Below are 57,671 nucleotides of genomic sequence, written 5' to 3' on the forward strand. Positions count from 1 at the left end.
CGTTCATCATGGAAGGGGCATAGGCCCTTCAAAGAACCGCCACCAGCGGACTTCAGCGTGACGTATTCACGAACCACATCGTCGATACGGGCACGTTCGCGCACGAGAGCGATGTCTTCGTCACGAATTCGGCCTGCCATGGCCTCATTCTAGGTGCGTGGGCTGACCTCGATTAGCGGATCAAGCGCTCCCGCCAGCGCAGGATGCTGACATCCGTGAGGCTGGCCACCTGATCAATGATCACCCGCATCCGCTCAGCATCGGATTGGGCAGCGTCATAGGTCTCACGTAGCCATGGCTCAAGGCTGCGCCCATCTTCTAGCCGCAGGGCGTGCACCACTTCTTCCACGATCTGACGCTGATGCTCCTGCTCCTTTTCAATACCTGGGCGTCTCATAACGAAGAAAACCGCAATTGCCTTCATCACGGCGACTTCATCGCGCACCTCATCAGGAACGATCAAGTTCGCTGCGTATCGAGTCAGCGGCTTATCTCCGTAAGCAATACGGGTGGCAACCTGCGTGCTGACACAAAAGCGTGAGATCAAGTAACTCGTTGCATGCTTGAGCGCTGCCTGTGAACGCATAGATCCGTCAAATTCCTTTGGCCAATACTCAAGGCGCAGTAGACGATCTAGCGCTTCATCAAGTGCATGCGGATCGCGCTTAGGATCAAAACGCTCGCGAGCAGTTTCAACAAGATGCGCCTTATTCGCGGGATCATGCAGCTGCTGAAGTTTTACTAGGCCAGCATGAATGGCATCTTCAACATCATGAATGGAATAGGCAACATCATCGGCCCAATTCATCACCTGTTCTTCGATGCACTGCGCACCTTGGGGTGATCCTTCTCGAAACCATTGAAACACTGCAGCGTCGTCCGCGTAGTACCCAAACTTGGGATTGCCAGGCTGGCGAGACCACGGATATTTACACGTGGCATCAAGGGTTGCTCGGGTGAGATTGAGACCAGCACTTGCCCCTGAATCGTCAACAACTTTGGCCTCTAACCGAGACACAATGCGCAGGGTTTGAGCATTACCTTCAAAACCGCCGATCTCTTCAGCTATCCGATCAAGAGCAATCTCGCCATTGTGACCAAATGGCGGATGACCCAGATCGTGAGCGAGCCCTGCTACCTCAACGATGTCGGGATTACATCCCAATCCTTCACCCATCTCACGGGCGATCTGCGCAACCTCAAGAGTGTGGGTCAACCGCGTGCGAGGGAAGTCATTCATCCCAGAAGTCATGACTTGAGTTTTGGCAGCCAAGCGACGCAGCCCTGCTGAATGCAGCACTCGGGCACGATCTCGAGCAAAGGGGCTGCGCACAGATTCCTTCATCGGTTCAGCCGTGAAGCGCTGGGTTGACGCTTCGTCGTATCCGATCAGGTTGCTCATTGCTCAGACTCTATTACTGAGGACTGACGGACTCCTGCGGCTGCAGAACAACGGCGTCCCCAAACACCTGCCCGTCTGGGGTCACGCTGATTGAGGAATAGCCAGCCTGATTGGCCACCCATTGCGTTGCACCTAGGCCCATAGCGAATCCAGCGGTTGCATACGCGTCAGCCCAGGTGATGCACGGCCCGACCACACTGAACGAGGCCAACACTTCACCCTTTGCCTGCCCCAGACGCCAAATATGTTCCCCGCGCTCCACTGTGCCTGATGTTGCCACCGCTCCACCTTCAGGCAATTCCACGATCGCAGCAATGCCTGTGTCGCGGGTTGGATCGGAGATCGCTATGCGCCAAGGGCGATCGTTTGAGGCTCGCCCCCAACACGTGGTGTCTCCCCCAACACCAATGCATGCGTCGGTGACACCTAGGCGTCGCATGGCTTCCATGGCTCGCTCAATCGCCCAACCTTTGACAAAGCCAGCGGTATCGATGCGATCTGTCTTGGGATTTCGATACGAGAATGCACCACCTGAACGTTCACGAAGCTCTAAGCAGTGCGCAATGACTTCATCGATTTCATGGCGGGCTACCGAAGAGATGCGTTCTTGACGCATCCATTGTTCAATATCGCTATCCGTTCGATAGTGACTAAACCGTTGCTCATCGGCGTCAAGTGAACTTCTTGCCGCGAGCACCGCCCCATCAACATCGCCGCGCGAATGTTCGGCGATGGCAAGGCTTGCCACACTTCCCATGACCGGAAAACTCGTTCGCACACCAGACATTATTTAGCGATCAAGTACAGACTGCAATGAACGACGATACGCATTGGTCGTGTATGTCGCTCCACTGATGTTGTCGAACTGAACACCAACTTGACCTGCCGTTTGATCGAGTACTGGGATTGCATACGCATTGATCATGGAAGATTTACGGTCCCGGTTTGGATACGCAATTGCATGAGCTGAACAAATTTTTCCGTTCGCAACTGAAGCAACCACTTGCACAGGACCCCAGGGAGTCATGGCACTAGTTCCCGTCACTTCTTTGGCGTTGTCGCATGATGCACTCGTGGACGTACCTTGATTTCCGGCAGCACTCGGGGCTGGTTCCACTGCTGGATCCTGAGCAGTCTTCGAATCACTACTTGTGGAACCAGAAGAATTTGAATTTGAGTCACTACTTGAAGCGGGCTTCTTTTTCTTTTTTTTCACCTTTGGTGTTGTTGTCGCTTCAGAATTGGCTTGTGGAGCTGCAGGTTCGGTGACCTGCGCTTGCACATCTGCCTGCGGCACAGTTTGAGGCGCGCTTAGTTCTGGCGAAGGTTCCTGTGTGGCAAGAGGCATAGCGCCACTGGCTAGTGCGGCATCTTCTTCACCTTGACGCGCAATGGCCGGATCAAGAACAGCAACAATCGCAATGGCAGCACCACCAAGCGCGACAGCCGGAGCAATACTTCTGAAGAACTTAGACATGGTCAGATTCCAAAACTCTCAAGATGAATATTTGACGTTGGCACTCCGGCTTTTCGTAACCCACTGATCACCGCAGATTCAAGTGAAGCTGGCCCGCAGATATACGCATGACGCGATGAAATATCGGGAATACGCGCTTTTAGGGCTGCTGCGTGGAATGGGTCATTCTTGGCAAACCATTCGCGTCTTCCTGCTAACACATGCAGTTCGCCATTACGCAGCTGCACTAAGCGCTGAAGTTCGGTGATATGCGGGAGGTCTTTTTCATCACGCACCCGCACAAGCACGATTGGATTTTGACCAGTGTGGCTGTCTTCCAGAATCGCGCGCAGAGGAGCGATACCAACACCGCCAGCAATCAATACCACTTTGGCGCCTTCTGCTTGATCGATGGTGAAGACACCATATGGGCCTTCAAGTAACACCTTGGCTCCTGGCTTCACATTCAAGATTGATGACGAATCATCGTTGCCAGTTCCCTTAATCGTGAAGCGCAAACCACCCGTGGTCGGTGCACTTGAAATGGAATATGGATGTGCTTGCCACCAAAGCCCTCGAACCATTGGACGCAACATAAAGAATTGGCCACTGCGGACGCGTAACTTGCGTAAGTGGGCACTGTTCACCGTGATAGAGCCAATATCCGTTGCTTCACGGACAACTTTTGTCACCACAACCGGGTGAGCGATTGATCGAAGGATTACCCCAAAGCGTGCATAAAGAATGACAAGCAGTGAGGCAACTGCTAAACCCACCCACCACCAGAACGCAACAGTGTCTCCAGCGATATCGGTACCAAGTGTGAGTTGATGACCAAATCCCATCAACACCGCGAGGTAACCAAGTGTGTGAATGAAGTACCAAGTTTCATAGGAAACCGTATGGCGAATGCGCTTCCACGACGATAAGCCAATGACAACGAATAGTGTCGTGCCAACGAGTGCAGCAACTATCCATGATTCACCGGTGAGCAACCCACCAAGTGCCGGAATAAACCCTTCACCTGTGCCCTGACCCCACACGATGGTGTCAATGATCGTGTGGGCGACAACGGTGAACACGGTGATGATGCCCGCCCATCGATGCCAGGCAAGCATGCGATCCAAGCCATATCGACGTTCCATGAACCGCGGGCGTGAAGTGAGTACGAGCGCACCTAGGGATGCCAACGCAGCCGCGAATCCGGTGAGTTGCCCGAGTGCTCGAAGCGCACCATCAAAGCCTTGAGCCAGCAGTTCAAGCCCTCCGTGCTGGATCCACAACCCAAGGGTTACGGCAAGAACGAAACCCACAACTGCCCACACGTCAGTGGTACGCACATGCGCTGCCTTTGGTGCAGGCAGTCGCACAACAACTGGCGTTTGCGTGGCCATTGGATCCATCCCTCGACGTTGAAGTACCTGCACACAGTGCCGTAGGCAGATGGCGTAAATCCAGCCCAAACCGCTGTTCTGACCACACCCTTACCAAACCCCAACAAAGGGCGGCATTCATGTTCGCTTTGTCTCATGCGGTGTGCCATCCCCACAATCCGTGAAAGAAGGTGTGAACATGGGCAAATGGGTGCGCCACTGGCTTCTTCGTCGCGCCAGCCCCGCTCCCCCGACCTTCCGAAATCACCAAGAGGTTGGCTCACTGCTGGCATCACGGTGGGGATCGTCGTACTTCTTCTTATCCCCATCGGTGCGGCTATGCAGATCGTTTTGACAGCCCAATTTGATGACCGAACAAAGACTCAAGCCATAGTGATGATGGACCCAAGTCGTTTCTGGGGTGATGACGGCGATGTCTTGCAATCAAGAATTGATCACGCTGCTGAACTGTATAAAGCCAACGTGGCTCCAGTCATTATGTTGACGGGTCGCGATCGCGTGACCGAAATCGAACGACGCATGCTGATCGCCAAAGGCGTACCAAATCGCGACATCGTCAATTTCACAACGGGTGTTGACACCCTGGGCTCGCTGCAAATGATTGGTGCAGTCATGAGCGACCTTCATTGGGATTCAGCCACGATCGTCACTGACCCGCCTAACGCTGCACGTGCTTCAGCGATCGCCAGCGGGTTTGGCATTGATGCGCATGTTTCGCCAGCAAAGTCTGGCCCTGGAACAGCAATGACCAGTGACTACGTGGGCCGCGAAACTGCAGCACTCCTGCGCTATTACTTACTCACCCGATGGACGCAACCCCAACTCGTGCACAGCGCCTCGCATTAACCGCCGCTGACTGATAACTCTGCGTGACGCAGCAGTGACAATGCTTTTTCGTCGAGGTCTGGCGTATTGAGCCAACCGTCAGGCAATGATGGGCGCCGACCGCCAGAGGTGCGGCCTCGAGGGCCAGCACCCACCTCAACATTAAATTCTTGATTCGCATCAATCTGCGCAATCAATTCATCAAGTTGATTGAGGTCTTCAACATTGCCCATGGCCAAACGAATGCCCTGCTTGACACTAAATCCCTTGAGGTACCAAGCCATGTGTTTGCGAATATCGCGAATCCCTTTGAATTCGCCGTAGTCCTCGCACAACAGAGTTGCGTGGCGTTTCAGCAATGTGAGCACCTCAGCAAAATTTGGATCACTTGGAATTGGCTCATTGGTGAATGCTGCTGCTAATTGCCCAAAGAGCCATGGGCGCCCAAGACATCCACGACCGACCACAACACCATCAGCACCAGTGGTTTCCATCATGCTCAGCGCATCTTGAGCTGTCCAGATGTCGCCATTACCCAAGACTGGAGTGTTCATTGGTGCAAGGTGCTCTTTCAAACGGGCAATAGCTTCCCAATCTGCTTTACCTGCATACATCTGCTCGGCAGTGCGTGCGTGCAAAGCAACCCAGGTGGCACCTTCTTGTGCAGCTGCAAGACCGGCTTCTAAATAGGTGAGGTGATCGTCATCAATGCCTTTGCGCATTTTCACCGTGACCGGCACTTTGCCATCTGCCGCTTCAACGGCAGCTTTAACGATGGAACGAAATAGATCACGCTTCCAAGGCAACGCACTACCGCCACCCTTGCGCGTGACCTTGGGAACCGGGCACCCGAAGTTCATGTCAATGTGATCCGCACGGTCTTCTTCAATCAAAATGCGCACAGCTGCAGCCATGACCTTGGGATCAACGCCATAAAGCTGAACTGACCGTGGTTTCTCATCTTCCGTAAAGGTGACCATGTCGATGGTTTCGGCATTGCCTTCAACCAACGCGCGTGAAGTCACCATTTCAGAGACATATAAACCAGCACCCGCTTCCCGGCAAAGTTTGCGAAATGCGCGGTTGGTGATGCCTGCCATTGGGGCAAGAACAACCGGGACACTCAGGTCATCCATGGAAAGCACAGGGAGAGTCTGCCAGTGCGGCAAACTAAGGCCAATTCCGATGGAGGGTGGGCATGGCCGAAATGGCGACAGTGTTAATTGGTAAGCGCCGCTGGGTGGCTTTGTGCTTCCTGGCTTTGGGCGTCTCCATGATCATTTTGGACGCAACTGTGGTGAACGTTGCCATCCCAACCATGGTGCGCGACCTTGGCCTTTCGACCAATGATGCCGAGTGGATCAACGCCGCCTACTCCCTGACCTTCGCAGCATTACTCATCCTGTTTGGTCGCATGAGCGACCGCTTCGGGCGACGCCTGATCTTCATGACCGGTGTGATTGTGTTTGTGATCGCCAGTGCTCTTGTAGCACTGGGCATGGGTGCCACCGAAATTATCGGGGCGCGCGCACTTCAAGGTGTTGGCGCCGCAATGATCCTGCCGAGTTCACTTTCGATCATCAATGCGGTATTCATCGGTAAATCGCGCGCTGTGGCCTTCGCCGTATGGGGCGGAACCATCGGTGGCATGGCCGCCCTTGGCCCAGTGGTGGGCGGCTGGCTGACCACCTATGCCACCTGGAACTGGGCATTCTTGATCAACGTACCAATCGGCATCATTGTGCTCGTTGGTGTGCTGATGAGCGTTCCTGAAACCAAGGATCTACTCGCTCGAAAAGGCTTTGACCTTGCCGGCACACTGCTCATCACCCTTGGTCTTGCCGGCATTGTGTTCGCACTCATTGAAGGTCAACGCTACGGCTGGATCAAACCAATCAATACCTTCCATCTGGGCTCTGTGGATTGGCCACTTGAGAATCTTTCAATCGTGTTCGTCGTAGGCATTCTCGGCTTACTCGCACTTGTTGCACTGATCGTCATTGAAAAGAAGAAAGCAGCTGCTGGAAAAATTGTGATTCTTGATCTTCGCCTGTTCAAAATTCGTACTTTCGGTTTCGGCAATGCCGTTGCTCTCGTGGTGAGCCTTGGCGAATTTGGTTTGCTCTTTGCAATTCCGCTCTTCTTGCAAGCTACGCGCGGCTACAACGCACTGCAGACTGGAGTCATCCTCCTGGCACTTGCTGCAGGGTCATTCGTAGCCTCTGGCATGGGCGCTCCTCTTGCCCAACGCATGGGTCCGGTGCGAGTCTTGCAACTTGGCATGTTGCTGGAAGCAGTCGGCATCTTTGGCCTGGGCTTTGTGCTCTCCACAGAAATTACTGGCTGGGGCATGGCGCCATGGCTGTTCATCTACGGCATGGGTGTGGGCTTTGCTACCGCACAACTCACCGGTGTGATTCTTTCTGAAGTTCCCGTTGCTGATTCAGGTCAAGCAAGTGCGGTCCAATCAACTTCCCGTCAGGTTGGCGCAGCGATTGGCACAGCAATCATTGGTACCACGCTGATCCTTGGCCTTGGCAATGTCGCGGTGCAACTTACAGATCGCGGAGTTCCAGCCGCTGAGGCGCAACAAATCAGTGACGCTGTTGCCGGATCAGCTGGTCAGGCAATTCCTGGTTTAGCGTCCTTACCTAACGGCGCTGTGTTGATTGAAGGTGCATCGGCAGGCTTTGCTAGCGCCATCACTTTGGTGGCGTGGGTTGCCGGCATCTTCGTACTGCTTGGTTTTATTACCTCGCTTACGCTGCCCAAAAATGCAGCGCGAGTTGAAACCGAGGGTTACCAACCAGCAAAGGCCCAGTAGCTATTGACTCGTTGAGTTGCGATCAATATCTGGTTCAAGGAATACATAGCGGGCCGTAGGAACTGCGGCGCGAAGCGCTATTTCGGCTTCATCAATGGCCTTAGCTATCTCTTGACCAGTGTCGCCGTGTTTAACCGCAATCTTGGCACCCACAAGCAGCTCATCTGGACCAACGTGAACAGTGCGAAGGTGAATAACACGCTCAACTCCAGGTGAAGATTCCAATGCTGCCCGAATCGCAGCGACTTCTTCTGGGAGAGCTGATTCACCCACGAGCATTGCTGTCATTTCCATGGAAAGGAAGATCGCAATGACAACCAACAGCGAACCGATAGCCATTGCGCCCGCTGCGTCAAATCGACCATCACCAGTAATAACTGCCATGCCAACGCCAAGCAGCGCAAACACGAGGCCAACAAGAGCACCAGCGTCTTCTAGCAAAATTACTGGCAGTTCCGGCTGACGCGCATCTTTCACAAAGCGAAACAGCGAACGCTTTCCCCGCGAATGATTCGCTTCTCGAATTGCAGTTCGGAATGAAAGCGACTCAAGAACAATCGCAACGAGCAGCACAAGAACTGCAATCCACCAGTCTTCAAGACCTTCAGGATGCTGCCATTTATGGATGCCCTCGTAGAGCGAGAAGACGCCACCCACAAGAAACAACACGATCGAAACAATGAAGCCGTAAACATAGCGGCGACGACCATAGCCAAAAGGATGATGAGAATCCGCGGTCTTCTTACTGCGCTTATTGCCCACAAGTAACAAAATTTGATTTCCAGAGTCAGCAATAGAGTGAATGCCTTCTGAGAGCATCGACGAAGAGCCCGTGAAAGCAAAGGCGACGAATTTACTTACTGCAATACCCAGATTTGCTGCAAGCGCTGCAACGACAGCCTTCATGCCACCTTCGGTACTCAACGTTTCTCCTTTTCATACTTGCCATCAGCGATGGCAAGGTGCTACGCCTGAGTCAAGATCGTCGATTGAATGACTGCAACTAAGCCATGTGCTTCAACATCGGCATCTGGATCATGAGCAGACATCACCGCCGCACGTCCGGGCGCAATTGTGATTTCCGCGTCTTCAAACACAATGCTCGATTTACCTTCGATTGCTAACGCAATTCTGTAGGCACCCGTTGGCATGCGCTCTGTGCCTGACTCCAATAACCGCACGACAAACGGTGCATTCACCGGCCAAATGAGATCCCCGATATGCACCCGCATTACCTGCGGATGGAGCTCATCATTAATCGCTTTGAGTGCGTGATCAACAAACACCGGCTTGCTGGTCAATCCAAGGCGCACCACGTTGTCACTTGATGTCATGACTTCAACGCCAATTCCGCGAATGTAACTATGCGGCACTCCTGCGGGTAAGAAAACTGCCTCACCTTTGCTCAATGCCAGATAAGCAAGGAGCGGAGTGATGAGTGCGCCCGCGTCGTTGGCATATTCACCCATCACGGTTTCATATGCACCTACCTGGGATTCATCCAAACCAATTGCTTGCGCTGCTCTGGCAAGGGTTTGCACGATCTCTGAAGTATTCGCCTCAATGAGCAACGGGAGCGCGCCCTTGAAGTTACCTGCAGCTATCTCGGCTTTCGCTGCAGCCAGGTCAAGCCCAGAATTCAAGGATTCAATTGCACACAGGAATGCGATCGACTCATCTTTATCGCGCCATCCAGCGAAGGCTTCAAAATCCTGGAGCGCTATGAGTAATTCGGTCTTCTCAAAAGGATCTGAATACACCCGACGTGGTTCTTCACCACTTTGCTGCTCGGCATATCCAAGAGCCGCGAGCGCTTTATTCGGATGCACTTGAACCGACAATGGCTTTGCTGCAGCCAATAACTTCACCAGAAGTGGGATTGACTCAACATCGAAATGTCGTGCGAGGTCTTCCCCCGTGGTGTGACCTTGGCTATCAACCAGTGGTGACGGCCCGCCTGGGTGGACTCCGTACCAAAGTTCAGCTTGCGGCGCTCCTGTGGCACCGCCAGCCCATCGAGCAAGACCATCGACGATGCCCCAGTCATAGTCTTTGATCGCTCCCCGGACTACCAATGACATGAGTTAGACCTGGCCTGGCTTTACTGCTTCATCCATCAACATGACAGCAATGCCATCACGCACCGGGAATGCCGTGCCACACACCTTGCAGGTCAAAGTCTGAGCTGTTTCATCGGCAACGAGCTCACCATGTGCTTCACACGGGCATGCCAAAATTGCCCAAAGGGCTGGGTCAAGCCCAAGTGGTGCAGTGCTCATCAGTGCCTCGTCTTCTTTGGTGTGTTCTATTTGCGCATCTTGGCGAGTAGCTCATCTCGCAATGAGGCCATTTTCGCTGGATCCTTGGCCTCAACATTAAGCCGCAGAAGGGGCTCAGTGTTACTCGGGCGCACGTTAAACCACCACTCATCGGCTGAAATAGTTAATCCATCCATTTCATCAAAGGTGACACCAGCGAGCTGGGAGTATTCCGCCTTGATTGCGGCGGTGACACCGACCTGATCCTTGACCTCTGTATTGATCTCACCACTCATCGAATAGCGAATGAATGGGGCCAGCATCGATGAAAGTGTGGTTCCTTCCGGGGTATGACCAAGGGCTGCAATGACGTGCAATGCAGCCAACATGCCTGAATCAGCACGCCAGAAGTCTCGGAAGTAGAAGTGACCAGAGTGTTCGCCACCAAAGACTGCATTGGTGTCGGCCATCGTTGCTTTGATGAATGAGTGACCAACGCGCGTTCGTACTGGAGTGCCGCCGTTTTCAATGATCACTTCAGGCACAGCGCGGCTCGTGATCAGGTTATGAATCACTGCCGAGCCAGGTGACTTTGCCAATTCGCGCTGGGCAATGATTGCCGTGATCGTCGACGGGCTGACGAGCTCACCTCGCTCATCAACAACAAAGCAGCGGTCAGCATCGCCATCAAAAGCCAGGCCAAGATCGGCACCGACCTCGATGACCTTGGCTTGCAGATCAACGAGATTTTCTGGATCAATGGGATTGGCTTCATGGTTGGGGAACGTGCCATCAAGTTCATAAAACATTTGAGTGATGGCTAATGGCAAAGCCGGCAGACCTGCAGCATCTTCAAGAACTGCTGGTGCGGTGTATCCACCCATGCCATTTCCCGCATCTACGACAACCTTCAACTGGCGAACTCCGGACACATCGACAAGTTCACGCATGTATTGCGCATACTGGGTCAACATGTCTTCATCTCGCGAAACGCCTTGAGGACCGTCATATGTAGGAACGGCTTCTTGCTCCACCATTTCCTTGATCGCACGTAAGCCTGATTCCTGACCAACGGGTGCGGCACCTGGGCGACACAACTTGATTCCGTTGTATTGCGCTGGGTTGTGGCTCGCAGTGAACATGGCACCGGGCAGATTGAGTTTGCCTGAAGCAAAGTAGAGGCCATCGGTGCTGGCTAAGCCGATCAGAATGACATCCACACCCTGGTCCATCACGCCATTGGCAAAGGATGCAACGAGCTCTGGGCCTGACGGACGCATGTCGTGACCGATGACGACTGCTCCTGGCCCGCCATCGCGTGCAGCAAGCTTGAGTACCGTGACGAAGGCCCCACCGATGGCATAGCAAAGATCGCTATCTAATTGATCTGGGTAGATGCCTCGGACGTCATAGGCCTTGATGACCTGATCTAGGTTGCGCACGCGAGTAAGGCTATCGCTCGGTTACCCGAGTGCCTTGGACCTAGAACTCTTGGTCGGAAGAAACGTCGAACGATGATGGATTGTCGTACGAATCATCGTGAGTGAGCACCCGAAGATGGCCTCGACGGGAAACTTCCACGGTGCCTTGAGGAGCCGGTGGATGGTCAACATCTCCACCTGGGACATAGCGTGGACGAGCTGCTTCACGCACCGCATTTGCCAAGGCTTCAAGATCATCAGAGGTCGGTTTGAGTGCATCGGGATCTGGCGTGATCCGCACGATTTCCCAGCCACGAGGAGCCGTGAGCCGCTCACTATGCATTTGGCATAGGTCATAGCAGTGTGGCTCTGCGTAGGTTGCCAAAGGCCCGAGCACTGCAGTTGAGTCGGCGTAGACGTAGGTCAACGTCGACACAGCGCCACCATTACAGGAGGGTTTTGAACAACGTCGGCGAGCCACACGGGAACGCTAATACCCGCGAACGACATCTGGCCGCAGGACGCGCCGTTCCTACTGACGAACAGGCAGACCTGGGTCTTCATGCGCCATCGGAACCTTCACTTCGGTGTGAAGTGCCTGCCATGGATACCCGGTCACAAGATCGCCATAGCGTGATCGCTCTAAAACTTGATGGGCAACTAAATACGGCTGGCCATTCAAGGGAGTGACCACAATCGTGAACCAAGCAGCTTTGCGCTGCAACGTAATCGGCAACCATTTCACAGACCCTGCAGGAATCGTGATGTCTTGCACTTGCACTGGCGTACTCACCACATCTTTTCCAAGATAAGGCAACAAACTGACCTGCACCTTGGCATCGCCCTTGGGAGCCGTGAGCGCTAAACGCACACTTGTTGCCCCTTGCACTGGCATGCCACTTTCAGCTGCACTGGAAGTTAACAATTGCGCTCCCGCGGCGTACGCGGTGTCATTTTGAACTTTCTTACTGCCATAGAACTGGCGCATACCCGCAACAATCGGCGTATCTGAAGTGAGCTCAAGGGTTGCTGGTTGCCCTTGCGTAACCGATGACATATCCATGCTGATGACCGAATCATTGGGCACAGTGAAGTGATCACGCTCTGCGGGCTGGAAGGTGCCATCTTTGGTCATCACTCGAATCGACACCTGTGCATCTGCGTCACCCGGCGCTGCAATTGCCAATACACGCACTCCCTTGCCAGGGAAGACGCCAGGCACGAACACAGTGGTTGCTGGTGCAGCTGAACGCGGCACCCATTCGGTGCCAACGGACTTCAATCCTGACATCTGATCGTCGTCAACTGACGCACCTATGCGCCCAGTGCGAGCAATCACGTGGATAACCGTTGTTGCCACACCTGGTGCCAACGCATCCAGCGGTACATACATTCGCTTCTTTGGATTGACCACTAATCCACGGCCGCCGGGTGCATCGATGACGCCATTTGGTCCGTAAATCACCAGGTCAATCACAGCGGCGAACGCATCAGGGTTGACCAAGACCACACGCGTTTGGCGACCCGCTACAGCCCCACCTCCGACGAACCAAAAATCCGATGCGGCGTAATCACATGGCGTACTCGCCATGCCTCGACCTTGCCCGCGGGGATCGCGGCTCCACTGGTTAGCAATCAGGCCAGGTGCAAGCGAGCCAGTTCCCACCACGCTAATCGGTGGAAGTTTGCGACCGCGTCCGGCGATTTCCGTTTGCGCACCAGGTGCAGTCAATTTCGCTTTGTCAGAGACCTTGCCCGTCAACGTTGTGACAACAACCCTGCCATCGCCTTGATCTTGACCGGGTTGCCCTGGAACAACTGCGGCAGTCATGCGTGAACCAGCTTGCGCGCCAACGCCTGGTTCAGGGCACAACAACACAGAGGATTGAATTGGCTCCGTTTGAACGGGTACATCAATAACCGCGTTGATCCCAAACTGGCCAACAATGCCAAGACCAACAATGATCGCGACGCTGATCACGGCGATGCGCAGATAGAAAGTCGACGCAATTGGACGTTCGCGAACTTCTTGAACGGCGTCAGACTGCGAGCTTTCTGGATTCAATTCGTCAGTCATGCTTCACCGCCCCTACAGGAAATCCTGCGCCTTCCACATCTGGGTCTACATCTTCAATTCGTCGACTTGGCAACGCGAGTACCACAAGCACGATGAACACAACGAGCTGCAACCACATCCATAACGATCGCGTCGTCTGATCAAAATTCACGCGCACTTGCACAGCATCCTTTGGCACGACAAAGGCTTGCGACCAACTCAGGGCACCCTTTGGAGTCACTGATTCCAGAGCGGTTTCTTCGCCCGTAAGTGGGTTGATCGACACCGCGTTCCATTTGCTGTTTGCCAATTGACCAAGAACGAGTTGTCGATCAGCAAGCCCAACGGTGAGTGTCTGATCGAGATATGGAGTCGTATCAACCCCTACAGCCGCAACCTGCTCAGGTGAGCCACCGATAACCTGCAAGGCACTTGGCACACCATCGGTCAGTAAACGTGCGCGAGTGGTCACACCATCGATTCCCCACAGAACTTCACCGGCTGAGCTTGAAAGGCGACGCAGGCCTGGCTCGCCATCCAGAATGGGAATGAGATCAGTTGATGTTCCACGTGCAAGAAGTACGTACCGCACGCCATAGCCACTTAAGTGAGCAATTTCAGAACCACCGCGGCCTGATGCAAGGGCTGCGACATCTTCATCAAGTGGCAACCACACTTCACCTGGTGGCGCCATCTCAGCATCACCGAGCACAGCTCCTGGACCATTCAGCAGGGTGTACAGCACCTGACCTGAACCTGTTTGCCGCAGCATCAATGTGCGCGGTGCATCTGGGCTCACTGAGTCAGCGGCGACAAATGCAGGAACTGAGCTTGCCGGCGCCTTTTGAAGTTCATCTGCAGCTGTTGGGAACCAGAAAAGACCAGAGGCAATTGGCGTCAGTACCGCAATCACGGTCACAACCACGGCAAGAGGCTGTTCTAGCGAAAAGCTTGCACCATCCATGGTTTGACGCAAGCCATCGGCACCAAGAGCTGCAGCAAGGATGAGCCCAGCGCCCCAAACCAAGGTTGCTGGTCCGGGCCAAGGTCGAATTGCATCCGTTGCACCCGGAGGTGTGACCATCACGATGGTTTGGAAGATGGCAAAGAAGAGACCAACAATGCTCATCGCTACTGCAAGTGCGATTGGAGCAAGGCGATCGCGACGAAGCAATGCAAGCAGACCAGCAACAACCAAACCAGCGGTAATCCAGATAGGTGTCATGCCCGGACCACCGGGATGAATCAACAGCACGGCAACAGGTGAAAGATCTGGATCGCTCAAGCTATGTTCACCCGAGCCAATAAGGAAGCGCACTGGTTGTGCGAACCATTGCAGACTCCATGGCGCCAGCAGCACAACCGGACCAAGAATCGCAATTGCGAGGCGCATCAACAATGGCTTTGCTGCGATGCCTTCACGACGCCAGGTCATAACACCAAGAGCAATAGCAAAGACCAACGCAATGAGCCAGAACAGCGGAATGGCTGCGATCAATACCGACAACAGCAGTGCAGTTCCGGCAGCACGTCGAACCGATGCCTTACTCGTGGCCAGCCGCACACAGGAACGCACCGCAAACGGAAAGGCCATCGCAGCAATCACGGTACCCAGACGTCCAGCTGTCATTGCGCCAGTTACAGGGGGAAGCAATGCGTACATCACCGCGGCCCAAATGCGCACCGGCTTACTTGCAATGACTCCGCGCAAAGTGAAGTACGCAGCCCAGCCGGCAAATCCCAAACCAAGCAACATCACCAGTTGCACAACCAATGCGCTCTTGCCCAGGAATGCGATCGAGGTTGCAAAGATCACCAATAAATAAGGTGGCGCAGATGTAGATGATCCAGGCCCAATGTCATGCCAGCCTTGGGTATACAAATTCCAAAGATCATTTGCGCCATCAGGCGTAGGTAACAAGGCACCGCCCTGCAAGACTCCGTCGCCTAACCACAAGGCGCGCGTGGCAATGATTGAGAACAACATCAAGGCAAGCACCGTGATCACACTTGGGCGCACAAAGATACGGCGTAAGAGTCCACTACTTGAATCATCCAAGTAATCAGAATCATCATCGGTTGGACCAGACTCAACAGCACTGACCGATTGCGACGTTGAGGTGCTCGAGGTCGAGGCAATACCAATGAGAGCCTCTGCTGTCTGCCGCAACTGCCACGCTAATCGCGGACGCAAGGCATTCACTACTGACACAGGCTCAGTTGAGGTTTCGTGAATGCTGTGGCGCGAACGCGCTAAACGCTTTGGATGAAGTGCCACATCGAGCACTGCTTTGACTTCATCATCGGCTGCACTGAAGTCTTTTCCTAGCAAGAACATCAACGCGCGAAGTGCACTACCCAAGAACAAACGGATGGCAATAAACGGACTTGCAACAGCGCTGCTCTGTGCGAGAAGCACATGGACCGCCGCTTCACGATCGGCGCGATGTGGATGCGGGGCAATGTCAGTAACACGGCGACCATGTGCAGATGCTTCGCGATGGTGCAGCACAGCGTTCGTGGCAACCATCACTCGCTCACCTGCGCGATGAGCACGCCAGCAAAGATCGAGATCATCGCGGAACAGCGGAAGTTGCGGATCAAAGCCGTTAAGTCGATCCCAAAGATCACGGCGAATGAGCATTCCTGCTGAACTCACCGCTAATACATCGCGGTCACCGTCATGTTGACCTTGGTCATGTTCGCGGCGCTCTAGTCCAGTAAATCGACGACCCGCGCCGGTGACGCTGAATCCGGCTTCTAACAACAGCCTCTGGTCATGCCACCCAAGAATTTTTGGACCCAAGATGGCAACACTTGGATTGTCATCTGCGGTGTTGAGCAACGCTTCAAGACACGAAGGATCTGGGGCACTGTCGTCATGCAGGAGCCATACCCAGGTAATAAGTTCGCCAGCATCCTGCGAGGCATCAGTGTGCACCGCACCAACATGCGCAAGCCCTGCTGCCACTGCTGCGCCAAATCCAGCACTGAAGTCTTCAACGATAACGCGGTCAGAGCCCAAGGACCTGCGCAACAAGTTCGGGCTGTCATCGGTTGAACCCGTATCAACACCAACAACGGCATCTGCATGCCGAGTTTGGTTGGCCAACGTTGTGAGCACCGCGGGGAGCCAGATCTCACCCTCATGGGAGACGACCACCGAAGTGACGTGGTGGTGACGACGGGGTAATCCAAAACCAGCTTGTGCTTCATCATCACTGAACCACTGGGACCAAGCTTGGTCTTCTGTTTGAGTTTCAGCTGACTCTTCTACAACGATTAAGGCATCGTCGGACGCTTCAAAGATTTCTGCAGGCTCATCGAGCCCAATAACTTCCAGCTCGTCTAACTCGCGCTCAGACGAGCCACCCTGCGCTACTTGCGCCGAATCCTGCTGATCTGCCTGTTCTGGCTCGTCGAATTCAGGCTGCACTAGATCACTCTAGATGGCGCGCTTCTTTAGGCGTCGACGCTCCCGCTCTGAGAGGCCGCCCCAAATGCCGAAACGCTCGTCTTGCTCAAGTGCATACTCAAGGCAGTCTGTGCGTACATCGCAGCTCAAGCAGACGCGCTTGGCCTCGCGAGTGCTGCCACCCTTTTCTGGGAAGAATGCTTCTGGATCAGTCTGAGCACACAGTGCTTGTTCCTGCCACGCCAGTTCCTCGACGTCGGACAGCGGAAGCAATGTAAGGCTTCCAGTGTTGCTGTCGGTCACGTGTTGGACCCCCTCGACCCTTATAGAGATGAAAACGTTTGTCTTGAGCCCGTATTACATCGGTGTTATTTACCATTCGTCAACTTCGAATAGGACAAATCGACCCTTGTTTTCAAGAAATTAACCTGACACGCCGTAAACGGGTCAAAAAAGTCCACTTTGAGGGGGACGTGAGGGAAAAGAACAGCACTTGGCAGGATGCACCCATGACTTCTGCCCCCGCCCGCGTGACCGTCCTTTCGGGTGGAATCGGTGGCGCTCGCTTTCTTGTTGGACTGCTCGCCCACCTTCGCCAGGTGAACCCTGACGGCCAGGGTGGCACGCTCACTGCGGTCACGGTCATCGGCAATACCGGCGATGACATCTGGGTTCATGGCGTGCGGGTCTGCCCCGATCTGGACACCGTGATGTACACCCTGGGCGACGGGATTAGTAAGGAGCGCGGCTGGGGCCGCGAGGGCGAAACCTTCTCCGCCAAAGAAGAGCTCGCCGCCTATGGCGTGGAGCCAACCTGGTTTGGTCTTGGCGATAAGGATCTGGCTACCCACCTCATTCGCACCCAGTCCCTGCAGTCAGGGTTCACCCTCACCGAGGTCACCGCAGCCCTATGCGACCGCTGGCAGCCAGGAGTGACCTTGCTGCCCATGAGTAATGAACGAGCCGAGACCCACGTGGTCGTTGACACCCCAGAAGAGGGCCGTCGAGCGATTCATTTCCAGGAGTGGTGGATTCGTTACCGCGCTTCGCTGCCAGCACAGGGCTTCGTGATGGTCGGTATCGATGAAGCAAAGCCTGCTCCTGGAGTCCTTGAGGCCATTCATGACACCGACCTGGTGATCTTGCCGCCAAGTAACCCAGTGGTGTCTGTTGGCGCGATCCTTCAGGTCCCTGGCATCGCTGAGGCCATTCGCACCACTAAGGCTCCCGTAGTGGGCCTATCCCCCATCGTTGGCGATGCTCCTGTGCGAGGTATGGCTGATGCATGCCTCACCGCACTTGATATCGAAACAACCGCTACAGCGGTCGCCCTTCACTACGGAGCCCGCAGCAACGGCGGCTTCATTGATGCCTGGCTCGTTGATACCCAAGATGCCATAAGTGTTGCAGCAATTGAAGAATCAGGGATTCGCGCTCGCGCTATCCCACTTATGATGACCGATGTTGATGCAACTGCAGCCATGGCGGCGCAAGCAATCGACTTCGCCTCTATTTAAGGAAGCCATGCAGGTTGTTGCAGTGCCGGGGATTCCCCGCATTGATCACTCCAGCAATCTGACGCAATTGATTTGCGATGCCACGTTGCAATGGCCTGATGGTTCCCATTCCCTGAAAGACGGTGACGTCGTAGTCATCACCAGCAAAATTGTTTCTAAAGTCGAAGGCAATGTTGTTGCCTCAGACAATCGTGATGAGCTCATCGATCAGGAATCCGTGCGCACTCTTGCCACAAAACATCATGCCCGTGGCACCACTCGTATTGTTGAAACGCACCATGGCTTAGTGATGGCTGCCGCTGGCATTGATGCCAGCAACGTAGACGCTGGCACGGTTGTGCTACTTCCAAAAGATCCTGATGCATCAGCACGACGCATCCGTCAAGAACTTCAAGACCTCACTGGCAAACGACTTGGCGTCATCATCACCGACACCATGGGTCGAGCTTGGAGAAATGGTCTTACTGACAATGCCATTGGTATTGCTGGGCTTTTAGCCCTTGACGATCACACCGGCAAGCAAGATCAGTTTGGTCGAACCCTTGAAATGACTGTGATTGCAATCGCTGACGAGATCGCGAGCGCGGCCGACTTAGTTAAAGGCAAGTCGGTGGGTAATCCTGTTGCCGTAGTGCGCGGCATGGATCAGTTCGTTACGGACGAAGACGGCTCTGGCGCAGCACCACTCATTCGTGCACGCGAAGAAGATCTCTTCTGGCTTGGCACCGCTGAAGCAATTCAAGAAGGTCACAAAACTGCTGTTGCGAATCGACGCACGGTACGCAGCTTCACTGATGCGCACGTGAGCGATGTAATTATTCACGAAGCGATCGCTGCTGCCATCACAGCGCCTGCGCCTCACCACTCAACTCCGTGGCGTTTCCTTGTTTTGAGAAATGAACCAAAACGAGAACTACTGCTTGATGCAATGCGTGAAAAATGGATTGCTGACCTCAAAGCATCTGATCAGTTCGATGAAGCATCAATAAGTAAACGCCTCGCACGTGGTAACATCCTGCGCACCGCACCCGTCATCGTGATTCCGTTCATTGACATGGCAGAAGGCGCTCATACCTACCCAGACGATGCTCGCAATGCTGCCGAGCGCGACATGTTCATGGTCGCAGGTGGAGCTGCAGTCGAAAACATGTTGGTGTCACTGGCTGCTCACGATGTCGGCTCTGCCTGGATTGGCTCCACAATTTTCTGCCCTGACACCGTTCGCTCAGTCCTCGGATTACCTGACTCACTACAACCACTTGGCGCTATCGCAATTGGTCATGCAGAATCCCCTGCCAAGGATCGCGAACCTCGTGACCCCGCAGATTTTATTCTTGAATAATCACGAGCGATCGCTGGAAAAACGAATTGCCGTGTCACCCAACTGTGCTCCCGGCCACACGCGTGCACCGGCAGTCAGCTCGTTGTGCGCACCGATCACAGCACCGTCACCAATCACTGCGCCATCAATAATTGCGTGCGCACCAACCACTGCACTCTCACCAATGATGCTGTTGGTGATGCGTGCACTTTCGTGAATCACTGCGTTGTCGAACACAACGGAACCATTCACGACTGCATCGTTTGCAACTGATGCATTGCGACCAATAACTGATCCACCATGCACATTCGCTGATACATCAATGCGTGCACCATCGAGCGCTAAGAAATCTCCCGTTGCAGGAACTGCAGGTGATGGTGCATGCCCGAGCACGAGATCTTTTGAACCTTGCACGAATGCAAGTGGTGTTCCTAAGTCGAGCCAGTAACCGGGATCGACAACACCGGTAACCAATGCACCAGCTGCGAGAAGCCCAGGAAAAGTTTCGCGTTCAACAGAGACAACTCGACCTGCGGGAATTTGATCAATCACTGAACGCTTGAACACATAGCAACCTGCATTGATGTTGTTCGTGACGATCTCTTCCGGTGTCGTCGGCTTTTCTAGGAAGGCAGTGACGCGTCCGTCTTGATCTGTCGGAACCAAACCAAAGGCACGTGGATCTTCAACAGGAGTCAGATAGATAGTGACGTCACTGTTGGTGCGCAGATGGTGAGCAACCAGACCTTCGATATCCAAGCCGGAAAGCACGTCGCCGTTGAAGATCAGCACAGGTTCATCTGGGCCGCTAGTCAGGTGCTCGGCAGCAAAGCGGATCGCTCCCCCGGTGCCCAGAGCCTCAGGCTCGGTCGCAATGACAACCTCTATTCCCAGATCACTGGCATCGATGAATTCCTTGAAGACCTCGGCCTTGTAGCTAGTGCCCAGAATGATGCGGGTGACTCCAGCATCCCGAGCCCGGGTGATCTGGTGCACGGTGAAAGGAACGCCAGCCACCGGCAACATGGGCTTTGGGGTGTTAATCGTGAGGGGGCGAAGTCGGGTGCCCTGCCCACCTACGAGGAGTACTGCTTCAGTCATTCGGCAACTGTGCCATACGTATCGGGCCCCGCTCGGGAACCACTAAGTTCGCGCCTATGGCAAGGCAATTTGATGGCGCACTTTGGCCGCTCCTCAATCAGCGGGTTCGCAGCTTTTCTGGTCAGCCATTTTTGACCTCACTCGACTCTGATGGCATGCGCACCGAACTTTCTGGGGTGACCGTGCTCAATGCCGTCGCCAAGAACGCCGGCGCCTTGGTTGACGAAGGCGACCTTGAGCCTGGATCAACCATTGCCATGCATTTGCCTTGGCACTGGCAGCGCATCACTTGGACGCTCGCTGCATGGACGATCGGCGCTGTTGTGGTTCCTTTTGGCGATGTCACTTCATCGGACTTAGTGATCACTGATCGAGCTACCGCTTCGACTCTTCCCGACGCCGACGAACCTTGGGTGGTCTCACTCCATCCACTTGGGCTGGTTGAAGCCGGCCTACCATCAACCGTCGTTGATGCAACTGGACTTTCGCGCATGCAACCAGATGCGTTGCTCGTCGCACCGGCCGCCGGAGACGGGATGGCTTTGATTCTGGGTGAGACTTCCTATTCGCGTATTGATTCACTTCAGTGGGTTGCATCTTCGCTGCCCGATTCATCAGATCGCGTTCTTATCAACGCGCCTACAGTGGATTCATTAGGCGCTTGGTTGATCCCAACGCTGTTCCCGCTCCTTGGATCGGGTGCAGTAGTGATGAGCGATGCTGTTGATACAGCAGCAATTGCTCTACAAGAAGGCATTACTCAGGTCTGGCAGTAATCACTTTCGGATTTTTACAAGGCCTGACGTACTCGCCGCAACTTCTGCACCGTTCTTCAGCACCACAACGCGGTACTCATATTCAGCGCCCGCTGGCACAGCTTTTTTAATAGTAAAACTAAAACGGCCATTGCTCTTAGTCGTGGTGGTTGCCTTGACTTCCCAAGCGCCGTTGACCTTCATCTGACGCTGCACAGTTAATCCACCGGCAGCAGGAACCACCTTGCCCTTGAATTTCAACGAAGATCCAGCCTTTGGCTTCAAGGTCGGGCCGATCTTCATCGTGATCGTTGCACTTGCCGCGGGAGCCATAGTCGTCGCGGGAACAGGCGGGGTGGAAGTACTCGCGGCAGGAGTTGGTGTGATCGCCGGAGCACCTGGAACTGCCTGACCATTAATCGCATTGACATACGTTGACTTCAAACCAAGCCTTGCGCGCATCACTTCACCGGTGATTGTGCGCGTTGATCCATCTTGCAAGGTTCCAGCAAGCGTGCGCACGCTGCCTGAAGGCAGACGTTCTGCGACTTCAACTTTCCACACACCTGGAACACCGAAGGCTGACGCCATTGCAGCCTGCGGCACGTTCACTGTCCAGCTGGCATTTGGATTATCTGGACCAAGTGACCAGTGGTCGTCAACGTTGACTGAATATGGAAGAGCTCCGCCCCACACATCCTTTGTTGTATTGGTGACGCCACCAGATGATGATGAATAAAAGGCGCTAATCGGTGCACCGTTGTAGGTCGCAGCGATGCCTGTGGTTTCAGAACCAAAAGTGCTATTCACTGCAGCTACCCAGCGATCACCCTTAGGTGCAGTTGCTTTTGCCCAACCCACGAAAACCTGATCGTTAAACGGACCATCGCCATCATCGATATGGCAATTACAAGCCTTCTTTTCTCCTGCGTTGAACTTGGCGAGAGCGTACGAACGTGCAGCAATTACTTGAGCCTGCATTGCTGCCTCGGGCCACGAGCTGGAAACTTCCGCAATGCCATAGAGGTATTCATCATGCAAACGAAGCTGATTCACAACATTGAGACGCGTGCCCGTTGAGTTCGTCGCCGCAACAACATCGAGTTTTCCAAAACGGTAACGATGCCCTGCGGTGGTAAATGAACCATTTGGTCCGATCACATTCAAAGCTGTTGCTGGTCCAGTAGCTGATCCAGAATCTCGGTTGCCCGCCCACTTCACTGTTGCTTGCGCAGCAGTACCTAGGTCTGAAGTTTGACCACCTGTGGTGCGTTGAACGTTTACAGCGTTGCCAGCAACATTGAACGTGAACACGTCACTTGGCGAGCCGGTGACAACATTGCCGCCCACCGTGACCTCAATTTGGCCACCGCCAGCTTCAAGGGATTCAGCACGAACCTTGGTTTGAGCAACACGATAGAAAAGATTGACGCGAAGTTCCATGTCATCTTGCACTGGCGCAACAGCAGTGTTTGGGAAGTAATGCGAAACAATTTGGGTTGCATTACTTCCCTCCTTCGCCATCCCATAGGCGCCCCATTGCGACATTCCAATGCCATGGCCGTAACCAGCTCCTGTGAGCGAGAAAGTGTCAGGAGGGCCACATGGATCAATTGGCGAACCTGGTGCCGTTGTGATGACACCTGTTCCAGTCCATGGATAAATCGAATCCGCGCCGCTTGTTCCAGTCAGATTAAAACTGTAGGTGCCGGGAGGAACTGCATTGCCAGCGTTGTCCTTCAAATCCCAGTTGACTGCGAGGGCTCCCGGCGCGGTCTGTGCACCGGTGAGAGTTCGAACAACCGCTCCACAGCGTGAAGAAATATTTACTGTCCACGTCAATGGCGCATTGGTCGTGGTGTTCAAAACCAATGGCTGATTGGCTCCCCAAGCAACAGCAGGGCCAACAGCCGGGTTGATTGCTGTGACACCCATCTTTGCTGTCGTTGCGGCACGAATCGCAGGGAGTTGTGGTATAAGGAACTTGCCAGGACAAGCTGTGCTGCCAATATCTCGATGACCACCAATCACGAGGGCATTAGCAACCTGACCCGCGCGATATTTCGAGGTTCCCGCTGATGAATCAGAGGTGAGCTGTGTAGACCCGTTTGGATCGCGATGGTTCAGCGCTAACTTCCACGCAAAGAGTTGCGCAACTGCGTCGTCAATCGCATTCATTTGATCTGGTGCAGGCGAAGCCGATTGGAAGTTGCCGAGAGCTGAAACCGCAAACGTGTCTTGATTGAAGCCAGCAGTGTGGCCACCGACAACTGCTTGATCCATTCCACCAGCACGGCCTTCATAGAGTCGACCAAAACGGTCAACGATGAAGTTGTACGCCATATCTGAATAGCGAAGACTCTTGGTGAAGTAGGCGTAGAGATTGCGCACCTGCTGAGCTGCCTGTTCAGGTGTGTAGTTATTTGTTGTCACTGTGTGATGCAGGAATCCCGCTTTAATTGTTCCTGCGTAGGTTGCAGACCCTCGACGCAAACTTTCGTCCGCACCCCACTGCGCACGAGTGATGATGTTTGGCATTGGTGCGCTGACCGTTCCAGCTTCAACCGATGCAATTGGATCATTGCTCGCTTGAGATTCAGGAAGATTGCCATCAGCACTCGTTACTGGGTTATCAAGCAACACCACCTGAGTGTTTGCTGGTTCGACACCACTTGGCGTATCCATGCGCACTTGAACGCCATCTGCTTCAGCGGTCAGGAGCGGCTCTGTTCCGTATCGCGCACTGGCAGCTTCCAATGAATTTGGATCTGGTCGGTGATCTGAGATCGCCAACTTTTCCCACGATCCCCAGTTACCATCTTCACGAACACGAACGAGCACACGTGAGTCTGGGTCAATAGGTGTATCAGCAGTCACTGCCACCAAGCCAAAGTTTTCAGTCTCGAGAGTTGTTGTAGCAATAGCTGGAGTGAGATCTGTTGCTTCCTCAGCACTCACAGCATGGGCATGGTCTTTGTGCGCTAGGCCCAAGGACTGAACCGATGCACCACCTGACCAAGATGCCATTGCAACGGCTGATTCGGTGATCCCCACTTCATCGATTCCTGTAACTGAGATGGACTGCTCAGTTGGGGTAACAGCACTGCGATCCAGGCTCGGCAAGCTCGTAACAGGCAACACAAACCCCGCCACCCCGATACAAGAGGTGGTGACCCAAACGATGGGACGACGAGCAAATGCTCGAAACGTCATACGGGTCCTTTCGGGGAAGAAGGGGACGAATACCTACGGTGCCATGGACAAGGCAGTGGACTCAATCAGCACACGCCATATGAGGCCTAACTGTTACCTAGGTCTCCCCTACGGGAACCTCACAGGGCAACACGCCGTCTGAGCATTCGTGAGGAGCCACTTGGCGACTTACGATGGCTATTCACCCCCTGTGAGAAGGACGTTCATGGCAAACTCGCGCCGACGCTGGCCGCGCATCATTGCTGCCTTGGCAGCTGGCATCGTGCTGGTCACCACCGTCATCGGTGCAGGCGTGAACCACCTCATGGGAAACCTCCAGGGAAACATCAAGAGCTTGGACGTCTCAAGCCAGCTCGATGGTTCCACTAGTTCCCCAGAAACCGCCGGCTTGGTCTATGACGCCGATGGCAACACCAAACCGCTCAATGTGCTGCTGATGGGAACAGATACCCGAACCGGCAAGGGCAATCAGGGGTACGGCAAAAAAGGAATGAACTACGGAGAGCGCTCCGACACCACCATTCTTTTACACGTGAGCGCTGACCGTTCAAATGCCATCGCTGTGAGCATCCCTCGAGACACCTTGACTCATATTCCAACATGTGAAAACAGCAAAGGCCAAACAGTCGGCAACAAGACAGCGAAATTCAACGATGCCTATTCCATCGGCGGACCTGCGTGCACGATTAAAACGGTCAACGAACTCACGGGTATGGACATCACAAACTTTGTGAAGATTGACTTTGGCGGCTTCAAGAAAATTGTGAACGCCGTTGGCGGCGTGGAAATCTGCCTCACTGAACCTGTAAAGGATCGACAGAGCGGCTTGAATCTTCCTGCAGGAAAGCAAACAGTTACTGGAGAAGAAGCGTTAGCGTTCGTGCGCATTCGCCACAACATTGGTGACGGATCAGATACGTCTCGTATTCGTCGTCAGCAAGCTTTTATCTCTTCCCTTTCCCGCAAGGTGCTTTCAAGCGGGACCTTGCTGAATCCAGCTTCTGTGATCGGTCTTCTCGACGCTGCAACCCAAGCGATCACTGCTGATCCACAAATGGCAGACCTCAAGCAACTGCAAGAGCTTGTGCTTTCCATGAAGGACATCAATCCGAAAAACCTCACATTTTTGACCATGCCTTGGAAGCCAGCTGGTGACGGCGCTAACGTGTTGGAAAATAAGAAGAAAGCACGCCCAGTGTGGAAAGCAATGCGCGAAGACACTGCGTATCCACCAAAGCCAACCAATGGGCAACCAACACTTTCTACTGCGCCGAGCGGTATCTACGTTGACGTGTTTAACGGCACTACCACTCCAGGACTTGCCCGCAAGGTTGCCAAGCAACTCAAGGCTCAGGGCTACCGCGTGCAAAATGTCGGCAATGCCAAAGCTCCGGTAACCGCAACAGTTGTGCAGTACAGCCCGCGCTGGGACACCAGTGCCAAGACGTTGGTGTGGGCTTCCACTGCGAAGGCAGATCCAACGGGTAATGGCCAACGGATGACTCTCACCATTGGACCTGACTTCACAGCGATCAAGCCGGTGATCATCAGCGCTGCTGCCGGAGACGTGTATTCGAAGTTGAATACCGGTGACGAATCCTTCTGCGCTTCTTAATCGCGCTAAATCACCGGTGGGCGGCCAGCTTTAGTCATTGCCCACACTGTTTTCCATTGCATCTTTTTGCGTCCCATAGGTCGGTGCTTGATACCTTCCCCAAGACCTGCGAACCAAGACTTCAATGCGGCCTTGTCATGCACGCGCAATAACGTCATACCCACCCAAGTGCCAACATAAAACGGCTCAATCACCAGAGGAAGATTGCGACGTGCTAGCCATACGCGATTGCGTGCATTGAGTCGGTAGTAGACATCGTGCCGAGCAGGGTCAATCACTGGGTGATGCACCACAAGATCACCGGCGTACCAAGGAGTAAAGCCTTCATCCCACACTCGCCACACTAGGTCGATACCTTCGTGCGCGTAAAAGAATTCATCAGGCCAGCCGCCGATGCGATCAAAGAGATCGCGCCGCATCGCAACAGCACCTTCCCATAGTGCTGTTGCTGGGCCTGGTGTTGCGTGGTCACCAACCCGCAAGCGAGGAACCCAACGGCCCGGTGCTTCAAGTCCTGTTGGATCAACAACTCTCGGTTGAATCAACCCCAACTTTGGGTCCGCAGCAAAACGTTGCGCAACCGTCGCCAGGAATTGTGGATCAGCAAGGGATGCGTCGTCATCGAGGAAGAACAGCAAGTCACCTGAAACCTGATCTACGCCAGCATTTCGCCCTGCAGGAATACCAATGTTCTCTGGCAACCCGTGCGCTTTGATACCAGTTGGAAGATCACTGGGTTGCCACCCATTACCAACAACAACAATGTCCAGATCAACACCTTGTTGATCAAGAAGTGACTGCAGGCCACGAGCGAGATCTTCTGGGCGCTTGCCCATGGTGAGGACGACTACGCCATAGGTCGGAACACTCATCGCAATTTGCTCGAGGTCAGAATCGATGCAAGGTGCCCAACGATCGTGATGACACCAAAACCAAGAAGAGCAATGAGGAGCACTCTTGTAGCACCAAGGTCGCCAATGAAGAGGTCGATAATTCCGGCAATCAAAATCAGAATCGTTAACTCAACCGAGTGATAGGCGCGCTGGAACGGGAAGAACTTCGCAAGTGAACGAAGGTTGCGAACACCGCTGTGTGTTGGAACTCCGACCTCGGCTTTGTCAACGAGCTTAGGAAGATCGTTGTATGCGCGAGATACATGCACCATGTCATTCAGCGCCTTGTTATAAAGAATGATGACAGCAAGAAGGGCACCGAGGAATGGCCAAATGGAATCAAGCCAGCCTTCGTTGGGAAAGCCTGCAGCACGTAAACCCAATGCGATCGGAATTAGTCCCTCAGTTGTGTAATGACCAACACGGTCAATGAACACACCCATAGGGGATGACTTGCGGCGCCAACGGGCCACTTCGCCATCGCAGCAATCCCACAGCATTTGCATCTGACCCAGGAAGACAGCCAACAGCGGGCCCCAGATGCCAGGAATCAATAAAGCCAAGGCGGCTGATGCACCCGTTGCCACCATGAGCCAGGTGACTTGATTCGCCGTGATTGGGGTTTTCAACAGTTGCTTGGTCAGGTAAGGCGAAATATCACGTAAATAGACATCGGCAACCCAATGTTCTGAGTTCGTGCGGCCGCGAATTGCTGGTGGCTGACACACCTCACGGATCTGGGCCACCGTTGGGTGTGTAGGGCGCGGCTGATCGGTCACGCCGTTACGATAGGTCACTCCTCGTCAGTAGCACCAAGCCCACTCCGGAGATGCGCCACATGAATACTCAAGCAGTGATCTTGGCCGCTGGAATGGGCACTCGGCTAGGTAAGCCGTGGCCTAAGCCACTCACTCCCCTAGCTGATGGCCGCACGATCATGGGCCAGCAGATGGACAACCTGCAAAAGGCTTTTGGTGAGGATCTTCGTGTGCTCACGGTCGTGGGATTCAAACTCGACATGATCCTGGAAGCCTTTCCAAACGTCACCTACGCCTACAACGAGAACTTTGATCAAACCAATACGAACAGATCACTGCTTAAGGCGCTTCGCCTGGCTTCCGATGGCGGCGTGATTTGGCTCAATGGCGATGTGGTGTTCGATCCTGCGGTTCTTGAACGTTGTAAGCCGATGATGGACGCTGATCAGTCCTTCGTGTGTGTCAATACTTCTGCTGTAGCGGACGAAGAAGTGAAGTACACCGTGAATGCCGATGGTTTCATTGATGCACTTTCTAAAACAGTGAGTCCTGCCCTTGGTGAAGCAGTTGGTATTAACTTCATCGCAGCCAAAGACCGCGCAACCTTCATACGCGGTTTGGAATCATGCGAAGACGGTGACTACTTCGAGCGTGGTCTTGAAATTGCGATTGATCGCGATCGCTTACAGGTTAAGCCGCTGGACATCACTGATCTCTTTGCCGTTGAAGTGGACTTCGAAGAAGATCTCTCACGCGCAAATTTGCACCTTTAAACTGCTGCACATCTTCATCACTGCATCTCAAACGTGGTGCCTAGCGTTGCACTGTTGCAAACAACTCTTCCCATCGATCGAGCACCGCATCCAAGCGATAGTTCCCTAAATGCTGGCGTCCATGGGCGGCATGAGTTGCCCGCAATTGGTCATTCTCGGCAAGTGCACACATTCCGCGAGCAAGATCGGCTGCGTCTCCTCGGTTGACCAAGACTCCGCAGGCACCGTTATCAAGTAGTTCGCGAACTCCTGCAGAGCAATCGCTGGCAACCACCGGCACTCCACTTGCCAGAGCTTCCATGACTGCGAGAGGGAGACCTTCAACGAGCGATGGCACCGCGAGGATTCCCGTTGATTGCAGCGCCTCATATGGATCCAACACAGGTGGGAGCAACTGAACGCGCGGTAAATCAGCAATTGCAGCTTCAATCTGCACGTCATGCGGGCCTGAACCAATGATGTTGAGCGACCAATCGTTGAGGCGACCTTCACCGCACACAATGCGCCAAGCCTGCACAAGGGTCATTGGCGCTTTCTCCGCAGAAAGGCGCCCTAAATACGTGATGATTTTCGAAGAAGGGTCCGCAACTGATTCTGGCCATTGAGCAAGTGGGTTTGGCATCGCACTGGCGTTGTTTAACCCTGCTTGCGTAAACCGGATTGCATCGATATCTGTCAGAGCAAGAAAGGCATCAGCCTCTCGGTAAGCACGCAGAATTCGGGCCATATCTTTGTTGAATATTGCTGCTTCAACAGAAGAGTGGAACTGCCCGATGGTTCGCCAGCCAGCCAGATCACATTCCAGTACATGCTCCATCGCCCAAACCTGGGCGGTCACGATGATGCCAGGCTCCCCCGCGTCAAGAATGCTCTGCAGCTTGTTCACGGCGCCTACGCGCAAGGCATCAAGTTCAGGCCCCGGTTCCTTCGGATAGGTAACGCCCAAGAGCCGTTCGACTTGGTAGCGCGCACTTTCATGCGCAGTGCGTTCACCCACGGGTTCTATGCCCACAATGGTGACGTCATAACCGCGCGAAGCAAGGCCTCCAGCGAGCACCTGCACAACTTTCTGAGCTCCACCCATTTCGTCAACATTGTTCGCCAGCAACACCACGCGCGTACTCATGATTGACTCACCATCGCAGCCCAGATTCTCTGCGCACTGTCGCCAGTCGCTGCTCCGCAAAGTTGCGCGAACGAAGACCTGCGATCCGCGTAATTTGGCACTGAATCCGGATTATCAAGCCAGGCTTCAACCGCACTCAAAAGTTCTGCTTGATCTTCAACAATCGGGCCAGGCAACACAGCAGGCAAATCAAGATACGTGCCACGCCTGCGCACCACATCCACACGATTCGGCTGAATTGCAATGACCGGACGTTGCAGACGACCAAACTCCATGAGCAGTGATGACCAATCGGTGATCAATACATCTGCCGCCGCAAGCCAAAGCGGAAGGTCTGTTGCGACTTGCTGAACACCAGTAGGAAGACGCAAAGTGCTGCAATCGTCAGTCACTCCCACAAACTGCACTTCACTGCCATGGCGTTCCTGTAACTCGGTTAAATCTGACGCAGATTGACTCGTGAAGAACGCGCAGACAGCTAGCTTGCGCGCAGGATCAATACCTAAACGCGTTGCGAGATCCTTGTCTCTGAGTTCGTCCAACATGGCGTCCGCAAACGGTGACGCCTGCACTACTTCACTCACGTAGGCAGTTGAGGAACGCAAGACTTGCTCCGCAAAAGGTGATGCGGCAATCGCCACGTCCCATCGCCCAACCTGCGACCATGCTGGGCGACGCTCAGATGTGGGTTGCAACACCCAATCAGGGTTATCGCGGCCAACACGCAGCACCGGAATGCCAACGCCAGCCACTGCCATCACTTGACCCTCCCGCTTTGGGATGCGATTCAAGAAGACTTCATTGGTAACTAAATACTTCGCGCGACCAAGGTGCCAGGCATGGGTCCAAGTGTCGCGAAGCTTTGGAGTGATCCACTTCTGTTTCACACCTGGGTTCAACTGCTTCCATTGCTCTGCTAATGCTGGCAATGCGGTGTCGACAGCTCGATCGCCTTCGACATCAAACAGCACTTCATTTTTCAAAGGCAAGTACTTGGCAATGAAGTAGCCCAAAGCTGGCATGTTCTTAAATGGCGAACCTTTGGCATTCTTCGGGTTCGCTGCCTTCTTCATTGGCTTTGCGACAACATCCTGAGGGATCGTGACAATGCTGTGAGCGCCACCAAGAGCACTTGCTTGCAACGTTTCCGTGTCGCTCATCAGCAGTGATGTGAGTTCTGATTGCTCCTTCAACCACGATGCTCGAAACATTGCGTGGGTTGATGGAACCTGCGAATGAACTTCCGCGAAGGCCCAAGGATCAGATGTAGTTGGAACCCACGGGCCCTTAACGGCCCCCACAACCACATCAGCATTGCTTGATTCCCCCGCTAATAACAAGTTCTTCATGATGTGACGCTCGTAGCCAAAGAAGGGTGGAGCAAACATCACCCACGTGCCACGCACTTCATCCAAGGAACTCACGACTTCTAGATTGCGCAGAGTCTGATCAGCAAAGGCGCCGTTGAGATCCGCCCGCTTTGTCAACACGATGCTGACGTCCATGGCCTCACTCATGATCGCGACTGCTTCGCCTTCACAAAAGCTATTAATTCCTTCGCACGTGCAGCAAAGCTGTGCTTTTCCGCGATTTCGCTAGCGAACTTCAGACGCTCTTCTTGGTTTGGGAACGCAGACTCAACATCGCTGGCAATTGACGCAAGCTCTTCAACCGAAGAGTAGGTGCGCACATGATCACCAAAAACTTCTGCTAGCCCAAGGGCCGGATCAGAAATGATTCGTGTTCCAGTCGCTGCTGCATCAAAGAGTCTGTTCGAGAGGAATCCGGTATCAGCCATGAATTGATGATGATCATTGAGTACTACGTGCGCACTCGCATATGCAGAAGGGAGTTGATCGTTGGCAAGGAACTCAGCCTTGATTTGCGAAGCCGCAACGTATTCCTTCCAACCAACTCCATAAAGACTCAGCTCCAGGTTCGCTTCCATCGCATCTTTCACGATTGGTCGAAAGACTCCACGTGTAGATCCCACGAACAGCACTTCATCGCCCGAGTCAGAAACACCTGCGCGCGGCGTGAACCGCGTTGGGTTAGTCGCCTGCAACAGCGGATGCACATCAACAAAGTCAGGCTTCCAGTGATTACTCGCAGCAAAGACCACGTCGTAGCGGCTGGCCTCTTCTTCTGTGACCAATTCGGGGTGGGAAATCACCCAAAGAATCCAGATGGAATTCTTCTTGGAGCGGTTTGGCTTCACTTCCGTTAAACCGCGCAATACCACCACCACATCATCTTTTTCACGCTCGAGTGAATGGGCATTTTGACGCGATGTGGTGTGTGCATCCTGACCAAGTGTGCGTAAAGCATCAACAAGATCTCGAGCAAACCAAGTATCGCCCCACTGCTCTCCCGCTTTTCCACCTGGCGCAGAAGTCAGCACTGTCCAGCGCAGCTTGCGTCGCCCGAAGAGTTTCATGACTTCACTCCGCGCAAGAAACCCAAGCCCCAAGCGCCGTGCATGGTGGCGTACACAACTGGCAATCGCACTGCAGCCGAGAAACTCAGCATCGTCGGGCTCACTGCTGAAATAGATGAAGCAAAGAGATTTGCGAATGCGTAGCCAAGAGGCATGAGGAAACCGAACGATGCCAACCAGTCATTGCCCAGCATTACGCCGACAACTCCAGCAATAACACCAAGAATCACAAGTGACACAGCAACGGGTGCAGCGAGGTAACGAAGTGAAAGTGTGTCTGGGTGTCGGCGAGCAACCTCACGCCGCCAACGTCCGTAATCGTGATACTGACGAGCCAACGCCCGCACATTCGGACGTGGTCGGTATTCCACCTGCATCGTTGGGGTGAACCACACGATGCCACCGGTTTCACGAATACGCAGATTCATTTCCCAATCCTGTGCACGTTCCATACTGTTGTCGTAGCCCTGAACCCGCGCCAAGGCTTCAGCGCGAAAACATCCGAGATACACGGTTAACGCGGGGCCAGGTTCACCGCCAACATGGAAAGCAGCGCCACCTACCCCAAACTTCGAAGTCATCGCGCGTGCAACTGCACACTCAAAAGGCGTTGATCCCACTGCGGCCATGATTCCGCCGACATTGTCAGCACCTGTTTCTTGCAAGGTTGCAACACCTTGTGACACGTAGTCGCCGGGGATCATCGCGTGCCCGTCAACACGCACGACAACTTCGCCAGTGGACTGCGCAATTGCCGCATTCAGTGCGGCCGGAGTTTTGCCCGTTGGGTTTGCAACGACAAGCACATTTGCATGACGCGCAGCGAGCGCATCAGCGACTTCCTGCGTGCGATCCTTAGATGGACCAACGGCCATCACTACTTCCAACTCACCTGCATAGTCCTGACGCAAAATCTGCTCAACAGCTTCATCAAGATGGCGCTCTTCATTGAGCACCGGCATGATCACGCTCACGCGTGGCAGCGGCGAAAGTGGTGCGTTGGTCATGCACGCGTCCCGAAAACTTCGTGTTCGATACGCCCTTCATAGGTGCGCACAGTTTTGGTGAGAAAATGCTCTTCATTGGGAGTTGCGGTGTGACCTTCTCCGCGGCGCTCGTAGAGGTAACCCAAGCCATGCGTGCGGTAGATGGCACCACCTATGCGCTCCACACTTTCAATCAACGCGCGGTCAACTGACTTAGCAACTGGGCGCCATCCGCCGAGTGCATCAAGATCAGCGCGTGAAATCAGCATCGTGCCGCCAGCTACAAATGGTGCGTACTTTTCAGCCGCGTACTCGGGGCGGAACGCAGTTTTATTCGCAGACTCAACATGAATCCAGTCAAGCGCCTTGCCAACCAAGGTTGCGCCTGAATACATCCGAGCCAGAACGAGATCCCAAACATGCTCTGGTCCGTAGTAATCATCGTCATCCATTTTGGTGATGAGCTGACCTTCTGCCTGCTGACTTAACTGCTGCAACGCTGTTCCAAATGGAACTTCGCCACTAATGCGAACAACTTTGAGGTTGTGGGCAATCGGCGTAAAGCGTGATTCATCTACTTCAACGCCATGCAACCCCACGATGATCTGCAAGTTCGGGTAAGCCAAGCGAGCAAGCTGCGAAACAGCATGATCAATGAATCGATCGCGATGCGTTGCAAGCACTACGGATACCGCTGGCCAAGCATCTAAAGCAGCGGCCGGTGAATAGGCGCGAAGCGCATGGCGGCGTGTGTGAACGGACTGAACTAGCCAATCCATGTCATCCGTAGGAAATCCGTCTGCACGGACCAGCAAGCCACATGCTTCAAGTTGTGCACGCCAACGCGCAGGCAGTTCCAACATCGTTTGCACACCAGCTAAACCGCGAAGCGCAACAACATCACTTTCAGAAAGGTCACCTTCTGTTTTCACCAGCACGCCGTTGCCTTCGACAACAAGTGCGCCAGCCTGAACAGAACCAACACCAATGGGCCATGGGCCAATAGAACGGCGACCAATCGGGCGGTGTACGAGTGGGTTCACAAACACTTCGTGTTCGACACCATCAACGAGCCATGCTGGTCGATCTTCATCGATCACCACGGTTCGCACGCGGTCAATGGAATCAAGTGAAACTTGTGACGACGTCACCAAAGTGTCGCAGCGACGAAGATGCGCGTGTGCTTGCTCAGTGGGAGTGACAACATCGCTGAGATCGGCAACGAGTGAAGCCGCTTTCTGTGGCAAACCAGGGCCAAAGGTGAGCAGTGAAGCAAAGCCTGACGAGACCATCGGCTGCAGCACGCGAACTGCGGCTCCAACCAACAGCGCTGGGTCAGTTTTTTCGTGAGCAACAAGTTCCAGCAAGATGCCGTCGCCGTGACCATGAAGCCACAGGGACTTAATTCCAGAAAGCTTTGGCGCTCCGGTCCAACCCTTGGGTGGAGTCCAAGACTTCAAGCGCACATCAATACGGGTGATCTCCGGCCCGCCGACGATCATTACCGCCAGTTGGCTGAGGGAATCGACGTTGTCACCTTTGATCAGCCATGAGGTCGGCTTGATCTTGAGGATGATCCCCTCAGGAAGGCCAGGAACCGGGCCGCGTGCAATCTTCTTACTTTGGTCGCGCATTAGGGCTAGGGGATTACTCACATGGGCCAGCGTAGAGGGGTAATGGGTGTCCGCGCCGGTAGCCTTGCGTCATGACGTTGCGACTCTCAGTTATCGGCACCGGCTACCTCGGAGCCACCCACGCAGCCTGCATGGCTGAACTTGGGTTTGAAGTGATTGGGATCGACGTCGACCCCAACAAGGTCGCCATCCTCCAAAGCGGCAAAGTCCCCTTTTATGAGCCAGGGCTCGACGAGGTCCTTGAGCGCAATATCGCTGCTGGCCGTCTCCACTTCTCCACCTCAATCCAAGAAGCTGCCGAATTCGCCGATATTCACTTCATCTGTGTTGGCACCCCGCAACTTGCTGGAGCCCAGAAGGCAGACATGTCTCAGGTCTTCGGTTCTGTCGAGGCGCTTGCCCCCTATCTCAAGCCCAATGCGCTCGTGGTGGGTAAGTCCACAGTTCCTGTCGGCACCGCGAACGAAATTGAAGAGCGCCTGAAGGCAACAGCAGCGACCGGTGTTGAGGTCGCTTGGAATCCAGAGTTCCTGCGTGAAGGTTTCGCAGTTGAAGACACCCTGCGCCCTGACCGCTTGGTGGTAGGCGTACGTAGCGAGCGCGCCGAAGATCTGCTTCGCGAGGTCTATGCACCTCTCCTTGAGATCAACACACCATTCCTCGTGACCGACTTCCCCACAGCTGAACTGGTCAAGGTTGCCGCCAACTCATTCTTGGCAACGAAAATCTCCTTCATCAATGCAATGGCAGAAGTGTGTGAAGCAGCAGGTGCTGATGTCACGCAACTTGCGCAAGCAATTGGCTACGACCCACGCATTGGTAATCGCTTCTTAGCCGCAGGCCTTGGCTTTGGTGGCGGATGTTTGCCGAAGGACATTCGTGCGTTTATGGCACGCGCCGGTGAGCTTGGTGCCGATGAAGCGTTGATGTTCCTTCGCGAGGTTGACCAGATCAACTTACGTCGTCGTGCTCACACTGTTGATCTTGCACGCAAGGTTCTTGACGGTGAATTTGTTGGTAAGTCAGTAACCGTGCTTGGCGCAACCTTCAAACCAAACAGTGATGACGTGCGTGACTCACCTTCCCTTGATATTGCCGTTGCTATCAGTAACGCAGGCGCCAAGGTGAAGGTCCACGATCCGAAGGGCTTGGAAAACGCAGCGCGCGTGTACCCAAACATGGTGTACGAACAAGATGTACTGAAAGCCCTTGATGGTGCTGATCTCATCATTCACGGCACTGAGTGGAATGAGTACCGCGAACTTGATCCAGTAGTTGTTGCAACGGTCGTGAATACCCGCCATGTGATCGATGGTCGCAACACCCTTGATCCACAAGCATGGCGCAACGCAGACTTCACCTACCGTGCACTTGGTCGACCAAACGCCTAAGCACTTTTGATTACTGGGTTGGCGGGGAAAGACCCCGCCAACGCCGATTAGTTCAAATGTTTCATCAACAATCTGAACCCCTCAACCACCACGATTCGCAAAAGAAAAACTAGTGCTCCACGCAATGCCAGTGCTACGCTCCCCTTGTTGAGGTGAGAGCGTTGGCGACTCAGGTTTCCTGAGTCGCTTTTCGCTTTTTTCACCACATCGGCCACCTCCGTTCCCCTTCGCCTAACAACTACTGTTGACGAAGACCGGGTGCACCACCGGGAAACGAAAGCGACAAACAAGAACAGCGTGCGCGTTCAGATTAAGAAAAAGTCCACGCTAAAACAACGTGAATATTTGAAGCTGTGGACAACTGGGTTGGCGGGGAAAAGACCCCGCCAACGCCGATTAGCCCAGATGTTTCATCAACAATCTGAACCCCTCAACCACCACAATTCGCAACAAAAACACTAGTGCGCTTCGCAATGCCAGTGCTACGCTGTCCTTGTCTAGGGGAAAGCGTTTGCGACTCAGGTTTCCTGAGTCGCTTTTCGCTTTTTTCACCACATCGGCCACCTCCGTTCCCCTTCGCCTAACAACTACTGTTGACGAAGACCGGGTGCACCACCGGGAAACGAAAGCGACAAACAAGAACAGCGTGCGCGTTCAGATTAAGAAAGAGTGCACGCTAAAACAACGTGAATATTTGAAGCTGTGGAAAACCTTGTGCGTTAGCGCTTGAGGTTTGCGCCTTTTGCTTTTGCTGCAGCATTGAGTTCGCTTTGAAACTCCACCATTGATTCAACAAGATCAGCATCTGCGATGCCGAGCATGCGCACAGCAAGTAAACCTGCGTTACGCGCGTTACCAATAGCCACCGTTGCAACAGGAACACCTGCAGGCATTTGCACAATGGAAAGTAACGAATCCATGCCGTCAAGTGTTCCGACAGCAACAGGAACACCGATCACGGGGATTGGTGTGAGCGAAGCGAGCATGCCTGGAAGATGCGCGGCTCCGCCCGCTCCAGCGATGATCACTTTGAGGCCACGCTCAACAGCGTTGTTGCCGTACTCCACCATTTCTAATGGCATGCGATGAGCTGAAAGCACGTTGACTTCATAAGCAATGTTGAACTCATCGAGAGCGTCGGCGGCAGCCTGCATCGTTGGCCAGTCTGAATCACTGCCCATGCAGATACCTACTAATGGCTGCGTAGCCATGGTGTCTCCTTTATTCATCGATGGTTCCTGAAAAATAGTCTGCTGCATGTCGGCCGCGAACCAATAATTCTTGCGCGTTGTCGCCAAGTAGCGTTACGTGTCCAACCTTGCGGCCTGGCTTTACTACCTTGCCGTAGAGATGCACTTTGAGTTCAGGATCGCGAGCAAACACATGGCGATAAGCGGAGTAGAGATTGCCAACCGTGCCACCGAGCACATTTACCATCACTACTGCATCTGATCGAGTGCTTGGATCTCCAAGCGGCAGATCAAGTACAGCGCGCAAGTGATTTTCGAACTGACTTGTGACAGCACCTTCAATAGACCAATGGCCAGAGTTATGAGGGCGCATCGCAAGTTCATTCACCACGAGTGCATCACCGGTGTCAAAGAGTTCAACAGCGAGCATTCCCACGACATCAAGTTCTTGCGCAATGCGCAATGCAATTTGTTGCGCTTCTAATGCAAGTTCGTCAGTGAGATCTGGTGCTGGCGCAATTACTTCGGCACAAATGCCATTGGTCTGCTTGGTTTGAACAACGGGATACGCCACAGCTTGACCATGGGGTGAACGCGCAACTTGTGCGGATAGTTCACGCACAAACGGAACGAATTGTTCCGCGAGCCAAAATGAATTCGCAGCAAGCGGGGTCGACATCACTTCAGTTGCTTGAGCGAGATCGTCGATCACCCACACGCCTTTGCCGTCGTACCCTCCGCGCGAGGCTTTGAGGACGACGGGCCAGGTGTTCGCTTCAGCGAACACCTGAACATCAAGTGGGCTTTCAACTTTGGCCCAGGCCGGGCAAGGGGCACCCATCGCTGTGAGGGCTTGACGCATATGGATTTTGTCTTGCGCATGTGCAAGCGCACTTGCACTTGGTCGCACTTCAATCCCCTGTGCAGCGAGCTCTTCAAGAATGTCGGTCGGCACATGCTCATGATCGAAGGTGATGACATCGCAGCCTTGAGCAAAGGCCAGCACCGCTTCACGATCATCATGGGAACCGATGCGCACATCGCGAACAACCTGGGCTGCCGGATCGGTATCTGTGGCGGAAAGGACTCGAAAACCGACACCTAGGGCAGTTGCGGCTTCGGCAGTCATTCGAGCCAGTTGCCCGCCACCGATCATGCCCACAATTGGGGCGCCGTCGAGTTGCTTCACTAGCAAACCCTAGCCCCTCACGAATCCCCCGAAAAATGCCGCTTGGCGTGACCTATGCTTCCCGAATGCCAGAAACCACCTCTTCGAACGCTCTTGTTCGCGTGGTCCGTGGTTTTCAGGAGCAATTCGCGGCGCTCTTTCGTGAGGTAGCCAAATTCGGCGCCGTCGGCCTGGTCGCCCTCGTCGTCGATATCGGCTTGTTCAATCTTCTACGTTTCGCCGGTGGCCAAGGGCCAATGTTCGACCGACCAATCAGTGCCAAGATCGTCAGTGTCGCCGTTGCCACGTTGGTGGCCTATTTCGGTAACCGTTACTGGACGTTCCGCCACCGTGGGCGCACACACATGAGCCGCGAGCTCTTGATGTTCTTTCTCCTCAATGGCGTTGGCATGCTGATTTCAGTCAGTTGCCTCTATCTTTCGCACTATGTACTGGGACTCACCAGCGCCCTTGCCGATAACTTGAGCGCAAACGTGATTGGCCTTGGACTTGGCACGTTGTTCCGCTTCTGGAGTTACCGCAAGTGGGTATTCCCGGCAGTTCCTGATGATCCAGCGGATCAAGAACTCGCTGAGCGCGACGCGTCAACGTTGATCTAGGGCTGTTCACACCTATTCAAAAGTGGTATCTGGCTGGTATCATTACTACATGGCTATGACCTTGCGACTCACGGACGAAGAAACCGCTGCGCTTCGTAAGAGGGCTGAACTTGAAAACCGCTCAATGCAAGAAGTCGCCCGCACAGCGATAAATACCTATATTTCGGAGCGATCCGTGCGCTTGAAGCAAGCGATTGAGCTTGTTGCCGAGCAAGATGCTGAACTTCTCCATCGCCTCAGCCAATAGTTAATCTGACCACCATCGTGACCACAGATTTTCTGACGATTGACGATCTGCTCGAAATAGCTCGCGGCATTCTTCCCGAGGTTCAGGTACGCGACCTGGGGTTACTCGAATCAGCGTGTGCACGGCCTCAAGCCAGCGTCTTTGGTGATCTCGCCTACCAAACAATTAACGAACAAGCGGCTGCTCTCATTCATTCACTCGCGCGCAATCACCCACTCATCGATGGAAATAAACGTCTAGCGTGGACCGCATTGAAGGTCTTCTTACTGCTGAACGATGTGACTTTGAGTTACACCGTGGACGATGCGGAAAAATTTGTGTTACAGATTGCTCGCGGCGAAATAAACGTTCCAGAAATTAGTACGTGGGTTGTCGCGCACACCATAAATCGCTAGATAACGGACTGGTTTCCACCTGTGCGGCGGCGCGCATCATCCTCTTCAACCAACCGATACACATCGCGTTGAATCTCTTCAACATTAGGCACGTCGTTGATAACCAAACTTCCATCAACGTTGCCTGAATCAATATCAAGGTTGCCGTAGTTGAACATGCGACCCAAGATGCCTTGATTAAAGGTGATGTTGTTGGTCTTGGACAGCGGCATGTCTTTGCCCTGCTTGGTGAGCAAGCCCTTGCGAATGATGATGCGTCGATCAGTGAAGACGTATTGCGTGGTCAACCACCGCAAGAACGGCACGATTGACCAGCCAACCGCCACAATCACAAACACTCCAGCGATGATCCACCGCAGAATGTCGTTGTCCGAAAACGTGATGAACAACCACGTCAGCAAGAACAGTTCAATCAAGAAGAAAAAGAACGGAACGATGAGCCCTCGCCAATGGGGTTTAAGTTCATAAACGATTGATTCACCGGGGGCAAGGAGCTTTGCTGGATAGGCCACGATTAGATCGTCGCATGAATGACGTCGCCAGCAGTGATGATCATCGTGTCGGATCCGTCTTGAATTACTAGATGGCCGTCATCATCAACCTCGACTGCGACTCCTTTGATGACTTTGTCACCGGGCAACGTTGCTTCGATGTTGCGTCCGATGGTTGCGCAGGCAGCGCGATAGTCACTCACTAAGTGGTGATCCTTGTTTCGCCACTGCTCAAGCCGATGAGCAAGATTCACCAGCACTTGGGCCATCAGAGCCTCACGATTCACCACACCTTTTTCCAAGGTGATTGACGTGCCCGTCGGAATTGGCAATTCGTCCTTGGTGAGGGAAACGTTGATCCCAATGCCGAGCACCACGGTGTTCTCGTCAATGGCCTCACTCAAAATGCCAGCAAGTTTGAAGGGCTTGCCTAGGTGTTTGCCGTGATCAGGAATAACGACGAGGTCATTAGGCCACTTCACTTGCGTAGACACCTTGGCAACTGAATACACGGCGTCGCTAGCCGCCAGCCCGGCAAGCAGCGGTAGCCAGGTCCATGAATCTGTCGGCATCCCCTTTGGTCGCACCAAGACCGACATCCACAGCCCAGCGTGCGGCGGGCTGACCCAATCGCGGGCTTGGCGTCCACGACCCTGGGACTGATGCTCGGCCACGATGCAGGAGCCCTCTTGGGCTCCGGCGGCCGCCAGGCGGGCCACATCGTTATTTGTGGATTCAGTGGTGTCCAAGACTGTGGGCATGGGGCCAGCCCAGTCAGCCGCGTCTAATGCAGCCCCAAGGGCTGTGACGTTCAGGACAGTCCGCACATTGATATCGCTCACGCCGATAAGGTAACGCGCGAGGAGGGCCAATGAGCGCCGCAGCAAAAGATTCAAATGCACTTGACCGCAACACCACCGCAGGTCGAGGTGTAGTACTTGCCCAGTACGAGGCTGAAATTGATGGCCGCCAACAAGAGGCGATCACCAAGCAAAGCAAGCGCGGCAAGCTCTCGGCAATGCAGCGCATTGAAATGCTGCTCGACGAGCACTCCTTCCAGCAGGTCGACCAACTGACCCGCCACCAATCAACTGACTTTGGTCAAGAGAAGTCCCGCCCACTTGGCGACGCAGTCATCACGGGCTACGGCACCGTCGATGGTCGCCCGGTGTGTGTGTTCGCTCAAGACTTCACCACCTTCGGCGGCTCCCTTGGCGCTCTCGTTGGCGAAAAGATCGTCAAGGTCATGGACCTCGCGCTGAAGACCGGCTGCCCAGTCATCGGCATGAACGACTCAGGCGGCGCACGTATTCAAGAAGGCGTTGCATCCCTGGCTCTCTACGGCGAAATCTTCAAGCGCAACGTTGCAGCTTCTGGCGTGATCCCACAGATCTCGATGATCATGGGGCCAAGCGCAGGTGGCGCGGTGTACTCACCAGCAATCACCGACTTCACGATCATGGTTGAGAAGACCTCGTACATGTTCATTACCGGCCCAGACGTCATTAAGACCGTGACCGGCGAAGACGTTGCGATGGAAGCCCTCGGTGGCGCACAGACCCACAACGTGAAGTCAGGCGTTGCGCACCACATGGCGCCAAGTGAAGAAGAAGCAATCGACTACTTGCGCGCATTGCTCAGCTACTTGCCAAGCAACAACCTCGAAGATGCACCAATCTTCGATACAGCAGTGAATCTTGAACTCAACGAAGATGACTACGAGCTCGATTCACTCATTCCTGATTCACCAAATCAGCCGTACGACATGCACCGCGTGATTTCGCACATCCTTGATGACGGTGAGTTCCTGGAAATTCAGGCACTCTTTGCACCAAACATCGTGGTCGGTTTTGGTCGCGTTGAAGGTCATAGCGTTGGCATCGTTGCTAACCAGCCAATGCAGTTTGCTGGCACGTTGGATATCGCAGCGTCCGAAAAGGCTGCTCGCTTTATTCGTACTTGCGATGCATTCAACATTCCAATCATCAGCCTTACTGACACACCTGGTTTCTTGCCGGGTACTGATCAGGAGTGGGAAGGCATCATTCGCCGTGGCGCAAAGTTGATTTACGCCTACGCAGAAGCAACCGTGCCAATGATTAACGTCATTACCCGTAAGGCTTACGGCGGCGCGTACATCGTGATGTCAAGCAAGCACCTTGGCTCAGACTTGAACCTCGCGTGGCCAACTGCAGAAATCGCAGTGATGGGCGCTGAAGGCGCGGCAAACATCCTGTACCGCAAGGAACTTGCCGATGCTGCAGATCCCGTTGCTAAGCGCGCAGAGTTGATTGACGAATACAAGGAGCAGCTCGCTAATCCTTATCGTGCAGCTGAGCGTGGATACGTCGATCGCGTGATTCAGCCACACGACACTCGCGTTGTGATCATTCGCGCGTTGCGCAACCTGCGCAATAAGCGCGTGACTCGCATTGCTCGTAAGCACGGAAACATTCCGCTGTAATGAGCGAAAGCAACGAGCCAAAGCGCCCGGTCCTTCGTGTCATCTCTGGTAATCCCACTGATGAAGAGCTTGCCCTGATCCTTGCGATCGTGGCGAGCTCGAATGAAGCTCCGCAGGCGCCAAAGGGTTTGAACGCGTGGAGTGATCACACTCGCGATTTATTGAAGACGCCACGACCAAGCGCAACTGCTTGGCGTGCGTCTGTACTTCAGTAAGTCTGCGCGCATCGTGACCTCACTCGTACTTGCTTCAGCCTCCCCTGCCCGACGCATGTTGTTGGCCAATGCCGGAGTCACGCCACAAATCGTGGTGAGCAAAGTAGACGAAGAAGCACTCGCGGCATCGCTTGCACCCATAGCGCCGATCGATCTGTGCTTGGAACTGGCTCGCGCCAAAGCGCGCGATGTTGCCCAACATTTCAGTGCATCTGACGATGTGGTGATCGTTGGCTGCGATTCAATTCTCGATGTTGATGGCGTTGCTCACGGCAAGCCGGGGAACGCAGCAGCCGCTAAAGCCCGCTGGGAGCAGATGTCAGGGCGAAGTGGCTTCTTACGCACTGGCCATTGGCTCATCCAGCCCAGCACTGGACTTGAACTCGGCGAAGTAGCCAGTAGCGAGGTCTTCCACGCCTCCCCCAGCGAAATTGAGATCGATGCCTACATCGCGACCGGCGAGCCACTTCAGGTCGCCGGCGGGTTCACCTTGGACTCTCTGGGCGGCCCATTTATCGAGAAAATCATCGGCGATCCCTCCAACGTGGTGGGTCTATCCCTGCCCTTGCTCAGACTGCTCCTGATTCAGTGCGGGGTGACTTGGACCGACCTGTGGTCCGGATTACCCGTTGACGGCTAATTCCCCAGTAATAGTGAGGTGCACCACCCATAACCGGTGGGCGGGGTACCCCCAAAGATCGCTAGAGTTCCCCTTGAAAACGAGCGCGAGGAAGAGGCATACAAAGTGCGCAAAGTCCTGATTGCTAACCGCGGTGAGATTGCCGTCCGCGTGATTCGCGCATGCCGCGATGCCGGTCTGACCTCGGTCGCCGTGTATGCCGAGCCTGACCGCAATGCAATGCACGTGCGCATGGCCGATGAGGCCTACGCCCTTGGTGGCGAGACTGCCGCTGAGTCCTACCTCGTCTTCGACAAGATCCTCAAGGCTGCTGCTGATTCAGGTGCTGATGCAATTCACCCTGGCTATGGCTTCCTTTCCGAGAATGCTGACTTCGCGCAAGCAGTGGTTGATGCAGGCTTGACCTGGATCGGACCACCACCTGCAGCAATTCGCTCACTTGGCGACAAGGTTTCTGCTCGTCACATTGCACAAAAGGCTGGCGCACCTCAGGTTCCTGGCACCGCAGATCCCGTCACGAATGCAAATGAAGTTGTTGCGTTTGCAAAAGAGCATGGCCTTCCTGTTGCAATCAAGGCAGCCTTCGGTGGCGGCGGTCGTGGCCTGAAAGTTGCATACAAGCTCAATGAAATTCCTGAGCTGTACGAATCAGCAGTGCGCGAAGCAACCGCTGCCTTTGGTCGCGGCGAATGCTTTGTTGAGCGTTACCTCGACAAGCCTCGTCACGTGGAAACCCAGTGCCTTGCAGATCAGCATGGCAACGTTGTGGTGATTTCAACGCGCGACTGCTCGCTGCAGCGTCGTCACCAGAAGTTGGTTGAAGAAGCTCCTGCTCCCTTCCTCACCGAAGAGCAGAACACGCGTTTGTATGAAGCATCCAAGGCGATCCTCAAGGAAGCTGGCTACGTCAACGCAGGAACCTGTGAGTTCCTCATCGGTCAAGACGGAACCATCTCCTTCCTCGAAGTGAACACTCGCCTTCAGGTAGAACACCCAGTGTCAGAAGAGGTTTCTGGCATTGACCTGGTGCTCGAGCAGTTCCGTATCGCTGACGGTGGCGTCATTGATTACGCAGACCCAGAACTTCGCGGTCACTCAATTGAGTTCCGCATCAACGGTGAAGATCCAGGCCGCGGCTTCCTGCCTGGCCCCGGTGAACTCATCGTGTGGCGCCCACCATCAGGCCCAGGCGTTCGCTTGGACACTGGCGCTCGGCTTGGCGATGTGATTGGTGGCAACTTCGATTCACTCATCGGCAAGTTGATCATCACTGGCAAGGATCGAAGCCAGGCACTTGCTCGCGCTCGCCGCGCACTTGCTGAATTCCAGATCGAAGGCATTGCAACGGCACTCACCTTCCACAAGGAAGTTGTGCACGACACCCACTTTGCTCCTGAAGATCCAACCAAGGCATTCACCGTGCACACTCGTTGGATCGACGAAGACTTCGACAACAAGATTCCTGCCTACTCAGGTGTCAGTGGTGGCATGGCCAACCCAGATGCTCGCCAGAACTTGGTGGTTGAGGTCAACGGCAAGCGCGTTGAAGTCACCCTCCCAGGCGACGGCATCATCGGCGGCGGCAGCAAGAGCGGCGGCGCAGCACCTCGCAAGCTCGGTGGCAAGAAGATTGCAGCAGTTGCGGATGGCGATGCACTTGTTGCACCAATGCAGGGCACTGTCGTGAAGGTTGAAGTCGCTGAAGGCCAAGAGGTCAAGGCTGGCGATCTACTCGTGGTGCTTGAAGCCATGAAGATGGAACAGCCATTGAACGCTCACAAGGCTGGCTTCATTCGCAACATCACCGCTGAAGCTGGCGCAACTGTTCCTAATGGAACCGTGTTGTTGGAGATCAAGCCCGAGTAACACTTGCAACCCGCGGTACGAAAGGATGAACTCGTGACCGCAGTTGTAATTATTGGTGGAGGCCCTGGCGGCTACGAGGCCGCTCTGGTTGCTCGACAACTCGGTGCTGACGTCACTCTCATTGATAGCAATGGTGTGGGTGGCTCTGCCGTGCTCACTGACTGTGTGCCAAGTAAATCTCTCATTGCAACCGCAAACGTCATGAACCTCGCTGCCGAATCAGGCAGCCTGGGCGTGATGATCGACGGCCAACCCGCTGCAGCTCATCTCCTCAGCGCTGACTTACATGTGGTCAATACCCGTGTGAAAGAACTTGCTAGCGCCCAAAGCGAAGACATCGAAGCACGCTTGGTTCGCGAGGGTGTACGAGTTGTCCATGGAAAAGGCCGCCTGAATGGTGGCAATCTAGTGCTCGTGGCAACCCCTGAAGGCGGCGAAGTCACCTACCGCGCAGACGCAGTGCTCATCGCAACTGGTGCTCGCCCTCGCCAACTTGCTGATGCCATGCCTGATGGCGAACGCATTTTGAACTGGGAACAGCTCTATGACCTTGAAACGCTGCCTGAGCGACTCATCGTTGTGGGCTCAGGTGTTACCGGCGCTGAATTCGCAAGTGCCTACCAAGGCTTAGGTAGTCGCGTTGTGCTGATCTCTTCACGTGAACGTGTGCTTCCTGGCGAAGATCCAGACGCTGCCGCGGTGCTCGAAGAGGTGTATGCCCGACGCGGTCTCGAAGTGATCTCACAGGCTCGCGCTCTTTCGGCTCGTCGCACTGAAACAGGCGTTGTAGTGAAACTTGCGGACGGCCGCGAAATTGAAGGCTCGCATGTGCTCATGGCCGTTGGCTCAATACCTAATACCGAACATCTTGGACTTGAAGGTGTCGGTGTTGAAACAGACAAAAACGGTTTCATCCGTGTTGATCGCGTTTCTCGCACCAGCGTGCGCGGTGTCTATGCCGCAGGTGACGTCACGGGTGTGTTCATGCTGGCTTCAGTTGCAGCAATGCAGGGGCGCATTGCGATGTGGCATGCGCTTGGCGATGCGGTGCACCCACTTGATCTCAACTTGGTGTCGAGCAACATTTTTACCTCACCTGAGATCGCAACTGTGGGCATGACCCAAAAAGATCTCGACGAAGGAACCTTCCGTGGCGATGTGGTCATGCTTCCATTCGCTACAAATGCGAGATCAAAGATGCAAGATCAGCATGATGGCTTCGTCAAGATTTTCTGCCGCCGTGGTTCACGCCTGATTGCTGGTGCAGTCGTGGTCGGTGTCAATGCCAGCGAACTGATTCACGTGCTCACCGTTGCCCTTTCGCAACGCATGACCGTTGACGAGTTAGCCAGTGCTTTCACCGTGTACCCAAGTCTTTCTGGATCAATCGCTGAAGCTGCGCGGCGCCTGCACGTTCACTCGGAGTAGCCCACATCACGTTCACCTTGCCCTTTTTGTCACAACTCTCGAGAAGCAACGTCATATTTGGTGGACTACCATCATTGTTTGCAATCAATACCAACCGGGGGAACAGCTGTGACCATCGCACGTAAGCAAGATCGCTTAGCAGCATTCCCGCCTTTGATTGCATTCTTGGCGACCTACCCAGATCCTCAGTCGGTCACCGAGGCCCTCTTAAACGGCCCCCTAAAATTTTACGAAGCCGTTGCCTGCAACATGATGATGAAAGAAAAAGGTGAGAACAACACACTCCTCCTTGTAGGTTCAACGGGAATCACCGAACGGACCGTGCAGCGCTATCAGGAGCTCCCGCTCAATATTGATACTCCTATGGGTCGCGCGTTTTCGGATAATGAAATTGTCGCCGTTTCCATCACGGAAATGGTTGATGAATACCCCGCTGTTCAAATGGATTCTGAGATCTGGCACGAGCAGATTGAACGTTCCGGAAACCAGTCGATTGTGTGCGCACCCATCGTGAGCAATGGCCAGGCGATTGGGGCATTTAATTTCTACTCGCCACCTGAGCATCCATTGGGTTCATCGGATTATTCATTCGTGCAGGGGCTATCTGCGCTCTTGGGTATGTGGTTGTCACATCCACGAACGAATAAAGGGATCGACACCGATCTCGCCGATAACAACTTGGACATTCCGCTGACATTAAGTGACCGTCAACTTGAGATTCTCGGGTTAGTTGAGCAAGGCCGATCGAATGCGGCGATCGCTGTGTGCTTGGGCTACTCACAATCCACAGTAAAACAAGAATTGCAAAAAGCAATGAAAGTTTTACGTGTAAGTGAGCGTCAAGAAGCGGCTACCCGAGCCAAAGAATTAGGTTTTGCAACACCACCCAACTAGTGGTGTGCGGTCTACGTAGTTGGTGACGTCTTTTGCGTTTTCATGTTGGCATCGATTACCGCGATGCGCCGCCATAGTTCAAGTCTGTTCACTGACTTGGGTGGACGTTAGAATCTTCACATTAAATGTGACTGGGGGAAGTGAACTGTGGTGACGACGTCGAATCAATCGCTGATCGCGCCGCCTGCGTTTATGCGCTTTCTTTCAACGTACCCAGATCCACAAGAGGTGTGTGAATCGCTCATCAGCGGCCCGCTTGCCCACTTCGATGCAAAGTCCGTGAATATGTTTCTCACAACAGAGGAAAACACGTTCAAGATTGTGGGCACCACTGGAATCACGGCTCCACTCGTACCTCGTTATATCGAAATGCCCCGCACACTGAATACACCACTCAGTGACGCACTGCTCGAAGGCGAAATTGTTACAACTTCAATTCTCAAGCAACTCGATGACTACCCAAGTCTGGCTCTCGATAGAGCGATTTGGGAAGACGTGGCAAAAACGTCTGGGAATCTGCAGATCGACACAATCCCGATCGTCAGCAATGGCAGATCCATTGGTGCATTCGACATGTTCTCCGAAGCAACAGCAATAAGTCGCAAGGATTATGCCTTTTTAAGCGCCCTTGGTCACATGCTTGGTATCTGGGCAACACACCCCTTTACCGACAACAGTCTGGAATCTGAATTCACGTTGAACTCAGACGAAGTGGCTTTTAACCTGAACGAACGCCAGCTACACATCTTGGAGTTGGTGGAGCAAGGCCGCTCAAACTCAGCAATTGCAGTGATTCTTGGTTACTCCCAGTCAACAGTGAAACAAGAACTCCAGCGCGCAATGCGGGCTCTGCGCACAAATGAACGAACAGAAGCCGCAAAACGAGCCCAAGAATTAGGACTACACCCAGCCGAATAGAACTGACTGTTACCGGTGCCCACTTGGTAACAGTGGTCGCACTCTGTCGGTTGAGGTTTATGAATCCTTGAGGAAGGTATCCAACAGGCTTTCAGCTGCAACAGCCGCTGGCAACTCCCCGTGCTTGACTGCTTGGGTGGTTTCAGCGAGCCTGGCCCGAACCTCTGGAGACTCCTTGAACAGATCCAGGAGTCGATCAGAAATCATCGACCACATCCAACGAATCTGCTGCTCATGGCGGCGCTCTTCCCGCTCGCCACTGATCATCTTGATCTCGCGGTGCTTGAGGATGTCTGCCCAAAGTTCATCAAGCCCAGAGTTCTCGGCAGCCGAACAGGTCAGCACAGGTGGCGTCCAGTTCTTTGACTCTGGAGTCATCAACCGAATTGCGCGGCGGTAATCCGATGCAGCCAACTTCGCTTTCTTGACGTTGTCACCGTCTGCTTTATTTACGGCAATCAAATCAGCAAGCTCGAGCACGCCTTTTTTAATGCCCTGCAATTCATCGCCGGCGCCAGCAAGCATCAACACCACAAAGATGTCGACCATGTCATGCACTGTGGTTTCACTCTGACCAACACCAACGGTTTCAACAATGATGACGTCATAACCCGCTGCTTCACATAGCAGCATCGTTTCGCGAGTGCTGCGTGTGACGCCACCAAGGGATGCGCCTGCAGGGGAAGGCCGAATGAAAGCATTCTCGTCAACAGCTAGGCGCTGCATGCGTGTTTTATCGCCGAGAATTGCGCCACCTGTGCGCGAGGAACTTGGATCAATTGCGAGCACGGCAACCTTGTGACCATCAGCTGTCAGGTTCGCACCGAACTGATCAATGAATGTTGATTTACCAACACCCGGTACACCAGTTAAACCAATTCGATCAGCATTACCGGTGTAAGGCATTAATGCAGTCAGTAACTCCGCAGCAAGCTTGCGGTGTTCTGGTTTACGACTTTCAATCAGCGTGATGGCTCGCGCCAACCACATCCGATCCCCGCTGCGAACAAGCTGCGCTAGTTCATCAGTTGGGGGCAGTGGTTGTTTCATGCACGCGAATCCAGCAGGGTCTGCAACAACTTCTCAGCTGCAGCCGACACCACAGTGCCCGGAGGGAAGATGGCTGCTGCGCCGCCGGCGTAGAGCTCATCGAAATCCTGAGGCGGAATCACGCCACCGACAACCACCATGATGTCTGGGCGTCCAAGATCAGCAAGTGCAGCCTTAAGTTGCGGCACCAAAGTGAGGTGACCGGCTGCCAATGAGGATGCCCCAACAATGTCGACGTCTGCCTCAACTGCCTGACGAGCCACTTCTTCTGGAGTCTGGAACATCGGGCCGATGTCAACAACAAAGCCCAAGTCAGCAAAGCTCGAGGCGATGACCTTCTGTCCACGATCGTGACCATCTTGACCCATCTTGGCCACGAGTAAACGTGGACGACGGCCTTCAGCCTCTTCGAACTTCTCCACCTGTGAGCGCACGCGCTTCACGGTCTCGTCGTTTTCACCCATTTCTTGACGGTACACACCTGAGATCGTACGGATCTCAGCCTTGTGACGACCCCAAGCGTTCTCCATGGCGAGGCTGATTTCTCCCACAGTTGCGCGAGCACGAGCAGCGTTCACGGCAAGTTCCAGCAGGTTGCCGGTGCCATTGCGGGCTGCATCTTCAATTGCGGCCAGCGCAGCATCAACATCTGCTTGGGTGCGCTCAGCACGCAGCTTGGCTAGCTTTGCGAGCTGATCTTCACGCACTGCCTTGTTGTCGATCTTGAGGACATCAATGTCTTCAACATGTTCTGGCTGGAACAGGTTCACGCCGATCACTGCCTGACGGCCAGTGTCGATGCGTGCCTGGGTACGAGCTGCGGCTTCTTCAATACGAAGCTTTGGAATACCAGCTTCAATTGCCTTGGTCATGCCACCAAGCTCTTCAATTTCTTGAATGTGCTCCCATGCCTTTTCAGCAAGTTCACGAGTGAGCTTTTCTACGTAGTAGCTACCGCCCCATGGATCAACCACACGAGTGGTGCCTGACTCCTGCTGCAAGAACAATTGCGTGTTACGAGCGATGCGAGCCGAGAAGTCAGTTGGCAACGCCAAGGCTTCGTCGAGTGCGTTGGTGTGAAGTGACTGAGTATGACCTTGGGTAGATGCCATTGCTTCAACACAAGTACGCATGACGTTGTTGTACACATCTTGTGCAGTCAACGACCAACCAGAAGTCTGCGAGTGCGTACGCAACGCAAGTGCCTTCGGATTCTGTGCATCGAATTGCTTGACGAGCTTTGCCCAAATCAAACGAGCCGCACGCATCTTTGCAATTTCCATGTAGAAGTTCATGCCAATTGCCCAAAAGAAGGAAAGGCGTGATGCGAACTTGTCTACTGGCAAACCAGCAGCAATACCAGCGCGAATGTATTCAACACCGTCTGCAAGTGTGTATGCCAATTCAAGATCAGCAGTAGCACCTGCTTCTTGCATATGGTAACCCGAAATTGAGATCGAGTTGAACTTCGGCATCTTTTCTGAGGTGTACGCGAAGATGTCAGAAATGATGCGCATTGAAGGTGTGGGTGGATAGATATAGGTGTTACGAACCATGAACTCTTTCAGAATGTCGTTCTGAATGGTTCCCTGAAGTTGATCAGGAGTCACGCCCTGTTCTTCTGCAGCAACGATGTACAACGCGAGGATCGGCAACACTGCACCGTTCATCGTCATTGACACACTCATCTCACCCAATGGAATTCCGTCAAATAATTGACGCATATCGAGAATTGAATCGATCGCTACTCCGGCCATGCCAACGTCGCCAGCAACACGTGGGTGATCAGAGTCGTAACCACGGTGCGTAGCTAAGTCGAACGCAACAGACAAACCCTTTTGACCCTGGGAAAGGTTGCGACGGTAAAACGCATTTGATTCGGTCGCCGTTGAGAAGCCCGCGTACTGACGCAAGGTCCATGGCTGATTGACATACATCGTTGGGTACGGGCCACGCAAGAACGGAGCAAGTCCTGGCAACGTACGCAGATGATCAAGGCCTTCAAGGTCTGCAACTGAATACAACGGCTTCACATCAATACCTTCAGGTGTTTCCCACACCAACTTGTCAGGCTCTGAGCCTGTCAGTTTGGTAACCGCATCAACCCAAGCTGCGCGATCGTTGTGAGCAACCCGCGGGCCAAGCTCAATGCCAGTGAAATCAGGAACGGTCGTCATTGAGAGACTCCCAACGTGGTGTGTAGGCGTTGCAGGGTGGAAAGAACATCGACTCCCATATATGCGAAGTCATCAATGCCAGCTGCTTCGTAATCAGCTTTGGCATCTCCTGGGCGACCAGCGAGGTACACGAACTTGGCACCTGCAGACTTCAGCGCAGTTGCATAAGCAATTGCTTGTTCGCCGTATGCAGCATCAGTTCCGCAAATCACTGCAGCTTGAGCACCGGAAGCCTTAAAGGCTGCTGCTGCGTCATCGGCATTGGCATAACCACCATCACCAACTGAATCAACACCGCCCGAGCCAAACAAGTTGCTAGAGAAGGTCGCGCGAGCAACATAGGAAGGACCAGTGCCAATATTTGCCAAGAAGATTGTTGGCGTAACTTTGGCAGCTTCTGCCGCAGTGCGCAGTGCTTCATATGGCTCAGCAAGACGACGAGCCTTCAACGGATCTGCCGTGGTTGCAGTTCCTGGCAAACGAATACCTTCGCGAGTATCTGCTGCAGGTGCTGCAGCTACATCAGGGCGACGCTCGCCAATCAACGGAAACTCACTCACACCAGTGATGGGTTGCTTGCGCGTTGCAATCAGCTTGTCGCGCTTTGCAGCAACTTCAGCAACCTGCAACTGGAAGGTGCCTTTTGAAAGCACTGAAACTAAGCCACCGTCAGCATCGATGGTCTGGAAACCCTTCCAACCCACCGCAGCAAAGGCATCCGTCAATGTTTCGACGTAGTAACTCCCGCCTGCTGGATCCATCACGCGGCCAATGCCTGATTCGTCTTGCAACAGCAACTGCGTGTTACGCGCAAGACGGCGACCAAGATCACTTGGCAATCCGGTTCCGCTATCAAATGCAGCGACGGTGAGCGTGTCAGCTCCACCGACAACTGCACCAAGGGTTGCCGCAGTTCCGCGAAGCAGGTTCACCCAAGGGTCAACCACGGTGAGCCAGCGGCCACCTGCATGCGCTGCAACCTGAACTAGCCCAGGGTACTGCGCATCAACGGTGAGTCCGCTTGCTTGCAGCACGGTCGACCAGCAGTGGCGAAGGGCACGAACCTTGGCGATCGTTGCGAAGACGTCAACATCTGCAGCAACTTCCAACACGATATGGCTGGCCGCGGTGGCGACATCTACCCCAGCGTTGGTCATTGCCCGCAGGTAGGTGGTGGCACTTGCCAACGCAAAGGCGAGTTCTTGGCCTTCACTAGCTCCCGCTTCGGCGGCTGCAACTGATGAGGCACGGAAGACTCGAAGACGTGGAGTCGTCGAGGTCTGCACAAGTGAAACACCCTCAACGATGGCCTCATTGAGTCCTTGAGGAACCTCTCCTTGTGTTGCCAAAGCGGCAATCGGATCAATGCCTAGGCAACCAGCGGCCTGAACACCCTGAATCCCGCGATCGACGAGGATCAGGTTCAGCCATTCAGCGGCAACGATTGAGTAGGCACCAGCGCGAATCGAGATTGGCGCAATATCAAGGAGTACTTCGCTCAGCACTCGGTCTAGGTCAGCCTTAGAGCGAACGCTGATGCCAGCTCCCTCGCCATCAAGGTCAAGAATGAGTTCCAAACTGGTCGCGCCATTGCGAAGTTCAGTCAGCGCATGAGCGTTGGCAACTGCCGCATCTGGATGCGTGACACAAGCACGGATATCCCAAGCACCATCGACGCGAGGCACGATTTGGCCACCTCGGGTAAGTGGGGCAAAGCCAGGGAACCCTGACTCATCACCTTCCACAGCAATGTCATCAGCCGTATAGAGCGGCTCGATGCGAATGCCATCAAGGGTCGTGGAGACCAAAATCTTGTCAAAGTCACCCCCCTTAATTGCCTTGTCGACCTCAACACGCCAGGCCTCTCGGGTGGGTTCTTCGAATTCGCCGGCCAGCACTAGGCCTTCAGAGGAAGCAGTCACGGCATCGAAGGTTACTTGGGTCCATTGATGCATTTCACCCCGACGGTTGATGTAAGCGTAATCACGCAATCCCGCGGTACAGGTGGCCCTTTGACACGGCTATCGTTTCCTTTGCATCTTGAATGCCAAGAAGCAATCTTGAACTCATCAGGAGGTGGGCGTGACCTCGAAGGTCGGAACGCTCTACCGCGGTGGCGAAGGTATGTGGACTTGGGTCCTACATCGCGTCACTGGCGTGGCTGTCTTCTTTTTCCTCTTCGTCCACGTGTTGGACACTGCGCTCGTGCGCGTGTCTCCCAACTCGTACGACTTAGTGATCGCGACGTACAAGACCCCAATCGTCAACTTACTTGAAGTTGGCTTGGTTGGCGCAGTGCTCTTTCACGCACTCAATGGTCTTCGCATCATCCTCATCGATTTCTGGAGCAAGGGCCCACGCCTGCAGCGTCAGATGACTTGGGTGATTGCGGCTATCTGGTTTGTCGTGATGATTCCGGGCTTCTACTTCATGATGAAGCACACCTTCGAGAACCTGTTCGGGAGCGCATCATGAGTAGCACAGTGAACTCAGGCTTCTCAATCGAAGCTCCGCGCAGCGATGGTCGTAACCACCAGCGCAGTAACTTCGAGTTGTACTCGTGGTTGTTTATGCGTATCTCCGGCATTATTTTGATTGTGCTCGTGCTCGGGCACTTAATCATCATGAACATTCTTGATGGTGGCGTTCAGCGCATTAACTTTGCTTTCGTTGCAGGCCGTTGGGCTAGCCCGTTTTGGCAAGCATGGGACTTAACCATGCTGTGGCTCGCAATGATTCACGGCACTAACGGACTTCGCACGATCATCAATGACTATGCCGAACGCAACAACGTGCGTTTCTGGTTAAAGATGCTGCTGTACACAGCATCAGCTTTCACCATCATTCTCGGAACCCTTGTCATCTTTACCTTCGATCCAAACATCGGTTAGTACCGTCGAAGCGCTTAGGAGCTAAAGCACCATGCAGACACATGTCTATGACGTAGTGATCGTTGGAGCAGGTGGCGCAGGAATGCGCGCCGCACTTGAGTCAGGTGGCCGTGCGCGCACTGCTGTGTTGACTAAGTTGTACCCAACTCGTTCGCACACCGGCGCAGCACAGGGCGGCATGTGTGCTGCCCTTGCCAACGTTGAGGAAGACAACTGGGAATGGCACACCTTCGACACTGTTAAAGGCGGCGACTACCTCGTTGACCAAGACGCAGCGGAAGTAATGTGCAAGGAAGCCATCGACGCAGTCCTCGATCTGGAAAAGATGGGTCTTCCGTTCAACCGCACCCCAGAAGGTCGCATTGACCAGCGCCGTTTCGGTGGTCACACCCGTAACCATGGTGAAGCTGCAGTGCGTCGCTCGTGTTACGCAGCGGACCGCACTGGCCACATGATTTTGCAGACGCTCTTCCAGAACTGCATCAAGGCTGGCGTTGAGTTCTACAACGAGTTCTACGTACTTGACCTGGTCACCACTGAAGTTGATGGCAAAGAAACCACTTCAGGTGTCGTTGCTTATGAATTGGCAACAGGTGAGATCCACGTTTTCCAGGCCAAGAGTGTGGTGTTTGCATCAGGTGGCTTCGGCAAGGTCTTCAAGACCACGTCCAACGCGCACACTCTGACCGGCGATGGCATGGGCATCATCTGGCGTAAGGGTCTTCCGCTGGAAGACATGGAGTTCTACCAGTTCCATCCAACAGGTCTTGCTGGACTTGGTGTACTGCTTACCGAAGGTGCACGCGGCGAAGGTGGCATTCTTCGTAACGCAACAGGCGAGCGCTTCATGGAGCGCGTTGCGCCAACGATCAAGGATCTCGCTCCACGCGACATGGTTGCTCGAGCAATGGTGCAAGAAGTTCGTGAAGGCCGCGGCGCTGGTCCAAACAAGGACTACGTCTACCTCGACCTCACTCACCTTCCACGTGAGCAGATCGAAGAGAAGCTCCCTGACATCACCGAGTTCTCGCGCACGTACCTTGGTGTAGATCCAGTAACCGAACTCGTTCCAGTGTTCCCAACTGCGCACTACGCAATGGGTGGTATCCCAACAGATATCGATGCTCGCGTCCTTCGCAACAACACAGATGTTGTTCCAGGTTTGTACGCCGCTGGCGAATGTGCCTGTGTTTCTGTTCATGGCGCAAACCGCCTTGGCACAAACTCACTTCTCGACATCAACGTGTTTGGTCGTCGTGCAGGTATCGCGTCTGCGGATTATGCAAACACGGTTACCCACACTCCCCTTCCTGAAGATCCTGCAGGCAAGACCATCGCGATGATCGAAATGCTTCGTTCATCAACTGGTGGCGAGCGCATTGCAGTGCTCCGCAAGGAAATGCAAGAAACCATGGATATGAACGCTCAGGTGTACCGCACCGAAGCAACCCTGAAACAAGCACTCAGCGATGTTCAAGAATTGCAGCGCCGTTTCCGCAATGTCTCAATCCAAGACAAGGGCGTTCGCTACAACACCGATCTGCTCGAAGCCATTGAACTTGGCTTCTTGCTTGATCTTGCTGAGGTTCTTGTCGTGAGCGCACTTGAACGCAAGGAATCCCGCGGCGGTCACGCTCGCGAGGACTACCCAACCCGCGACGACGTGAACTTCATGCGTCACACCATGGCTTACCGCAAGGAGCAAGCAGAAGGCAACGCGGTTGTCGAGCTTGATTACAAGCCTGTTGTCGTCACCCGTTACCAACCAATGGAGCGTAAGTACTAATGACTGCTGCAGTTGTAGTTCCAGAAACCCCAGTGTTGGTGGCATCGGATGTCACCTTCAAGATCCGTCGTTTCAACCCAGAGGTTGATTCCGAGCCGCATTACGAGACCTACACGCTCGCGTTGTACCCAACCGATCGCGTACTTGATGCACTCTCCCGAATCAAGGGCGAGATTGATGGATCGCTGACGTTCCGCCGTTCCTGTGGTCACGGTATTTGTGGTTCCGATGCCATGCGCATCAACGGCCGCAACCGCCTTGCCTGCAAGACGCTGGTCAAGGATCTGGACATCACCAAGCCAATCAGCATTGAAGCGATTCAAGGTCTGCCACTTGAGAAGGATCTTGTGGTCGACATGGAACCGTTCTTCGCTGCGTACCGCTCGGTATTGCCGTTCTTGATTCCTGATGGTCATGAGCCAACCAAGGAACGCATTCAGTCAGCTGAAGATCGTGCAAAGTTTGACGATGGCACCAAGTGCATCCTGTGCGCGTGCTGCACAACCTCATGCCCGGTCTACTGGACTGACGATCAGTACTTTGGCCCAGCAGCAATCGTTGCCGCTCACCGGTTCATCTTCGACAGTCGCGATGCTGCAGCTGAGCGTCGTCTGGAGATCTTGAACGAAAAGGAAGGCGTGTGGCGCTGCCGCACTACCT

General features: G+C 54.1%; 52 protein-coding genes and 2 pseudogenes (2 of these 54 only partly in view). 22 read left to right on the top strand and 32 right to left on the bottom strand.

The features are described 5' to 3' along the window. The 5 genes in view from dnaG to PHN51_02735 are tightly spaced (at most 32 nt apart) and all read right to left on the bottom strand, a layout consistent with a single transcriptional unit that may run on beyond the window. Positions 1–140, bottom strand: the beginning of a protein-coding gene (gene dnaG, locus PHN51_02715; protein MDD2817693.1) for a DNA primase. Its footprint begins 1,756 nt before the window's first position; only the first 140 of its 1,896 coding nucleotides appear in the window; it begins with the start codon at positions 138–140; its stop codon lies off the left edge, out of view. A 32-nt stretch (positions 141–172) separates the two neighbouring features. Further along, entirely contained in the window at positions 173–1,402 is a 1,230-nt protein-coding gene (locus PHN51_02720) for a deoxyguanosinetriphosphate triphosphohydrolase (GenBank protein MDD2817694.1), read from the bottom strand. A gap of 13 nt (positions 1,403–1,415) precedes the next feature. Then, on the bottom strand, positions 1,416–2,180 hold the full coding sequence (locus PHN51_02725) for an FAD:protein FMN transferase (GenBank protein MDD2817695.1): 765 nt from the start codon (positions 2,178–2,180) through the stop codon (positions 1,416–1,418). A gap of 12 nt (positions 2,181–2,192) precedes the next feature. Then, on the bottom strand, positions 2,193–2,879 hold the full coding sequence (locus PHN51_02730) for an FMN-binding protein (GenBank protein MDD2817696.1): 687 nt from the start codon (positions 2,877–2,879) through the stop codon (positions 2,193–2,195). Positions 2,880–2,881: 2 nt separating this feature from the next. Next, positions 2,882–4,252, bottom strand: coding sequence for a ferredoxin reductase family protein (locus PHN51_02735; protein ID MDD2817697.1), 1,371 nt, complete (start codon positions 4,250–4,252; stop codon positions 2,882–2,884). 186 nt (positions 4,253–4,438) lie between these two features. On the opposite strand from PHN51_02735, the gene PHN51_02740 reads away from it, so the two are divergent. After that, complete coding sequence (locus PHN51_02740) at positions 4,439–5,098, top strand: YdcF family protein (protein MDD2817698.1); 660 nt, start codon at positions 4,439–4,441, stop codon at positions 5,096–5,098. Here the strand turns inward: PHN51_02740 and dusB are convergent. After that, positions 5,095–6,213 (bottom strand): tRNA dihydrouridine synthase DusB, encoded by a 1,119-nt coding sequence (dusB, locus tag PHN51_02745; protein ID MDD2817699.1) that lies wholly within the window; start codon positions 6,211–6,213, stop codon positions 5,095–5,097. The two genes, PHN51_02740 and dusB, sit on opposite strands and share 4 nt — an antisense overlap. 62 nt (positions 6,214–6,275) lie before the next feature. On the opposite strand from dusB, the gene PHN51_02750 reads away from it, so the two are divergent. Beyond that, on the top strand, positions 6,276–7,901 hold the full coding sequence (locus PHN51_02750) for a DHA2 family efflux MFS transporter permease subunit (protein MDD2817700.1): 1,626 nt from the start codon (positions 6,276–6,278) through the stop codon (positions 7,899–7,901). Here PHN51_02750 and PHN51_02755 read toward each other — a convergent pair whose 3' ends face one another. Genes PHN51_02755 through PHN51_02790 form a run of 8 tightly spaced genes read right to left on the bottom strand, consistent with a single transcriptional unit; the run spans position 7,902 to position 17,297 of the window. After that, entirely contained in the window at positions 7,902–8,825 is a 924-nt protein-coding gene (locus PHN51_02755; protein ID MDD2817701.1) for a cation diffusion facilitator family transporter, read from the bottom strand. A gap of 41 nt (positions 8,826–8,866) precedes the next feature. Further along, positions 8,867–9,982 (bottom strand): mannose-6-phosphate isomerase, class I, encoded by a 1,116-nt coding sequence (gene manA, locus PHN51_02760; protein MDD2817702.1) that lies wholly within the window; start codon positions 9,980–9,982, stop codon positions 8,867–8,869. Between the two features lie 3 nt (positions 9,983–9,985). Then, the gene (locus tag PHN51_02765; GenBank protein MDD2817703.1) at positions 9,986–10,180 is read right to left on the bottom strand and encodes a Trm112 family protein; all 195 of its coding nucleotides are present in this window, start codon (positions 10,178–10,180) and stop codon (positions 9,986–9,988) included. Between the two features lie 26 nt (positions 10,181–10,206). After that, positions 10,207–11,601, bottom strand: coding sequence for a phosphomannomutase/phosphoglucomutase (locus PHN51_02770; protein ID MDD2817704.1), 1,395 nt, complete (start codon positions 11,599–11,601; stop codon positions 10,207–10,209). Positions 11,602–11,641: 40 nt separating this feature from the next. Next, positions 11,642–12,061 carry a DUF3499 domain-containing protein gene (locus PHN51_02775; protein ID MDD2817705.1) on the bottom strand — a complete coding sequence of 140 codons (420 nt, stop codon included), beginning with the start codon at positions 12,059–12,061 and terminating at the stop codon, positions 11,642–11,644. Positions 12,062–12,112: 51 nt separating this feature from the next. Further along, complete coding sequence (locus PHN51_02780) at positions 12,113–13,657, bottom strand: DUF5719 family protein (protein ID MDD2817706.1); 1,545 nt, start codon at positions 13,655–13,657, stop codon at positions 12,113–12,115. Continuing rightward, entirely contained in the window at positions 13,650–17,072 is a 3,423-nt protein-coding gene (locus PHN51_02785; protein MDD2817707.1) for a glycosyltransferase, read from the bottom strand. The genes PHN51_02780 and PHN51_02785 overlap by 8 nt, the downstream gene beginning before the upstream one ends. Positions 17,073–17,081: 9 nt before the next feature. After that, positions 17,082–17,297 carry a WhiB family transcriptional regulator gene (locus PHN51_02790; GenBank protein MDD2817708.1) on the bottom strand — a complete coding sequence of 72 codons (216 nt, stop codon included), beginning with the start codon at positions 17,295–17,297 and terminating at the stop codon, positions 17,082–17,084. 263 nt (positions 17,298–17,560) lie between these two features. Between PHN51_02790 and cofD the strand changes: the two genes are divergently transcribed. Together cofD and PHN51_02800 are read left to right on the top strand one after the other, a co-directional pair. Beyond that, the gene (gene cofD / locus PHN51_02795; protein MDD2817709.1) at positions 17,561–18,568 is read left to right on the top strand and encodes a 2-phospho-L-lactate transferase; all 1,008 of its coding nucleotides are present in this window, start codon (positions 17,561–17,563) and stop codon (positions 18,566–18,568) included. Then, positions 18,513–19,910: a coenzyme F420-0:L-glutamate ligase gene (locus PHN51_02800; protein MDD2817710.1), complete on the top strand. Its 1,398-nt coding sequence runs from the start codon at positions 18,513–18,515 to the stop codon at positions 19,908–19,910. The genes cofD and PHN51_02800 overlap by 56 nt, the downstream gene beginning before the upstream one ends. Here PHN51_02800 and PHN51_02805 read toward each other — a convergent pair whose 3' ends face one another. After that, complete coding sequence (locus PHN51_02805; protein MDD2817711.1) at positions 19,911–20,990, bottom strand: NDP-sugar synthase; 1,080 nt, start codon at positions 20,988–20,990, stop codon at positions 19,911–19,913. A gap of 56 nt (positions 20,991–21,046) precedes the next feature. On the opposite strand from PHN51_02805, the gene PHN51_02810 reads away from it, so the two are divergent. Beyond that, a complete protein-coding gene (locus PHN51_02810; protein ID MDD2817712.1) occupies positions 21,047–21,766 on the top strand; it encodes a TIGR03089 family protein in 720 nt (239 codons plus the stop codon). On the opposite strand, the gene PHN51_02815 is transcribed toward PHN51_02810, so the two are convergent. The 3 genes and pseudogenes from PHN51_02815 to PHN51_02825 all read right to left on the bottom strand — a co-directional run bounded on the left by PHN51_02815 (position 21,767) and on the right by PHN51_02825 (position 24,283). Continuing rightward, the gene (locus PHN51_02815; protein MDD2817713.1) at positions 21,767–23,188 is read right to left on the bottom strand and encodes a SpoIID/LytB domain-containing protein; all 1,422 of its coding nucleotides are present in this window, start codon (positions 23,186–23,188) and stop codon (positions 21,767–21,769) included. 33 nt (positions 23,189–23,221) lie between these two features. Continuing rightward, positions 23,222–23,326: pseudogene (locus tag PHN51_02820) on the bottom strand (stage II sporulation protein D). 105 nt (positions 23,327–23,431) lie between these two features. Beyond that, a pseudogene (locus tag PHN51_02825) lies at positions 23,432–24,283 on the bottom strand (N-acetylmuramoyl-L-alanine amidase). Between the two features lie 880 nt (positions 24,284–25,163). Here PHN51_02825 and PHN51_02830 point away from each other — a divergent pair. Then, positions 25,164–26,573 carry an LCP family protein gene (locus PHN51_02830; protein MDD2817714.1) on the top strand — a complete coding sequence of 470 codons (1,410 nt, stop codon included), beginning with the start codon at positions 25,164–25,166 and terminating at the stop codon, positions 26,571–26,573. Between the two features lie 5 nt (positions 26,574–26,578). Here the strand turns inward: PHN51_02830 and PHN51_02835 are convergent, their stop codons facing one another. Continuing rightward, complete coding sequence (locus PHN51_02835) at positions 26,579–27,445, bottom strand: glycosyltransferase (protein ID MDD2817715.1); 867 nt, start codon at positions 27,443–27,445, stop codon at positions 26,579–26,581. Continuing rightward, positions 27,442–28,245, bottom strand: coding sequence for a CDP-alcohol phosphatidyltransferase family protein (locus PHN51_02840; GenBank protein ID MDD2817716.1), 804 nt, complete (start codon positions 28,243–28,245; stop codon positions 27,442–27,444). The genes PHN51_02835 and PHN51_02840 overlap by 4 nt, the downstream gene beginning before the upstream one ends. Positions 28,246–28,304: 59 nt before the next feature. On the opposite strand from PHN51_02840, the gene PHN51_02845 reads away from it, so the two are divergent. After that, on the top strand, positions 28,305–28,997 hold the full coding sequence (locus PHN51_02845; protein MDD2817717.1) for a phosphocholine cytidylyltransferase family protein: 693 nt from the start codon (positions 28,305–28,307) through the stop codon (positions 28,995–28,997). Positions 28,998–29,037: 40 nt separating this feature from the next. Here the strand turns inward: PHN51_02845 and PHN51_02850 are convergent, their stop codons facing one another. From PHN51_02850 to PHN51_02870, 5 genes are read right to left on the bottom strand one after another with little or no spacing between them, the layout of a single operon-like run. Further along, the gene (locus PHN51_02850) at positions 29,038–30,123 is read right to left on the bottom strand and encodes a glycosyltransferase (GenBank protein ID MDD2817718.1); all 1,086 of its coding nucleotides are present in this window, start codon (positions 30,121–30,123) and stop codon (positions 29,038–29,040) included. Then, positions 30,120–31,640: a CDP-glycerol glycerophosphotransferase family protein gene (locus tag PHN51_02855; protein ID MDD2817719.1), complete on the bottom strand. Its 1,521-nt coding sequence runs from the start codon at positions 31,638–31,640 to the stop codon at positions 30,120–30,122. Before PHN51_02855 ends, PHN51_02850 begins: the two co-directional genes overlap by 4 nt. Beyond that, positions 31,637–32,560: a hypothetical protein gene (locus tag PHN51_02860; protein MDD2817720.1), complete on the bottom strand. Its 924-nt coding sequence runs from the start codon at positions 32,558–32,560 to the stop codon at positions 31,637–31,639. Before PHN51_02860 ends, PHN51_02855 begins: the two co-directional genes overlap by 4 nt. Then, complete coding sequence (locus tag PHN51_02865) at positions 32,557–33,567, bottom strand: glycosyltransferase (GenBank protein MDD2817721.1); 1,011 nt, start codon at positions 33,565–33,567, stop codon at positions 32,557–32,559. Before PHN51_02865 ends, PHN51_02860 begins: the two co-directional genes overlap by 4 nt. Then, positions 33,564–35,201 (bottom strand): glycosyltransferase family A protein, encoded by a 1,638-nt coding sequence (locus tag PHN51_02870; protein MDD2817722.1) that lies wholly within the window; start codon positions 35,199–35,201, stop codon positions 33,564–33,566. Before PHN51_02870 ends, PHN51_02865 begins: the two co-directional genes overlap by 4 nt. A gap of 50 nt (positions 35,202–35,251) precedes the next feature. Between PHN51_02870 and PHN51_02875 the strand changes: the two genes are divergently transcribed. Next, positions 35,252–36,571 (top strand): UDP-glucose/GDP-mannose dehydrogenase family protein, encoded by a 1,320-nt coding sequence (locus PHN51_02875; GenBank protein ID MDD2817723.1) that lies wholly within the window; start codon positions 35,252–35,254, stop codon positions 36,569–36,571. 719 nt (positions 36,572–37,290) lie between these two features. Here the strand turns inward: PHN51_02875 and purE are convergent. Continuing rightward, the gene (gene purE / locus PHN51_02880; GenBank protein ID MDD2817724.1) at positions 37,291–37,782 is read right to left on the bottom strand and encodes a 5-(carboxyamino)imidazole ribonucleotide mutase; all 492 of its coding nucleotides are present in this window, start codon (positions 37,780–37,782) and stop codon (positions 37,291–37,293) included. Between the two features lie 10 nt (positions 37,783–37,792). Further along, entirely contained in the window at positions 37,793–38,950 is a 1,158-nt protein-coding gene (locus PHN51_02885; protein ID MDD2817725.1) for a 5-(carboxyamino)imidazole ribonucleotide synthase, read from the bottom strand. Positions 38,951–39,015: 65 nt separating this feature from the next. On the opposite strand from PHN51_02885, the gene PHN51_02890 reads away from it, so the two are divergent. The 3 genes from PHN51_02890 to PHN51_02900 are packed head-to-tail and all read left to right on the top strand — an operon-like array spanning position 39,016 to position 40,191. Next, a complete protein-coding gene (locus PHN51_02890; GenBank protein ID MDD2817726.1) occupies positions 39,016–39,549 on the top strand; it encodes a GtrA family protein in 534 nt (177 codons plus the stop codon). A 49-nt stretch (positions 39,550–39,598) separates the two neighbouring features. Further along, entirely contained in the window at positions 39,599–39,796 is a 198-nt protein-coding gene (locus tag PHN51_02895) for a hypothetical protein (protein MDD2817727.1), read from the top strand. 17 nt (positions 39,797–39,813) lie between these two features. After that, positions 39,814–40,191 (top strand): type II toxin-antitoxin system death-on-curing family toxin, encoded by a 378-nt coding sequence (locus PHN51_02900; protein ID MDD2817728.1) that lies wholly within the window; start codon positions 39,814–39,816, stop codon positions 40,189–40,191. Here PHN51_02900 and PHN51_02905 read toward each other — a convergent pair. Together PHN51_02905 and PHN51_02910 are read right to left on the bottom strand one after the other, a co-directional pair. Then, complete coding sequence (locus tag PHN51_02905) at positions 40,188–40,703, bottom strand: PH domain-containing protein (GenBank protein MDD2817729.1); 516 nt, start codon at positions 40,701–40,703, stop codon at positions 40,188–40,190. The two genes, PHN51_02900 and PHN51_02905, sit on opposite strands and share 4 nt — an antisense overlap. Positions 40,704–40,705: 2 nt before the next feature. Next, a complete protein-coding gene (locus PHN51_02910; protein ID MDD2817730.1) occupies positions 40,706–41,524 on the bottom strand; it encodes a biotin--[acetyl-CoA-carboxylase] ligase in 819 nt (272 codons plus the stop codon). A 29-nt stretch (positions 41,525–41,553) separates the two neighbouring features. Here PHN51_02910 and PHN51_02915 point away from each other — a divergent pair, with 29 nt between their 5' ends. The 7 genes from PHN51_02915 (at position 41,554) to PHN51_02945 (ending at position 49,107) form a co-directional block, all read left to right on the top strand. Further along, positions 41,554–43,146: an acyl-CoA carboxylase subunit beta gene (locus PHN51_02915; GenBank protein ID MDD2817731.1), complete on the top strand. Its 1,593-nt coding sequence runs from the start codon at positions 41,554–41,556 to the stop codon at positions 43,144–43,146. Continuing rightward, on the top strand, positions 43,146–43,361 hold the full coding sequence (locus PHN51_02920) for an acyl-CoA carboxylase subunit epsilon (GenBank protein MDD2817732.1): 216 nt from the start codon (positions 43,146–43,148) through the stop codon (positions 43,359–43,361). The genes PHN51_02915 and PHN51_02920 overlap by 1 nt, the downstream gene beginning before the upstream one ends. Beyond that, a complete protein-coding gene (locus PHN51_02925) occupies positions 43,342–44,001 on the top strand; it encodes a Maf family protein (GenBank protein ID MDD2817733.1) in 660 nt (219 codons plus the stop codon). The genes PHN51_02920 and PHN51_02925 overlap by 20 nt, the downstream gene beginning before the upstream one ends. Positions 44,002–44,106: 105 nt before the next feature. Continuing rightward, entirely contained in the window at positions 44,107–45,867 is a 1,761-nt protein-coding gene (locus PHN51_02930) for a biotin carboxylase N-terminal domain-containing protein (GenBank protein ID MDD2817734.1), read from the top strand. 33 nt (positions 45,868–45,900) lie between these two features. Next, positions 45,901–47,295 carry an NAD(P)H-quinone dehydrogenase gene (locus PHN51_02935; protein ID MDD2817735.1) on the top strand — a complete coding sequence of 465 codons (1,395 nt, stop codon included), beginning with the start codon at positions 45,901–45,903 and terminating at the stop codon, positions 47,293–47,295. Positions 47,296–47,403: 108 nt separating this feature from the next. After that, positions 47,404–48,189: a LuxR C-terminal-related transcriptional regulator gene (locus PHN51_02940; protein ID MDD2817736.1), complete on the top strand. Its 786-nt coding sequence runs from the start codon at positions 47,404–47,406 to the stop codon at positions 48,187–48,189. 150 nt (positions 48,190–48,339) lie between these two features. Further along, positions 48,340–49,107 carry a LuxR C-terminal-related transcriptional regulator gene (locus tag PHN51_02945; protein MDD2817737.1) on the top strand — a complete coding sequence of 256 codons (768 nt, stop codon included), beginning with the start codon at positions 48,340–48,342 and terminating at the stop codon, positions 49,105–49,107. A gap of 57 nt (positions 49,108–49,164) precedes the next feature. Here PHN51_02945 and meaB read toward each other — a convergent pair whose 3' ends face one another. Genes meaB through PHN51_02960 form a run of 3 tightly spaced genes read right to left on the bottom strand, consistent with a single transcriptional unit; the run spans position 49,165 to position 54,256 of the window. After that, positions 49,165–50,157, bottom strand: coding sequence for a methylmalonyl Co-A mutase-associated GTPase MeaB (gene meaB / locus PHN51_02950; protein MDD2817738.1), 993 nt, complete (start codon positions 50,155–50,157; stop codon positions 49,165–49,167). Further along, positions 50,154–52,334: a methylmalonyl-CoA mutase gene (gene scpA / locus PHN51_02955; protein ID MDD2817739.1), complete on the bottom strand. Its 2,181-nt coding sequence runs from the start codon at positions 52,332–52,334 to the stop codon at positions 50,154–50,156. The genes meaB and scpA overlap by 4 nt, the downstream gene beginning before the upstream one ends. After that, a complete protein-coding gene (locus PHN51_02960; GenBank protein MDD2817740.1) occupies positions 52,331–54,256 on the bottom strand; it encodes a methylmalonyl-CoA mutase family protein in 1,926 nt (641 codons plus the stop codon). The genes scpA and PHN51_02960 overlap by 4 nt, the downstream gene beginning before the upstream one ends. A 160-nt stretch (positions 54,257–54,416) precedes the next feature. On the opposite strand from PHN51_02960, the gene sdhC reads away from it, so the two are divergent. The 4 genes in view from sdhC to PHN51_02980 are tightly spaced (at most 31 nt apart) and all read left to right on the top strand, a layout consistent with a single transcriptional unit that may run on beyond the window. Further along, the gene (gene sdhC / locus PHN51_02965) at positions 54,417–54,809 is read left to right on the top strand and encodes a succinate dehydrogenase, cytochrome b556 subunit (GenBank protein MDD2817741.1); all 393 of its coding nucleotides are present in this window, start codon (positions 54,417–54,419) and stop codon (positions 54,807–54,809) included. Then, positions 54,806–55,225, top strand: coding sequence for a succinate dehydrogenase hydrophobic membrane anchor subunit (locus PHN51_02970; protein ID MDD2817742.1), 420 nt, complete (start codon positions 54,806–54,808; stop codon positions 55,223–55,225). The genes sdhC and PHN51_02970 overlap by 4 nt, the downstream gene beginning before the upstream one ends. A 31-nt stretch (positions 55,226–55,256) precedes the next feature. Then, complete coding sequence (sdhA, locus tag PHN51_02975) at positions 55,257–57,011, top strand: succinate dehydrogenase flavoprotein subunit (protein ID MDD2817743.1); 1,755 nt, start codon at positions 55,257–55,259, stop codon at positions 57,009–57,011. Next, positions 57,011–57,671, top strand: the 5' portion of a protein-coding gene (locus PHN51_02980) for a succinate dehydrogenase iron-sulfur subunit (GenBank protein MDD2817744.1). 89 nt of this gene lie beyond the right edge of the window; only the first 661 of its 750 coding nucleotides appear in the window; its start codon is at positions 57,011–57,013; its stop codon lies beyond the right edge, outside the window. Before sdhA ends, PHN51_02980 begins: the two co-directional genes overlap by 1 nt.

The organism is Candidatus Nanopelagicales bacterium, from assembly GCA_028687755.1.
Lineage (GTDB): Bacteria > Actinomycetota > Actinomycetes > S36-B12 > S36-B12 > UBA11398.

Coding starts and splice junctions, on each gene's coding strand:
- PHN51_02720 (MDD2817694.1), bottom strand. CDS start 1,402: ATGAGCAACCTGATCGGATACGACGAAGCGTCAACCCAGCGCTTCACG.
- cofD (MDD2817709.1), top strand. CDS start 17,561: ATGACTTCTGCCCCCGCCCGCGTGACCGTCCTTTCGGGTGGAATCGGT.
- PHN51_02805 (MDD2817711.1), bottom strand. CDS start 20,990: ATGACTGAAGCAGTACTCCTCGTAGGTGGGCAGGGCACCCGACTTCGC.
- PHN51_02735 (MDD2817697.1), bottom strand. CDS start 4,252: ATGGCCACGCAAACGCCAGTTGTTGTGCGACTGCCTGCACCAAAGGCA.
- scpA (MDD2817739.1), bottom strand. CDS start 52,334: ATGACGACCGTTCCTGATTTCACTGGCATTGAGCTTGGCCCGCGGGTT.
- PHN51_02970 (MDD2817742.1), top strand. CDS start 54,806: ATGAGTAGCACAGTGAACTCAGGCTTCTCAATCGAAGCTCCGCGCAGC.
- PHN51_02750 (MDD2817700.1), top strand. CDS start 6,276: ATGGCCGAAATGGCGACAGTGTTAATTGGTAAGCGCCGCTGGGTGGCT.
- PHN51_02890 (MDD2817726.1), top strand. CDS start 39,016: ATGCCAGAAACCACCTCTTCGAACGCTCTTGTTCGCGTGGTCCGTGGT.
- PHN51_02850 (MDD2817718.1), bottom strand. CDS start 30,123: ATGAGTACGCGCGTGGTGTTGCTGGCGAACAATGTTGACGAAATGGGT.
- purE (MDD2817724.1), bottom strand. CDS start 37,782: ATGGCTACGCAGCCATTAGTAGGTATCTGCATGGGCAGTGATTCAGAC.
- PHN51_02875 (MDD2817723.1), top strand. CDS start 35,252: ATGACGTTGCGACTCTCAGTTATCGGCACCGGCTACCTCGGAGCCACC.
- PHN51_02740 (MDD2817698.1), top strand. CDS start 4,439: ATGGGTGCGCCACTGGCTTCTTCGTCGCGCCAGCCCCGCTCCCCCGAC.
- PHN51_02815 (MDD2817713.1), bottom strand. CDS start 23,188: ATGGAACTTCGCGTCAATCTTTTCTATCGTGTTGCTCAAACCAAGGTT.
- PHN51_02845 (MDD2817717.1), top strand. CDS start 28,305: ATGAATACTCAAGCAGTGATCTTGGCCGCTGGAATGGGCACTCGGCTA.
- sdhA (MDD2817743.1), top strand. CDS start 55,257: ATGCAGACACATGTCTATGACGTAGTGATCGTTGGAGCAGGTGGCGCA.
- PHN51_02800 (MDD2817710.1), top strand. CDS start 18,513: ATGTTGATGCAACTGCAGCCATGGCGGCGCAAGCAATCGACTTCGCCT.
- PHN51_02830 (MDD2817714.1), top strand. CDS start 25,164: ATGGCAAACTCGCGCCGACGCTGGCCGCGCATCATTGCTGCCTTGGCA.
- PHN51_02920 (MDD2817732.1), top strand. CDS start 43,146: ATGAGCGAAAGCAACGAGCCAAAGCGCCCGGTCCTTCGTGTCATCTCT.
- manA (MDD2817702.1), bottom strand. CDS start 9,982: ATGTCATTGGTAGTCCGGGGAGCGATCAAAGACTATGACTGGGGCATC.
- dusB (MDD2817699.1), bottom strand. CDS start 6,213: ATGGATGACCTGAGTGTCCCGGTTGTTCTTGCCCCAATGGCAGGCATC.
- PHN51_02865 (MDD2817721.1), bottom strand. CDS start 33,567: ATGACCAACGCACCACTTTCGCCGCTGCCACGCGTGAGCGTGATCATG.
- meaB (MDD2817738.1), bottom strand. CDS start 50,157: ATGAAACAACCACTGCCCCCAACTGATGAACTAGCGCAGCTTGTTCGC.
- PHN51_02915 (MDD2817731.1), top strand. CDS start 41,554: ATGAGCGCCGCAGCAAAAGATTCAAATGCACTTGACCGCAACACCACC.
- PHN51_02855 (MDD2817719.1), bottom strand. CDS start 31,640: ATGAGTGAGGCCATGGACGTCAGCATCGTGTTGACAAAGCGGGCGGAT.
- PHN51_02895 (MDD2817727.1), top strand. CDS start 39,599: ATGGCTATGACCTTGCGACTCACGGACGAAGAAACCGCTGCGCTTCGT.
- PHN51_02860 (MDD2817720.1), bottom strand. CDS start 32,560: ATGAAACTCTTCGGGCGACGCAAGCTGCGCTGGACAGTGCTGACTTCT.
- PHN51_02730 (MDD2817696.1), bottom strand. CDS start 2,879: ATGTCTAAGTTCTTCAGAAGTATTGCTCCGGCTGTCGCGCTTGGTGGT.
- PHN51_02835 (MDD2817715.1), bottom strand. CDS start 27,445: ATGAGTGTTCCGACCTATGGCGTAGTCGTCCTCACCATGGGCAAGCGC.
- PHN51_02810 (MDD2817712.1), top strand. CDS start 21,047: ATGGCAAGGCAATTTGATGGCGCACTTTGGCCGCTCCTCAATCAGCGG.
- PHN51_02780 (MDD2817706.1), bottom strand. CDS start 13,657: ATGACTGACGAATTGAATCCAGAAAGCTCGCAGTCTGACGCCGTTCAA.
- PHN51_02765 (MDD2817703.1), bottom strand. CDS start 10,180: ATGAGCACTGCACCACTTGGGCTTGACCCAGCCCTTTGGGCAATTTTG.